The 57423-nt window shown below is 60.0% G+C and carries 48 protein-coding genes, 2 rRNA genes and 1 pseudogene (1 of these 51 only partly in view); 17 read left to right on the top strand and 34 right to left on the bottom strand.

All coding sequences use genetic code 11. From position 1 onward, the window contains the following. The 3 genes from clpB to rluD all read right to left on the bottom strand — a co-directional run. Positions 1–2458 carry the 5' portion of an ATP-dependent chaperone ClpB gene (gene clpB, locus BT119_RS23900; RefSeq protein ID WP_072367034.1) on the bottom strand. It extends 107 nt beyond the left edge of the window, so only the first 2458 of its 2565 coding nucleotides appear in the window; it begins with the start codon at positions 2456–2458; its stop codon lies off the left edge, out of view. A 171-nt stretch (positions 2459–2629) separates the two neighbouring features. Continuing rightward, a complete protein-coding gene (pgeF, locus tag BT119_RS23895) occupies positions 2630–3358 on the bottom strand; it encodes a peptidoglycan editing factor PgeF (protein WP_003435662.1) in 729 nt (242 codons plus the stop codon). Beyond that, a complete protein-coding gene (rluD, locus tag BT119_RS23890) occupies positions 3355–4317 on the bottom strand; it encodes a 23S rRNA pseudouridine(1911/1915/1917) synthase RluD (RefSeq protein ID WP_002551999.1) in 963 nt (320 codons plus the stop codon). The genes pgeF and rluD overlap by 4 nt, the downstream gene beginning before the upstream one ends. 149 nt (positions 4318–4466) lie before the next feature. Here rluD and BT119_RS23885 point away from each other — a divergent pair, with 149 nt between their 5' ends. The 4 genes from BT119_RS23885 to BT119_RS23870 all read left to right on the top strand — a co-directional run bounded on the left by BT119_RS23885 (position 4467) and on the right by BT119_RS23870 (position 8770). Further along, the gene (locus BT119_RS23885; RefSeq protein ID WP_003371138.1) at positions 4467–5489 is read left to right on the top strand and encodes an outer membrane protein assembly factor BamD; all 1023 of its coding nucleotides are present in this window, start codon (positions 4467–4469) and stop codon (positions 5487–5489) included. Positions 5490–5608: 119 nt separating this feature from the next. After that, a complete protein-coding gene (locus BT119_RS23880) occupies positions 5609–5848 on the top strand; it encodes a PP0621 family protein (protein ID WP_032609810.1) in 240 nt (79 codons plus the stop codon). Then, positions 5838–7430 carry a sensor histidine kinase gene (locus BT119_RS23875; protein ID WP_003435661.1) on the top strand — a complete coding sequence of 531 codons (1593 nt, stop codon included), beginning with the start codon at positions 5838–5840 and terminating at the stop codon, positions 7428–7430. Before BT119_RS23880 ends, BT119_RS23875 begins: the two co-directional genes overlap by 11 nt. Positions 7431–7432: 2 nt before the next feature. Beyond that, on the top strand, positions 7433–8770 hold the full coding sequence (locus BT119_RS23870) for a sigma-54-dependent transcriptional regulator (RefSeq protein ID WP_003371131.1): 1338 nt from the start codon (positions 7433–7435) through the stop codon (positions 8768–8770). Between the two features lie 129 nt (positions 8771–8899). Here the strand turns inward: BT119_RS23870 and thiO are convergent, their stop codons facing one another. Genes thiO through BT119_RS23835 form a run of 7 tightly spaced genes read right to left on the bottom strand, consistent with a single transcriptional unit; the run spans position 8900 to position 15821 of the window. Continuing rightward, on the bottom strand, positions 8900–10003 hold the full coding sequence (thiO, locus tag BT119_RS23865; protein WP_072367033.1) for a glycine oxidase ThiO: 1104 nt from the start codon (positions 10001–10003) through the stop codon (positions 8900–8902). A 25-nt stretch (positions 10004–10028) separates the two neighbouring features. Then, positions 10029–10430, bottom strand: a complete 402-nt coding sequence (locus BT119_RS23860) for a type IV pilin protein (RefSeq protein WP_065348986.1) — start codon at positions 10428–10430, stop codon at positions 10029–10031. An 11-nt stretch (positions 10431–10441) separates the two neighbouring features. After that, positions 10442–13639: a pilus assembly protein gene (locus BT119_RS23855; protein WP_003435656.1), complete on the bottom strand. Its 3198-nt coding sequence runs from the start codon at positions 13637–13639 to the stop codon at positions 10442–10444. Further along, complete coding sequence (locus BT119_RS23850; RefSeq protein WP_003371123.1) at positions 13626–14117, bottom strand: pilus assembly PilX family protein; 492 nt, start codon at positions 14115–14117, stop codon at positions 13626–13628. Before BT119_RS23850 ends, BT119_RS23855 begins: the two co-directional genes overlap by 14 nt. 11 nt (positions 14118–14128) lie before the next feature. Beyond that, positions 14129–14836, bottom strand: coding sequence for a PilW family protein (locus BT119_RS23845; RefSeq protein ID WP_072367032.1), 708 nt, complete (start codon positions 14834–14836; stop codon positions 14129–14131). Next, positions 14833–15348, bottom strand: coding sequence for a type IV pilus modification protein PilV (pilV, locus tag BT119_RS23840; protein ID WP_002551985.1), 516 nt, complete (start codon positions 15346–15348; stop codon positions 14833–14835). Before pilV ends, BT119_RS23845 begins: the two co-directional genes overlap by 4 nt. Then, on the bottom strand, positions 15348–15821 hold the full coding sequence (locus BT119_RS23835) for a GspH/FimT family pseudopilin (protein ID WP_002551984.1): 474 nt from the start codon (positions 15819–15821) through the stop codon (positions 15348–15350). Before BT119_RS23835 ends, pilV begins: the two co-directional genes overlap by 1 nt. 131 nt (positions 15822–15952) lie before the next feature. Between BT119_RS23835 and BT119_RS23830 the strand changes: the two genes are divergently transcribed. After that, positions 15953–16453, top strand: a complete 501-nt coding sequence (locus tag BT119_RS23830; RefSeq protein WP_003371117.1) for a GspH/FimT family pseudopilin — start codon at positions 15953–15955, stop codon at positions 16451–16453. 6 nt (positions 16454–16459) lie between these two features. Here BT119_RS23830 and ispH read toward each other — a convergent pair whose 3' ends face one another. The 6 genes from ispH to murJ all read right to left on the bottom strand — a co-directional run bounded on the left by ispH (position 16460) and on the right by murJ (position 23883). Beyond that, positions 16460–17407: a 4-hydroxy-3-methylbut-2-enyl diphosphate reductase gene (gene ispH, locus BT119_RS23825; RefSeq protein ID WP_003318785.1), complete on the bottom strand. Its 948-nt coding sequence runs from the start codon at positions 17405–17407 to the stop codon at positions 16460–16462. 58 nt (positions 17408–17465) lie between these two features. Beyond that, positions 17466–17942, bottom strand: a complete 477-nt coding sequence (locus BT119_RS23820) for an FKBP-type peptidyl-prolyl cis-trans isomerase (protein WP_044310113.1) — start codon at positions 17940–17942, stop codon at positions 17466–17468. Then, a complete protein-coding gene (gene lspA / locus BT119_RS23815) occupies positions 17935–18441 on the bottom strand; it encodes a signal peptidase II (RefSeq protein WP_003371110.1) in 507 nt (168 codons plus the stop codon). Before lspA ends, BT119_RS23820 begins: the two co-directional genes overlap by 8 nt. Continuing rightward, a complete protein-coding gene (gene ileS / locus BT119_RS23810; protein ID WP_003435638.1) occupies positions 18434–21265 on the bottom strand; it encodes an isoleucine--tRNA ligase in 2832 nt (943 codons plus the stop codon). Before ileS ends, lspA begins: the two co-directional genes overlap by 8 nt. A gap of 20 nt (positions 21266–21285) precedes the next feature. Beyond that, positions 21286–22212, bottom strand: a complete 927-nt coding sequence (ribF, locus tag BT119_RS23805) for a bifunctional riboflavin kinase/FAD synthetase (RefSeq protein ID WP_003371105.1) — start codon at positions 22210–22212, stop codon at positions 21286–21288. Positions 22213–22344: 132 nt separating this feature from the next. Further along, positions 22345–23883: a murein biosynthesis integral membrane protein MurJ gene (gene murJ, locus BT119_RS23800; RefSeq protein WP_003371103.1), complete on the bottom strand. Its 1539-nt coding sequence runs from the start codon at positions 23881–23883 to the stop codon at positions 22345–22347. A 250-nt stretch (positions 23884–24133) separates the two neighbouring features. Here murJ and rpsT point away from each other — a divergent pair, with 250 nt between their 5' ends. Next, positions 24134–24412, top strand: coding sequence for a 30S ribosomal protein S20 (gene rpsT, locus BT119_RS23795; protein ID WP_003344603.1), 279 nt, complete (start codon positions 24134–24136; stop codon positions 24410–24412). Between the two features lie 202 nt (positions 24413–24614). Here the strand turns inward: rpsT and BT119_RS23790 are convergent, their stop codons facing one another. The 5 genes from BT119_RS23790 to rplU form a co-directional block, all read right to left on the bottom strand. Further along, entirely contained in the window at positions 24615–25085 is a 471-nt protein-coding gene (locus BT119_RS23790; protein ID WP_003435634.1) for a CreA family protein, read from the bottom strand. 27 nt (positions 25086–25112) lie between these two features. Beyond that, a complete protein-coding gene (gene proB, locus BT119_RS23785; RefSeq protein ID WP_003318792.1) occupies positions 25113–26231 on the bottom strand; it encodes a glutamate 5-kinase in 1119 nt (372 codons plus the stop codon). Between the two features lie 89 nt (positions 26232–26320). Then, the gene (gene cgtA, locus BT119_RS23780) at positions 26321–27544 is read right to left on the bottom strand and encodes an Obg family GTPase CgtA (RefSeq protein WP_002551973.1); all 1224 of its coding nucleotides are present in this window, start codon (positions 27542–27544) and stop codon (positions 26321–26323) included. A gap of 216 nt (positions 27545–27760) precedes the next feature. Beyond that, positions 27761–28036, bottom strand: a complete 276-nt coding sequence (gene rpmA / locus BT119_RS23775) for a 50S ribosomal protein L27 (RefSeq protein ID WP_002551972.1) — start codon at positions 28034–28036, stop codon at positions 27761–27763. 32 nt (positions 28037–28068) lie between these two features. Further along, positions 28069–28380 (bottom strand): 50S ribosomal protein L21, encoded by a 312-nt coding sequence (rplU, locus tag BT119_RS23770; RefSeq protein ID WP_002551971.1) that lies wholly within the window; start codon positions 28378–28380, stop codon positions 28069–28071. A 239-nt stretch (positions 28381–28619) separates the two neighbouring features. Between rplU and BT119_RS23765 the strand changes: the two genes are divergently transcribed. Continuing rightward, entirely contained in the window at positions 28620–29588 is a 969-nt protein-coding gene (locus tag BT119_RS23765) for a polyprenyl synthetase family protein (RefSeq protein ID WP_003344609.1), read from the top strand. Positions 29589–29677: 89 nt separating this feature from the next. Here the strand turns inward: BT119_RS23765 and BT119_RS23760 are convergent, their stop codons facing one another. From BT119_RS23760 to selD, 5 genes are all read right to left on the bottom strand, one after another. After that, positions 29678–30574: a LysR family transcriptional regulator gene (locus BT119_RS23760; RefSeq protein ID WP_072367031.1), complete on the bottom strand. Its 897-nt coding sequence runs from the start codon at positions 30572–30574 to the stop codon at positions 29678–29680. A gap of 58 nt (positions 30575–30632) precedes the next feature. Then, positions 30633–31220 (bottom strand): NADPH:quinone oxidoreductase MdaB, encoded by a 588-nt coding sequence (locus BT119_RS23755; protein WP_003371089.1) that lies wholly within the window; start codon positions 31218–31220, stop codon positions 30633–30635. A gap of 195 nt (positions 31221–31415) precedes the next feature. Beyond that, a complete protein-coding gene (locus BT119_RS23750) occupies positions 31416–32180 on the bottom strand; it encodes a sulfite exporter TauE/SafE family protein (protein ID WP_072367030.1) in 765 nt (254 codons plus the stop codon). Between the two features lie 33 nt (positions 32181–32213). Further along, on the bottom strand, positions 32214–33314 hold the full coding sequence (mnmH, locus tag BT119_RS23745; RefSeq protein WP_003435603.1) for a tRNA 2-selenouridine(34) synthase MnmH: 1101 nt from the start codon (positions 33312–33314) through the stop codon (positions 32214–32216). After that, positions 33314–34348 (bottom strand): selenide, water dikinase SelD, encoded by a 1035-nt coding sequence (gene selD / locus BT119_RS23740; RefSeq protein ID WP_060708646.1) that lies wholly within the window; start codon positions 34346–34348, stop codon positions 33314–33316. The genes mnmH and selD overlap by 1 nt, the downstream gene beginning before the upstream one ends. Before the next feature lie 235 nt (positions 34349–34583). Here selD and BT119_RS23735 point away from each other — a divergent pair, with 235 nt between their 5' ends. From BT119_RS23735 to phnE, 4 genes are read left to right on the top strand one after another with little or no spacing between them, the layout of a single operon-like run. Next, positions 34584–35435 carry a putative selenate ABC transporter substrate-binding protein gene (locus tag BT119_RS23735; RefSeq protein ID WP_044310119.1) on the top strand — a complete coding sequence of 284 codons (852 nt, stop codon included), beginning with the start codon at positions 34584–34586 and terminating at the stop codon, positions 35433–35435. Continuing rightward, complete coding sequence (locus tag BT119_RS23730; protein WP_003435597.1) at positions 35432–36229, top strand: phosphonate ABC transporter ATP-binding protein; 798 nt, start codon at positions 35432–35434, stop codon at positions 36227–36229. Before BT119_RS23735 ends, BT119_RS23730 begins: the two co-directional genes overlap by 4 nt. Then, positions 36223–37050 (top strand): PhnE/PtxC family ABC transporter permease, encoded by an 828-nt coding sequence (locus BT119_RS23725; protein ID WP_003371075.1) that lies wholly within the window; start codon positions 36223–36225, stop codon positions 37048–37050. Before BT119_RS23730 ends, BT119_RS23725 begins: the two co-directional genes overlap by 7 nt. After that, entirely contained in the window at positions 37047–37808 is a 762-nt protein-coding gene (gene phnE / locus BT119_RS23720; protein WP_072367029.1) for a phosphonate ABC transporter, permease protein PhnE, read from the top strand. Before BT119_RS23725 ends, phnE begins: the two co-directional genes overlap by 4 nt. 67 nt (positions 37809–37875) lie before the next feature. On the opposite strand, the gene ggt is transcribed toward phnE, so the two are convergent. The 3 genes from ggt to BT119_RS23705 all read right to left on the bottom strand — a co-directional run bounded on the left by ggt (position 37876) and on the right by BT119_RS23705 (position 42256). Continuing rightward, positions 37876–39603 carry a gamma-glutamyltransferase gene (gene ggt, locus BT119_RS23715; protein WP_003435590.1) on the bottom strand — a complete coding sequence of 576 codons (1728 nt, stop codon included), beginning with the start codon at positions 39601–39603 and terminating at the stop codon, positions 37876–37878. Positions 39604–39808: 205 nt separating this feature from the next. Continuing rightward, on the bottom strand, positions 39809–40696 hold the full coding sequence (gene mmsB, locus BT119_RS23710) for a 3-hydroxyisobutyrate dehydrogenase (protein ID WP_003435574.1): 888 nt from the start codon (positions 40694–40696) through the stop codon (positions 39809–39811). A gap of 33 nt (positions 40697–40729) precedes the next feature. After that, positions 40730–42256 (bottom strand): CoA-acylating methylmalonate-semialdehyde dehydrogenase, encoded by a 1527-nt coding sequence (locus tag BT119_RS23705; RefSeq protein ID WP_072367028.1) that lies wholly within the window; start codon positions 42254–42256, stop codon positions 40730–40732. A gap of 158 nt (positions 42257–42414) precedes the next feature. Between BT119_RS23705 and BT119_RS23700 the strand changes: the two genes are divergently transcribed. From BT119_RS23700 to BT119_RS23670, 6 genes and pseudogenes are all read left to right on the top strand, one after another. Then, complete coding sequence (locus tag BT119_RS23700) at positions 42415–43362, top strand: LysR family transcriptional regulator (RefSeq protein ID WP_058396809.1); 948 nt, start codon at positions 42415–42417, stop codon at positions 43360–43362. 235 nt (positions 43363–43597) lie between these two features. Further along, the gene (locus BT119_RS23695; RefSeq protein ID WP_072367027.1) at positions 43598–44758 is read left to right on the top strand and encodes a polymorphic toxin type 44 domain-containing protein; all 1161 of its coding nucleotides are present in this window, start codon (positions 43598–43600) and stop codon (positions 44756–44758) included. A 404-nt stretch (positions 44759–45162) separates the two neighbouring features. Then, a pseudogene (locus BT119_RS23685) lies at positions 45163–45915 on the top strand (polymorphic toxin type 44 domain-containing protein); the annotation flags it as partial. Further along, complete coding sequence (locus tag BT119_RS23680; protein ID WP_072367026.1) at positions 45890–46318, top strand: hypothetical protein; 429 nt, start codon at positions 45890–45892, stop codon at positions 46316–46318. The pseudogene BT119_RS23685 and the gene BT119_RS23680, both read left to right, overlap by 26 nt. Positions 46319–46461: 143 nt before the next feature. Next, a complete protein-coding gene (locus BT119_RS23675) occupies positions 46462–46974 on the top strand; it encodes a YeeE/YedE family protein (RefSeq protein ID WP_326828265.1) in 513 nt (170 codons plus the stop codon). Positions 46975–46976: 2 nt separating this feature from the next. Next, positions 46977–47393 carry a DUF6691 family protein gene (locus BT119_RS23670; RefSeq protein WP_003371057.1) on the top strand — a complete coding sequence of 139 codons (417 nt, stop codon included), beginning with the start codon at positions 46977–46979 and terminating at the stop codon, positions 47391–47393. A gap of 107 nt (positions 47394–47500) precedes the next feature. Here BT119_RS23670 and recD read toward each other — a convergent pair whose 3' ends face one another. The 5 genes from recD to BT119_RS23645 form a co-directional block, all read right to left on the bottom strand. Continuing rightward, complete coding sequence (recD, locus tag BT119_RS23665) at positions 47501–49594, bottom strand: exodeoxyribonuclease V subunit alpha (RefSeq protein ID WP_072367025.1); 2094 nt, start codon at positions 49592–49594, stop codon at positions 47501–47503. Next, on the bottom strand, positions 49591–53283 hold the full coding sequence (gene recB / locus BT119_RS23660) for an exodeoxyribonuclease V subunit beta (RefSeq protein ID WP_072367024.1): 3693 nt from the start codon (positions 53281–53283) through the stop codon (positions 49591–49593). Before recB ends, recD begins: the two co-directional genes overlap by 4 nt. Continuing rightward, complete coding sequence (gene recC / locus BT119_RS23655) at positions 53280–56753, bottom strand: exodeoxyribonuclease V subunit gamma (RefSeq protein ID WP_072367023.1); 3474 nt, start codon at positions 56751–56753, stop codon at positions 53280–53282. Before recC ends, recB begins: the two co-directional genes overlap by 4 nt. A gap of 194 nt (positions 56754–56947) precedes the next feature. Next, a 5S ribosomal RNA gene (rrf, locus tag BT119_RS23650) occupies positions 56948–57063 on the bottom strand. Between the two features lie 154 nt (positions 57064–57217). After that, positions 57218–57423: ribosomal RNA gene (locus BT119_RS23645) — 23S ribosomal RNA — on the bottom strand; the annotation flags it as partial.

Here is a 57423-nt window from a genome sequence, read left to right as displayed (position 1 = left end):
GAATCGCCCGCTTCAGCGGCCGTGCGCCATAGACCGGGTCGTAACCAACGGCGATCAGCTTGTCCAGCGCCTCGGGGCTCAGGGTCATCGACAGCTCGCGCTCGGCCAGACGCTTGCGCAGGCGGCCCAGCTGGATGTCGGTGATACCGGCGATCTGGTCACGCGCCAGCGGTTCGAAGATCACCACTTCGTCGATCCGGTTAACGAACTCCGGACGGAAGTGCGTACCGACTGCGTCCATCACTGCAGCACGCTGCGCCTCACGGTCACCGACCAGCTCCTGGATCTGCGCAGAGCCCAGGTTGGAAGTCATGACGATCACGGTATTGCGGAAGTCCACCGTGCGCCCGTGGCTGTCCGTCAGGCGTCCGTCTTCAAGCACCTGCAAGAGGATGTTGAACACATCGGAATGCGCCTTCTCGACCTCATCGAGCAGAATCAGCGAATACGGTTTGCGACGCACGGCTTCGGTCAGGTAGCCGCCCTCTTCGTAACCGACATAGCCTGGCGGCGCACCGATCAGGCGAGCCACGGAATGTTTCTCCATGAACTCGGACATGTCGATACGCACCATCGCTTCTTCGGTGTCGAACAGGAATTCGGCCAGCGCCTTGCACAGTTCGGTCTTGCCCACGCCGGTGGGGCCGAGGAACATGAAGGATCCACTCGGACGGTTAGGGTCGGAAAGCCCGGCACGCGAACGACGCACGGCATTGGAGACCGCAACCACCGCTTCTTCCTGGCCGATCACCCGGTTGTGCAGCAGGGTTTCCATGCGCAACAGCTTCTCACGCTCGCCTTCGAGCATCTTCGACACCGGGATACCGGTCCACTTCGACACGACCTCGGCAATTTCTTCCTCGGTCACCTTGCTGCGCAGCAACTGGTTTTCCGGCTTGCCGTGCTGGTCGACCATTTGCAGGCTGCGCTCCAGGTCGGGAATGATCCCGTACTGCAACTCGGCCATGCGGTTCAGATCGCCCCGGCGGCGCGCGGCTTCCAGCTCCTGGCGAGACTGTTCGATTTTCTGCTGGATCTGTGCCGAGCCGGTGACCTCGGCTTTTTCCGAGGTCCAGATTTCTTCAAGGTCCGCGTACTCAAGCTCAAGACGCTGGATTTCACCCTGAAGTTTTTCCAGGCGCTTGATCGCCGCCTCGTCTTTTTCCTTTTTGAGGGCCTGAGCCTCTACTTTCAGCTGGATCAGGCGACGCTCAAGGCGGTCGAGCACTTCAGGCTTGGAGTCAATCTCCATGCGAATGCGGCTGGCCGCTTCGTCGATCAAGTCGATGGCCTTGTCCGGCAACTGGCGGTCGGTGATATAGCGATGGCTCAGCTTGGCCGCTGCGATGATCGCGCCGTCAGTGATGGCGACCTTGTGGTGCACTTCGTAGCGCTCTTTCAGGCCACGCAGGATCGCAATGGTGTCTTCTTCGCTTGGCTCGTCGACCAGGACTTTCTGGAATCGACGCTCAAGCGCCGCATCCTTCTCTATATACTGGCGGTACTCGTTGAGCGTGGTGGCGCCGACACAATGCAGCTCGCCGCGCGCCAGTGCAGGTTTGAGCATGTTGCCAGCGTCCATCGAGCCTTCGCCCTTGCCGGCACCAACCATGGTGTGCAACTCGTCGATGAACAGGATGATCTGGCCTTCCTGCTTGGACAGTTCGTTGAGCAGCGACTTGAGGCGCTCTTCGAACTCACCCCGGTACTTGGCACCGGCAATCAACGCGCCCATGTCCAGCGACAATAAGCGCTTGCCGCGCAGGCCGTCCGGCACTTCGCCATTGATGATGCGCTGCGCCAAGCCCTCGGCAATGGCGGTCTTGCCCACGCCAGGTTCGCCGATCAGCACCGGGTTGTTCTTGGTGCGGCGCTGCAGGACCTGAATGGTGCGACGAATCTCGTCATCACGACCGATCACCGGGTCGAGCTTGCCCTCTTCGGCACGCTTGGTCAGGTCAACGGTGTACTTGTCCAGCGCCTGACGCGACTCTTCGACGTTCGGGTCATTCACGGCACCTTCGCCGCGCAGGTTGTTGATGGCGTTTTCCAGAGCTTTCTTGCTGACGCCCTGCCCCAGCAACAATTTGCCGAGCTTGCTGTTCTCGTCCATTGCCGCGAGCAGCACCAGCTCGCTGGAAATGAACTGGTCGCCTTTCTGCTGCGCCAGACGGTCAGCCTGATTGAGCAGGCGCGCCAGATCCTGCGACATGTTGACGTCGCCGGTCGGGTTCTGGATTTTTGGCAGGCGGTCCAGCTCTGCACTCAGTTCCTTGCGCAGGCTGTTGACGTCGAAGCCTACCTGCAACAGCAGAGGCTTGATGGAGCCGCCCTGCTGCTCAAGCAGCGCCTGCATCAAGTGCGCAGGTTCGATGGCGGGATGGTCGAGGCCAACGGCCAGCGACTGGGAATCGGATAACGCTAACTGTAATTTACTGGTCAATCTGTCGATACGCATTAGTCACCTTCCTTTAATGCAGGCCGGAGCAATGAACACACCTATAAAGAAAACCTGCTGAATAGCCAGTTAGATGCGGACGATTCTGCGCGTTTCAAGCGGGCCGGGGTTGATACAGATCAGACGAGTGTTCAGGCAAGTCTAGCTGGAATGTGCAAAACAGCCCGGCAATCAGGCGTGTTCGATCCAGATCAGCGAAGCGAAGCGGCCAGTGCGCGCGGCACGCCTGTAGGAAAAGAAGCGCGGGTCGGTGAAGGTATCCAGCCCGCCGCCATACACGGCAGAGACACCTTGGGCTGCCAGTCTTAACCGGGCGAGCGCGTAGATGTCGGCCATGAAACGATCAGGATTCGAACTGGCGACAAACGCAGCGGCTGTCTGCGGGTGACTGGCGGTAAAGGCCTCGCGCACCTCGGGGCCGACTTCGAACGACGGCTGGCCGATGGCCGGCCCCAGCCAGACCATGATGTCTTCGGGAGCACTCTGCAGGCTGTCGGCCGTCGCTTCCAGCACCCCGGCCGCCAGCCCGCGCCAGCCGGCATGCGCAGCAGCCACACGCGTACCGTCACGACGACAGAACAGCGCGGGCAGGCAGTCGGCGGTCATGATGGTGCAGGCAACGCCAGGCGTGCTCGTCCAGCTGGCATCGGCCTCGACGACGCGGGATGGATCGGCAGGTACGACGTCTACGCCGTGCACCTGCTTCAACCAGGCGGGCTGAGCCTTGAGACTGGCGGTCAGGCGCTGGCGATTGCTCGCCACGGCCTGCGGGCTGTCATCGACGTGATCGCCCAGATTGAAGCTGTCGAACGGAGCCAGGCTGACCCCACCCGAGCGAGTGGTAACGCAGGACTTGATCTGTGCTGGCGCAGGCCAGTCAGGTATCAGCCAGTCATTCACCCGATGAACGCCTCGCGATCCTGCTTGAGCAGGGACAGCAACCAGACGAAATCGTCCGGCAATGGCGATTCCCAGCTCATGCGCTTACCGGTGGTCGGATGATCCAGCTCCAGGAAGCGGGCATGCAACGCCTGCCGCGGGAAGGTCTTGAGCGAATCGACCATGGTCAGGCTGGCCGCTGGCGGAATACGGAAACGACCGCCGTAGGCAGGGTCGCCGACCAACGGATAGTTGATATGCGCCATGTGCACGCGAATCTGGTGGGTACGCCCGGTTTCCAGCTTGACCCGTACATGGGTGTGCGAACGGAAGCGCTCCAGCACGCGGTAATGACTGACCGCCTGCTTGCCGCCTTCCATCACCGCCATGCGCTGGCGCTGCTGACCGTGACGGCCGATGGGCGCGTCGATCTTGCCGCCTGCGGTCACCACGCCGATCACGATGCACTCGTAGATACGGCTGACACTGCGACTCTGCAACTGGGTAACCAGCTGTGTCTGCGCCTGAATGGTCTTGGCGACCACCATCAGGCCGGTGGTGTCCTTGTCCAGACGGTGCACGATGCCGGCACGCGGAACATTGATGATGTCCGGTACATGGTGCAGCAGGGCGTTGAGCAACGTGCCGTCGGCATGACCGGCAGCCGGATGCACCACCAGCCCGGCGGGCTTGTTGATGACGAGGATCTGGTCATCTTCATAGATGATGTCGAGTTCGATGTCCTGAGCGACCCATTCACCCTGGGCCTCCTGCTCGGCAATCAGCTCGAGAACAGCGCCACCGTGCACGATGTCGCGAGGGCGCAGAACGCCTCCGTCCACAGTCAGGCGGCCGTCCTTGATCCAGGCGGAAAGGCGCGAGCGCGAGTGCTCAGCGAATAATTGTGCGGCGACTTGATCGAGGCGTTGACCGCCCAATTCGGACGGCACCTCTGCGCGAAGTTCTATATTTTCGGACATGACCAGACTAGGTGGCGGCTAGCCTTTGGTTTCGGCAGCGCGCTTGTGGTTAAATACGGCGTCTTTTGTCCCGCCGGTATCGCGGGGCGCTCATCATAACAGGACGGCCCCGCCCAAGACAGCAGGCCGTTATAGGGACGCAAGCCGCCATGCAAGTGAAACACCTGCTGCTGATCGCCATCCTCGCATTGACTGCGGCCTGTTCGTCGAAGGAAGTCATCGACGAAAACCTCAGCGAAGTCGAGCTGTACCAGCAGGCGCAGGCCGACCTGGGAAATAACAGCTATAACAGTGCCACTGAGAAGCTCAAGGCGCTGGAATCTCGCTATCCGTTCGGTCGCTACGCCGATCAGGCTCAGCTCGAGTTGATCTACTCGAACTACAAGAATGGTGAACCCGAAGCAGCCAAATCCGCTGCCGAGCGTTTCATCCGCCTGCATCCGCAGCACCCGAACGTCGACTATGCGTATTACATGAAGGGCCTGACCTCCTTCGACCAGGACGTGGGCCTCCTGGCGCGCTTCCTGCCGCTGGACCAGACCAAGCGTGACCCGGGCGCTGCGCGTGACTCGTTCAACGAATTCGCCCAGTTGACCAGCCGCTTTCCGAACAGTCGCTATGCGCCTGACGCCAAGCAGCGCATGATTTACCTGCGCAACCTGCTGGCGTCCTACGAAATCCACGTAGCCGACTACTACCTGACCCGTCAGGCCTATGTCGCCGCCGCCAACCGTGGCCGCTATGTAGTGGAAAACTTCCAGGAGACGCCTTCGGTCGGCGACGGTCTGGCGGTGATGGTCGAGTCCTATCAGCGTCTGCACCTTGACGACCTGGCTGCCACCAGCCTGGAAGTGCTGAAGACCAACTACCCGAACCACCCGCAACTGGCTGACGGCAAGTTCACCCCGCGTGAAGCCGAGGCCGATAACCGCTCATGGCTGTCGAAAGCGACCCTTGGCCTGATCGACGGCAGCGCTCCGCTGCCACCGGGCCAGACCCGCGCCGATCAGGACATGAAGAAGCAGTACCAGGACGCCAAGGATTCCATTCCGAAAGAACTGCTGCCGGAGAATCAGGCCGAGCTGGACGAACAGGCGGAAAAAGACGCCGAAGCGAAAGGCACCAAGAGCCGTTCGTGGTTCAGCTACATGACCCTGGGTCTGTTCGACTGATCCTGAGTGCATGAAAAAAGAGGCCTTCGGGCCTCTTTTTTTGTGCATCAATTTTGCCCCTGTGCGCCCGCTCGCGGCTTGGCTACACTGCGCCATCGTCAATCACTAAGCTGGTAGTCATGGTTCGCTTACTTATGTGGGTCGCGTTGATCGCGGCGTTGGTCTGGTTCGTCAAGCGTCTGATCAATCCCCCCAAGCCGAAATCCCGCGCCGAGCCGCCTGAACTGGCCTCGACACCCATGGTGCGATGCGCGCAGTGTGGCGTTCATCTGCCGCAGGATCGTGCGCTGAGCCAGGCACAGCAATGGTATTGCAGCGAGGCACACCGCCTGCAGGGCCCCGCGGCACGTGACCGCTGACTCACCGTCCCTTGTCAGCCCGCAGGCGCAGCGGATTCTGCGGCTGTACCACCTCTATCGACTGACCATCGGCGTTGTACTGGTCCTGTTGATTTCCAGCAGCCTGGAAACCGAGCTGCTGCAACTGGCCAACCCGAACCTGTTCCGCTCGGGCTGCTGGTTGTATCTGGTGTTCAACATTCTGGTCGTCGTGCTGCTGGAACGCCCCAGCCGTCAGGCACAGTTTTTCGGCCTGGCGATGACCGACGCGATCATGCTCTCCGCGCTGTTCTATGCAGCCGGCGGGCCCTCCAGCGGTATCGGCAACCTGTTGATTGCCTCAGTAGCGATCAGCAATGTGTTGCTGCGCGGCCGTATCGGCTTGTTGATCGCTGCGGTTTCGGCCATCGGCATCATCTACCTGACGTTCTACATCAGCTTCGGCACACCTTCGGTTTCCAACGACTACGTGCAGGCTGGCTCGCTGGGCGCCTTGTGCTTCGCCGCCGCCCTGCTGGTGCAGGCGCTGACAGCGCGCATGCAGGTCAGCGAGGTACTGGCCGAGCAGCGCGCGGCGGATGTCGACAGCCTGGAGGCACTCAACGCACTCATTCTGCAACGCATGCGTACCGGCATTCTGGTGCTGGATGCCAACCATCAGGTGCTGCTGGCCAATCAGGGGGCCTTACACCTGCTGGGCCAGGAACAACTGGTCGGCCAGCTCATCGACACCTGCTCGCCACAACTGGTCGAACGCCTGCGCCAGTGGCTCGTCAATCCGATCATGGTGCCGCGCAGCATCACCACCGCCCCCGTGGGGCTGGTACTGCAACCGAGCTTCGCCACACTCAACCGTGGAGATCAGCGTCAGACGCTGGTTTTTCTCGAAGACCTGTCGCAGATTGCCCATCAGGCGCAGCAGCTCAAGCTTGCCGCACTGGGACGCCTGACCGCCGGGATTGCCCACGAAATACGCAACCCGCTGGGTGCCGTCAGTCATGCGGCGCAGTTGCTTAATGAATCGGAAGAGCTCAGTGCAGCGGATCGACGCCTGGGGCAGATCATTCATGAGCAGTCGGGACGCATTGATCGGGTCATCGAAAATGTCCTGCAATTGTCGCGCAGACGCGAAGCGCAACCCGAACTGCTCGACCTGAAAACCTGGCTGGAACACTTTGTTGCTGAATTTCGCAGTTCCGCTGCGCCCAATCAGTCGATTCATGTCGACATAAGCCCCGGCACGCTGACAACCCGCATGGATTCTGGACAACTGACGCAAATCATGACCAACCTGTTGCAGAACGGCCTGCGCTACAGCGGCAAAAATCATCCATCAGCACAGGTCTGGCTGAAACTGCACAATGACCCCAGAAGCGAGCTGCCTACGCTGGAAGTGCTGGACGACGGGCCGGGGGTCAGCGAGCAACACCTGAGCAAGATCTTCGAACCGTTTTTCACCACAGAGAGCAAAGGCACCGGCCTTGGTCTATATCTGTCACGTGAACTGTGCGAAAGCAATCAGGCGCACCTGGAATATGCGCCCCGCCCCACAGGTGGCAGTTGCCTGCGCATTACCTTCGCCCACCCGTTCAAGACGAGCTGAGCATGAGCCAACGGCAAAAAATCCTGATAGTCGATGATGAGCCGGATATTCGCGAACTCCTGGAGATCACGCTGGGGCGCATGAAACTCGACACCCGCAGTGCCCGTAACGTCGCCGAAGCGCACGACTGGCTGGCCCGCGAACCGTTCGACATGTGCCTGACCGACATGCGTTTGCCTGACGGTAATGGCCTTGAGCTGGTGCAACACATACAGCACGGCTACCCCCACGTGCCGGTGGCGATGATCACTGCCCACGGCAATCTGGACACGGCGATCAACGCGCTGAAGGCCGGGGCTTTCGACTTTGTGACCAAGCCGGTCGACCTCGGCAGGTTGCGCGAGCTGGTCAATAGCGCGCTGAGCCTGCCCGGCGCACCACCCACGCGAAGCATCGACAACCGCCTGCTGGGCGACTCGCTGGCAATGCGTACCTTGCGCAATCAGATCGGCAAACTGGCCCGCAGCCAGGCGCCGATCTACATCAGCGGCGAGTCGGGCAGCGGCAAGGAGCTTGTAGCGCGTCTGATCCACGAGCAGGGTCCGCGCATCGACAAACCTTTCATACCGGTGAACTGCGGCGCCATTCCTTCCGAGCTGATGGAGAGCGAATTCTTCGGTCATCGCAAAGGCAGCTTCAGCGGTGCCCACGAAGACAAGCCCGGTCTGTTTCAGGCGGCGCACACCGGCACGCTGTTTCTCGATGAGGTCGCCGACCTGCCGCTGGCCATGCAGGTCAAACTGCTGCGCGCCATTCAGGAAAAATCCATCCGCAGCGTCGGCGGCCAGCAAGAGCAGATTGTCGACGTACGTATTCTGTGTGCCACCCACAAGAACCTGAATGCAGAGGTCGCGGCCGGTCGGTTTCGTCAGGATCTTTATTACCGATTGAACGTGATCGAAGTGCGCGTGCCCCCATTGCGCGAGCGCCGTGAGGATATCGACCAACTGGCAGCCAGCGTGCTCAAGCGCCTTGCCGGGAACGGCGCACAACCCGTCGCACGCCTGAACGCGCAGGCGCTGGAAACGCTGAAGAGCTACCGCTTCCCCGGTAACGTGCGCGAACTGGAAAACATGCTGGAGCGCGCCTACACGCTGTGCGAGAACGATGAAATCCACGCCAGCGACCTGCGCCTGACAGAGTCCGCCAGCCCTCAGGAGAGCGACGGCCCGAGCCTGGCCGACATCGACAACCTTGAAGACTACCTGGAAAGCATCGAACGCCAGCTCATCCTGCAGGCACTGGAAGAAACACGCTGGAATCGCACTGCGGCGGCAGAAAGGCTCAGTTTGTCGTTCAGGTCACTGCGCTATCGCCTGAAGAAGCTGGGCCTGGATTGAATGCGTTGCGCGGCGAAAAACGTGTGACGCAGAGCGTCACGAAAGGCGTTCCCACGCGGGAGCGTGCGGAACGATAGGTGCGCGAGAGAACACCATCGTGCCCCACGCTCCGAATGACCGAGAGGATGGCTAGCCTGCCAGGCGCCCCGCAGGCGCGTAGGGTGCGGGGTCGATGATGGGCTCGCGGTCCAGCAGCAGGTCAGTGATCAACTGGCAGGACGCCGGAGCCAGCACCAGACCGTTGCGGTAATGCCCGCAGTTGAGCCACAGGCCGTCAAAACCTTCCAGCGGGCCAATGAACGGGATGCCCTCAGGCGAACCAGGGCGCAGGCCTGCCCATTGGGCGACGGGCTCGGCGTGGGCCAATGGCGGAAGCAATTCGACGGCCGACGCCTTCAAACTTTCCAATGCGGCCTGCGTAGTGGTTTTGTCGAACCCTTCATGCTCCAGGGTGCTGCCGATCAGGATATGCCCGTCGCGACGCGGGATCGCGTAGCGCCCTTTCGCCAGCACCATGCTCGACAGAAAGTCCGATGCACACTTGTAGAGAATCATCTGGCCTTTTACCGGCTCGACCGGCAGTTCCAGACTCAGGGTGTTGAGCAACTCGCCGCTCCACGCACCCGCCGCCAGAATCACCCGATCACCGGTGATATCCCCTGCAGACGTCTGCACACCCGAAATCCTGCTGCCTTCACGGGTAAAGCCGCTGACTTCACAGTGCTCGCGAATCTCGACATTGGGCAATGCCAGCAAGGCGGCCTTGAGCGATTTGACCAGACGGGGATTACGTACGTTGGCCACATCGGCCATGTAGATCGCCCGCGAATAGCCCTCACCCAGCACCGGCACGGCATCATTCACCGCCGAGATATCCACGCGGTTCAACGAACGTTTTTCGCGGGCAGCCCATTCAAGCGCAGACTGCTCGTCATCAAGATCGAGCCAGTACAGGCCAGTCCTGTGCACTTCAGGGTCAATACCGGTCTGTGCGAGCAAACGCTCGGCGAGGTGAGGGTAGAAGTCCTGCGACCAATGCGCCAGCGCGGTGACCGCAGTGCTGTAGCGCCACGGGTAAAGCGGCGAGACAATCCCGCCGCCTGCCCAGGAAGACTCCTGGCCAACGCCCGAACGATCCAGCAGCACGACGCTGACCTGCTCAGAGGCGAGATTGAAGGCGGTCAGCAGACCTATAACGCCACCGCCTACGATGACTACTTTCTGCTTGGACATCTTGGTCTCGTGACAAGGAAACGGTTTAGCGGCCCCAACAATCTTTGGCAGTGACGCCGCTGGTTGCGCCCGTGTTGGTACGCGCCCCGGTGTTAGTGATCACGAAACTGCCACACTTGTCGCCAGCCATCAGCGTGCCTGGGAGAGGGTCAGCTGTCAGGGTGAAGTCGGTGGCAGTTAGGGTCGGCGTTATCTTGTAGTACGTATTGCCACCAGATACTCCTTTGTAATCCGAGTAATTTCCCTTCTGCGAATAAAACCGCTCCAGCGCCTGGCTTTGCTCGGACAGCAGGCTGGCAATCGCCGACCGCTGGGTGCGCTTCACGTATTCGGTGTAACTGGGGTACGCGATGGCCGCCAGAATACCGACAATCGCCACGACGATCATGAGTTCGATCAACGTAAAGCCCCTGGATGTCACTCGCATGTCTAGTTTCCCTATTGGATTTGTCGCCACATGATGCGCTGGAAGACGTTAGCGCTACCGCCCTTCTCAGTAATCTTGGTGGGCGGGCCGCCGCTGGAGTCAATCACGTACTTGTTATCGTTGGCCCCATTGGTACCGGCAACGATAGAAGCCACTACCGGGATACCGGTACCGATACCGAGACCGCCAATGATCAAATCCGAAGAGTTGATATCGCCGTCATTGTTGGTATCCAGTACCTGGTAATTAAGCATGCTGCCAGTCGCGGCGTTCAGCTCGAACAAGCGCCCGGTCCCGGTGCTTTCGCAAGGGTCGGTAGAGTTGACGGCTGCCGTGGTGAAGATGATACGACCGCGAGAGGTTTGTGCCGGATAGATAATCCGCTCGCCGACATACGGGGCCGTGGTTGCCAACGGTAGGTACCAGCCTTTCTTGGTGCCCCAATCCACATCATTGGAAGTCGTGGTGTAATACGTATTGCCACTTCCGACTACCGTCCCGTTAATGGCCTGGGGCTGCAGATTGGCCTCAACGATGTTGCCTGAACCGTTGTCGCCATCCCAGATGGCATAGAAATCCTGCAACGAGCTGGTCTGCTTGTCCGCAGTTTCGCTGAATTTCCCGGTACCGAAATACACGATCTTGCCGTTGAGTGGATGGTCCAGCAACAAGGGCTGAACGGTAATCGACTGACTGGCTCCCTGAGGTGCAGTGAACAGGGGTGAGCCATTGAAAGCGACTTTCCAGCTGGATGCTGCGGCCCCGCTCATGTCGAACTTCCACAGGCGGCCCTTGAGATCGCCCGCATAGGCTGCTTGAACGACATTCTGCGAATTGACCCGAAGTTTCACCGAAGACAACCCGTTATCCGTTTCGCTGCCAGTGACCGGAGTCGGAATTTCGGCAATGAACTGTCCGGTGTTGGCGTTGAGTACATACAGAGACGCCCTCCCGGTAAAACTGCCGTAACCGTTGCCCACAACAACGATCCCGGTGCCATCGGCCATACGTGCTACATCCGGCTTGGAGTAGGTGTATCCAAGGTTGTTGAACTTGTTGTTGGTGTCTGAAGTGTCGGGAGCCTTGACCTCCCACAATGCCCCGATGCTGTCTGCCGAACCTTCGAAAAGCTTGATCGCAAAAAAAGCCTTGCCGCCAGCGCCCAGCCCGGAATACGCCACCGTGCGCCATACACTCCCTGCGGATGCCTGCGTATCGAAGACTGCAATCTGACCATCCACCGTGAAACGGTGAACGCCGGAACCGTAGGAAGAGGATGAAATGGTCGCCAATGAACTCAGAGACGTGGACGGCATATACGCGTATTTACGCGCACCGGAGCTGGCGTCGATCACATTGAAGAAGCCATCGTTGGCGTTGGCCAGCAGACTGGAACTCATGTTGCTGGACTTGGCAGAAAGGTACGTCGTGTAAGTGGTATCGCCGAGCAAATCAGACGCCGTCTTCTCTGTCGGCAGCCCGGCACCCAATGATGAATTGACGATATCGCCCAAGAGCGTGGCACGAGTACGAAGCTTGGCATTGGCCGTGCCTTTGGCCCAGGCAATAACCTCCGCGCCGGTCACTCCGCTCGGCAGCGTAGCGGTAAAGGCATCGCGTTGCGCCTGCGTGAAATTCAGAAAATCCAGGGTGATTTTCGTCGGTGTCGCCGCTGTGCTCCATGACTCGAACACAGGCGCCTTGGTGCTGCTGGTGATCGTGGTATCGGTGGTCCAGACAGGGGCGCTCAGCGCTCCTGTCGTAGCGTCCAGATTGTAAGCCTTGATCGTGCCATGCCAGTCCGTCGGGTCATAAAGGGTCTGGTAGAAGCGGCTGCCCGCCTGAAGGGTAGACGAGTTTGCCACGCCACCGCCGCCCGAACCGGCCTTGGCATAGATATCGCTCAATGCGAGGTTCAAGGCGTTGTTCAAACCGGCGCTGTCATTGGTCTGGAAATACTTGCCGTGCCCATGGTTATTGTCAGCAGCGTCTATCAGCATCTGGTTGGCGGCTGTGAAACCAATGGTGTAGGTAGTCATGTTCTGTTGAGAGAAGCCGTCTGTGTCCCAACTTTTCTTGGTCAGGTCAGTGGCAGGTGTACTGCTCGCTCTTCGCATGTCGATGTCATACGCGAACTTGGCGAGGTCGTCCAGATAAAGCGTATCGCCCTCACCATCACCATTAAGATTGGCCCCGTCATTGGCCGCATTCAAGTCCCAATTGGGCAGTGAGCGTGAGGTATTGAGTACATCCTCCGGATCGTTGGTCGGGAACGTCCGATCGTATGTCGGCAAGCCGTCAGTGATCACCACGCCAAAGTTTTTCTGGCACCGGTACTGTATAGGGCTGGTGTAGGTCGTCGGTGCCCCGCTATAACCGTAATACGGGGTCATGCCCCGAAAGTAGCGGGTTATCTCATAATACGTTTCGGCCAACGGCGTATTGGAGTCGCCTCGCAGTGCATTGATGGCCGCATTGAGGGCAGTGACATTATCGTTTGCATCAGCCTGGCTGACACCGCCGTTGTTGTAAGGGTTACTGGCGACAGGGGACAGGTCTGCAACAGGTCTGGAAATCTTCCCTCCACGCCCGGGATCAGCGTTGGTCGGCGGGTTGAACCCGGCCAGACCGATTCTCAGGGATTTGTTGTTGGCAACGAGGTTCAATGAAACGTTGCGCGCGACATTGATACGGTAATCGTTGGGAATGATGTTATTGACGGTGAAGTCTTTGGTAGTTGTGTTGGCGGCCCGCGTCAGGTCAACCAGATAAGAGAGGTAATCTGCAGTGTAGCGAGTGGTGCTCTCGTTGCCGGCCGGATCGGGCAACTTCAGGCAGTAACCCACGTTGTCACGCGCAACGTAGGTGTAATCGCTTCTGCACGTGTAAGGCCCGGCAGAGTCCAGCGAGAGCGTGTCGTCGCCCTGAATGGAGACGCCTCTGCAGTTAAAAAGACCGCATGACCCAGGCTGCGCATAGATAATCGAGGGACGATTGGTCACCGTCGGATCAAAGCCGGCGGCCCAGATGATGTTGTACATACTCCCGGAGTTATCCACCAGCAGCATCAGGTTAGGCGGCACGGCCGACGCACTGAGCAACGGTACTTGTGCTGGCGTAAACGCATACACGGGCGTAAGGGCATAAAAAGCCAAAAGCGCACCGCCGAGATACTTCAGGCTGCGACGGAGTTTCTCAGCAATTGGCATAAATACTCTCCAGCACCGTGCGCGACGTGCCTTGAATAGCGACTGATGTCACGCGATAGAGCGTTACTGTCCCGGTACAGATCGGTGGCCGATTCACAGGTGTCGCCGTGGTCCCCAGATTCTGTACACCGTAAAAGCCACCACCTGCTGCCAGCCAGCTCACCCCGGACGCCCCCACTCCCGCGGCGGTCAGCGTGGTTGATTCAGCGGGTGGGGCGCAGTTTGTACACTTGGCCAGCGTGTATCCGGCCACCTTGATCGAAGACTCTCCCAGCCTTAATGCCGCTTCGGCCTTCTGGAAGGATTGATTGCGCAGGGTGACGCTTCCCGCCATCTTTTCCTGCAGCGTGGCGTTCTGCATGGAAGAGATACCCAGCAGAGTGAGCAGCAGCAGAAACACCAGACTGACCAGCAACACCATACCGCCCTGCCGTGCAGGGAAAGCCTGTATCGATTTGAATCGCACGATCCTGTTCATGCCCGGCCCGTTCAAAAGCGATTACGCAAGTAAGCGACAACGTTGTACTGCTGAGGCTTGACGATGCCGTTCTGCCCATCCTGCAGCGTCAGGCTGATACGCACACTGCGCACAGCGTCGGCGTTGGCCTTGGTAACAGCCGTGGTATAGGACATCGGGTTACCCGTCATGCCGAAAGAAACACTGAAGTCCGCGACGTTCTGCAACAGCGGCTGCGGAGTGCCATCCGTGCCATATTTTATGGTCAAGTCTGTTCCGCTGAGCGTGTAGACCAACTGCCGCAACGGAAAGGCCGTCTGCCCCGTATCTGGCGCACGAGTACTGGCGTAAAGCTGCGTCTTGGACTGACAGTCTGAAACGATGGTCCAGGTGGGCGTACTGCCTGTGGTCCCCACGTCGGCAGTCACCAGCGTCAGCGTCCTGCTCGGATTATCCCAGAGAATTGGAGTATCCAGTGCGATCGGCCACGGGATAGCAGGAGATACAGGCGTGTAGTTTTTGAAGCTCAGGCAGCCATACATGCCGGTCATCCTGATTTCCTGAATCAGTTTGCTCAGCAGGAAACGCGCATCCTCCTGCATCCGCGCTGCGGCATTCTGGCTCTGGTAGGTGCCTCTGGCAGCCGTGAATATCTGCACGATACCCAGGCTGACCACCAGCCCCAGGACCAGCGCCACCATGATTTCGACCAGACCGAAGCCTCTGGAAAGCTTTCTCATGGGTTGACCCCGATCCGCGAGGTCAGCGTAAAACTCCGGTTGCTCGGGCTGCCGGTCGTGTTCCCGGTTGCCTGATTGCTCGATCCCGCAGCCCTTGTGTCGCTCCAGCCGATGTTAATGGTCACTTCAGGAGCTCCGGTGATATCAATGCTGCCGGTACCGCTCGAGCCTGCAAAGTTGATGATGTTGCCTCTGAAATCAGAGAGATCCTGCGCTCTGGCATCGTTCGGATTGGCCGCTGGCGCCGCATCCAGATTCGCCAAGGCATAAGTCGCCAGTACATTGGTCGACCCATTGGCACTGGCATTACCATCAACATTGGCACGGATGCGGTCCATCATGTCGTAAGCAATGAAGCTCGCCTGACTGCTCATGGTCGCGCTGTCGGTGTACTTGAGCGCGTTGAGCTGAATGGCCGCGGCGCCCAGCAGGCCGATGGCCAGAATCAATACCGAGACCAGTACCTCGATCAAGGTCATACCGGTCTGGCGATATCGGGTTTCACCAGCCATTAGCAGCCTCCACCCAAGGTGATACGACCGGTCAGACAGACCTTTATGGTTTTGCTAATGGTGCCTCGGGTGTAAGTCATGGTCACCGCCGCAGCCGGGGCAATGAGCGCGCCCAGGTTGTTGAAATCAATTGCTGTGGCATTGTTATCGGCCACCAGCGTGGCGCCGCTGCTCATGGCCGCTATTTTTCGCAGCGCAGTGGGCGTCGTCTGAGTATCGGAAACCAGATACACCTGCAATTCGTTGGTCCACGCCGTCCCGCTGGTCGGCGCTATACGCACCGCCACTCCCCTGTTTATCGCCTCGAGTCGCGCATAGTTGAGCGCCCGCTGCAAATCGCTGAGTTCGGTATCGGCCTTGTTGCTCTGGATGGAGCTGGTGAAATTCGGGATAGCGATAGCCGCCAGGATGCCCACCAGGGACACAGTGACTAACAATTCGATGAGGCTGAATCCCTTGGCTATATGACGCATTGAGTGTCTCCTAGACGTTACGACTATAAGGCAGCAACGCCGCTGGAAAATCCATAGCGGGACGTACGGTTGTTTTGCGACGACGAACGCCCGCAGTGTATTGAAACGGCGGTTTCCAGGGAGGAAAGCATATGAAGCATGCAGGATTCACACTGATCGAATTATTGATCGTCGTTGCACTGGTGGCCATCCTGGCCAACGTCGCAACCCCCTCTTTCAAGGAACTCATCGATTCCAGCCGAGGCCTTGCGACCGCCCGGGAGCTGGCCAGCGGCATTCGTTCGGCGAGAGCGGCCGCAATCACACGCAACCAGATCGTTACGCTTCATGCCATCGAGAACGACTGGAGCAACGGCTGGCGGATCATACTCGACGCAGATGGCAAAGGTCCCGACGAAAACGATCCGGTGCTGATCGAACGCGCCAATGGCGGCACAACGCGAGTGGTCGATAACCGCAAGCGTGTAGAGGAAATCAGTTTCAACGGTTTGGGGACGTTACGGCGCAGAACCGCCAGGACGTTGCACATTTGCTCTGCAGACCAGCCGGTGAGCAACTATCGAGTGATAGTCGCACCGGCCGGCCGCGTGAGAGTCGAGGACACGAAAATCGATGCAGCGCTGTGTGGCTGAATAGCCTCAGAGCAGCGACTTGACGCGCAATTCCTTGGGCATGGAGAAGGTGATGTTCTCCTCGCGGCCGGCAAGCTCATCCGCACCGGTCGCGCCCCAGGCCTGCAATTGCTGGATCACGCCGCGCACCAGCACTTCGGGGGCCGAAGCGCCCGCAGTGATACCAATACGCTCTACACCGTCGAACCAGCCCTGTTGCATGTCTTCGGCGCCGTCGATGAGGTAGGCCGGAGTCGCCATGCGCTCGGCCAGCTCGCGCAGGCGATTGGAGTTGGAGCTGTTCGGGCTGCCCACCACCAACACCACATCGCACTCATCGGCCAGTTGCTTGACCGCGTCCTGACGGTTTTGCGTGGCGTAGCAGATGTCGTCCTTGCGCGGCCCGCCAATGGCCGGAAAACGCTTGCGCAAGGCATCGATCACCCGGCTGGTGTCATCCATGGACAAGGTAGTCTGGGTCACGAAGGCCAGGGCTTCAGGGTTGCGCACCTGCAGGCTGGCAACATCCTCTTCGTCCTCGACCAGATAGATCGCACCACCATTGGCAGCATCGTACTGACCCATGGTGCCTTCGACTTCCGGGTGACCGGCGTGGCCGATCAGGATGCACTCGCGGCCGTCGCGGCTGTAACGGGCGACCTCGATATGTACCTTGGTCACCAGCGGGCAGGTAGCATCGAACACTTTCAGACCACGGCCTGCAGCTTCGGTACGCACAGCCTGGGAGACACCGTGGGCGCTGAAGATAACGATGACGTCGTCCGGCACCTGATCCAGCTCTTCGACGAAGATCGCACCGCGAGAGCGCAGGTCTTCGACGACAAATTTGTTGTGAACAACTTCATGGCGCACATAAATCGGCGGACCAAACACTTCCAGAGCGCGATTGACGATTTCGATCGCGCGGTCCACTCCGGCACAAAAGCCGCGGGGGTTGGCGAGTTTGATTTGCATGCGGTGCCTCATGGTTGGTACGGGGTAGCCCGGCCTGGGCCGGGCTCGACGGCGAAGGTCAGGAAGCCAGAATCGCCTTCACTTCGAAGATTTCCACTTCAAAGCTCAGAGTCTTGCCTGCCAGCGGGTGATTGAAGTCAATGGTGACCTGATCATCATCGAATGCTTTCACCACGCCGGGCAACTCGGTATTGGCGGCGTCATTGAAGATCACCAGCAACCCTTCGGACAGTTCCATGCCTACGAACTGCGAGCGTGGCATGATCTGCACGTTTTGTGGGTTGGGCTGACCAAAGGCGTTTTCCGGCAGAATCTCGACGGTCTTTCGGTCACCCGCCTTGAAGCCGAAAATCGCCATTTCGAAGCCTGGCAGCAGGTTGCCGTCACCGACCTTGAAGGTGGCCGGGGCCTTTTCGAAGGTGCTGTCGACGGTATCGCCGTTTTCCAGACGCAGGGCGAAGTGCAGAGTGACCTGCGTATTCTGACCGATGCGCAGCTCGTCGGACGAGCCTTGAGTCGAAGATTGCTCAGTCATTGACGGTCTCTCCGGTTTTCTTGCTCTTGAACATGTCCAGCGCCAGCATGATTGCCCCGACGGTGATCGCACTGTCCGCGACGTTGAACGCCGGGAAGTACCAGCGGTTCTGCCAGTGAACCAGAATGAAGTCGATCACGTGGCCCAGCACGATACGGTCGTAGAGGTTGCCCAGTGCGCCGCCCAGTACCAGCGCCAGTGCAACGGCCAGCCACGTGTCGTCACGCCCCAGACGCTTGAGCCAGACGACCAGCACAGCGCTGACCACCACTGCGATCAGGGCGAACAACCAGCGCTGCCAGCCGGCACCATCAGCCAGAAAACTGAAGGCGGCACCGGTGTTGTAGGCCAGGGTCCAGCTGAACAGATCCGGAATCACGATGATCTGCTGGTACAGGGTCAACGCGTTCTCGAAGTAATACTTGCTGGCCTGGTCAATGACCAGAACCAGCACGCTCAACCACAGCCAGGCCAGACGGCCAAACGAGGCGTTAGGCATAGTGACGAACCTCGCCTGCACCGCTGATGTTGTCTACGCAACGACCGCAGATTTCCGGATGCTCGGGGTTTACCCCTACATCCTCGCGGTGGTGCCAGCAACGGGCGCATTTGGCATGACTGGACTTGAGCACTTTCAGTTTCAGGCCGGCAACTTCGGTGACCACGGCATCGGCTGGCGCAGACGCGAGCGGCGCCACACTGGCTGTCGAGGTGATCAGCACGAAGCGCAGCTCGTTGCTCAGTTTCGACAGGTCAGCCACCAGCGACTCCTCGGCATACAGGGTCACTTCAGCCTGCAGGTTGCCGCCAATCGCCTTGGCAGCGCGCAGGTTTTCCATTTCCTTGTTGACCGAGGTCTTCACCGCCATGATCCGCTCCCAGTAGGCGCGGTCCATGTCAAAGTCGGCAGGCATTTCGGTCAGGCCTTCGTACCAGGTGTTGAGCATCACCGATTCATTGCGCTCGCCGGGCAGGAACTGCCACAGCTCGTCGGCGGTGAACGCCAGGATCGGCGCGATCCAGCGCACCAGCGCTTCGGAGATGTGGAACAGTGCCGTCTGGCATGAACGACGCGCGGTGCTGTTGGCCGCCGTGGTGTACTGACGATCCTTGATGATGTCGAGGTAGAAACCTCCCAGCTCCTGCACGCAGAAGTTGTGGATCTTCGAGTACACGTTCCAGAAGCGGTATTCGCCGTAATGCTCTTGCAGCTCGCGTTGCAGCAGCAGGGTGCGATCCACGGCCCAACGGTCCAGCGCGAGCATTTCCTCGGCGGGCAGGATATCGGTCGCCGGGTTGAAGCCCGTCAGGTTGGAGAGCAGGAAGCGTGCAGTGTTGCGGATACGACGATAGGCGTCGGCGCTGCGCTGCAGGATCTGATCGGAAACCGCCATCTCGCCGGAATAATCGGTCGCCGATACCCACAAACGCATGATGTCGGCACCCAGCGAGTCGTTGACCTTCTGCGGCGCTACCACGTTGTTCAGCGATTTGGACATCTTGCGGCCGTTCTCGTCGACCACGAACCCGTGGGTCAGCAGCTCGCGATACGGTGCGTGATCGTCCAGCATGCAGCCGGTCAGCAGTGAGGAGTGGAACCAGCCGCGATGCTGGTCCGAGCCTTCCAGGTACAGGTCGGCACGCGGACCGCTTTCATGGCCCATCGGGTGCGAACCGCGCAGCACATGCCAGTGCGTGGTGCCCGAGTCGAACCAGACGTCCAGGGTGTCGGAGATCTTGTCGTACTTGCCGGCTTCGTCACCGAGCAACTCGCTGGCGTCGAGCTTGAACCAGGCCTCGATGCCTTCTTTCTCGACACGCTGCGCCACTTCTTCCATCAGCTCGACGGTACGTGGGTGCAGGTCGCCGCTTTCCTTGTGCAGGAAGAACGGAATCGGCACGCCCCAATTGCGCTGACGCGAGATGCACCAGTCAGGACGGTTGGCGATCATCGAGTGCAGGCGCGCCTGCCCCCATGCCGGAACGAATTCAGTGTCTTCGATGGCCTTGACCGCACGCTTGCGCAGGGTCTCGCCGCTTTCAGGCTGCTTGTCCATGCCCACGAACCACTGCGCCGTGGCGCGGTAGATCAAGGGCGACTTGTGGCGCCAGCAGTGCATGTAGCTGTGGCTGATGGTTTCGGTGTCCATCAGGCTGCCGACTTCGACCAGCTTGTCGATGATATTCTGGTTGGCCTTGAAGATGAATTGGCCACCGAAGAACTCCAGCGACTCGACATACACACCGTTGCTCTGCACCGGGCTGATGATGTCGTCGTTGCTCAGGCCATATTGTTTGCAGATAGTGAAGTCGTCTACGCCATAGGCAGGCGAGCAGTGAACGATCCCCGTGCCCGCACCCAGTTCAACGTAGTCAGCCAGATAGACTGGCGACAGGCGGTCGTAGAACGGATGGCGGAAATTGATCAGTTCCAGCGCCTGACCGGTGGTGGTCGCAATGACCGTGCCTTCCAGCTTGTAACGGGCCAGACAGCTCTCGACCAGTTCGGCGGCCAGTACCAGCAGTTTGTCGCCGACATCGACCAGCGCGTACTCGAACTCCGGATGGACGTTCAGCGCCTGGTTGGCCGGGATCGTCCACGGTGTGGTGGTCCAGATCACGATGGACGCAGGCTTGCCCAGCGACGGCACGCCGAATGCGGCTGCCAGTTTCGCTTCGTCGGCGATTGGGAACGCCACGTCGATGGTCGAGGACTTCTTGTCCTGATACTCGACTTCGGCTTCAGCCAGTGCCGAGCCGCAATCGAAACACCAGTTGACCGGCTTGAGGCCCTTGAAGACGAAACCGCCCTTGACCATCTCGGCCAGCGCGCGGATTTCTCCGGCTTCGTTGGCGAAGTTCATGGTCAGGTACGGATTGCTCCAGTCGCCCAGCACGCCCAGACGGATGAATTCGGACTTCTGGCCTTCGATCTGCTCGGACGCATAGGCGCGGCACAGCTCACGCGTACGGTCTGCGGAGAGGTTCTTGCCGTGGGTCACTTCGACCTTGTGCTCGATCGGCAGACCATGGCAGTCCCAGCCCGGCACATACGGGGCATCGAAGCCCGCCAGGGTCTTGGAACGCAGGATCATGTCCTTGAGAATCTTGTTGACCGCATGACCGATGTGAATATTGCCGTTGGCGTACGGAGGACCGTCGTGCAGAACGAACTTGGGACGATCCTTGCCAATCTCGCGCAGCTTCTGGTACAGGCCAATGCTGTCCCAGCGCTGCAGAGTTTGCGGCTCGCGCTGGGGCAGGCCGGCCTTCATAGGGAAGGCGGTGTCCGGAAGGTTTAGCGTGGCTTTATAGTCAGTCATTTCAGGCTCTTGTTTAGCGGTTAGCCATGCCAATGGGCACGGGCGGCGGCGACGTCCGCATTGATCGCCGTCTTGAGCGCCTCCAGTGAGGCGAAACGCTGCTCATCACGCAGCTTGTGGTGGAAAGCCACCGTCAAACGCCGGTCATAAAGATCGCCGGCAAAATCCAGAAGATGCACTTCAAGGTGGGCACTGCCATCACCCGTTACCGTCGGGCGTACGCCGATGTTGGCGACCCCCGGCCAGGCTTTGCCATCGATCTCGGTGCTGACCAGATAGACTCCGCTCAGCGGTACACGACGACGCTTGAGTTGTACGTTGGCGGTGGGCGTACCCAGCTGACGTGCCAGCTTCTGGCCGTGCAATACCCGCCCGGCGATCTGAAACGGACGACCGAGCATGCGCTCGGCCAGGGCAAAGTCCGACGCAGCCAAAGCCTTGCGCACCTTGGTACTGCTGACCCGGATGCCATCTATTTCAACGGTCTGCGCCGCTTCTACAGTAAAACCATACGTCGTGCCGGCCTGTTGCAGGAAGTCGAAGTCACCGACCCGGTCGAAGCCAAAACGAAAATCGTCGCCCACTTCAAGGTGTTGAACACCCAGACCGTCGATCAGCACGGTTTCGACGAAACTGGCCGCGCTGAGCTTGCACAGACGCTGATTGAAGGACAGGCAAAGTACCCGGTCAACGCCTTCGGCACTGAGCAGCTCGAGCTTGTCACGCAGACGGGCCAGACGGGCCGGCGCCGTTTCGGGCGCAAAGAACTCACGCGGCTGCGGCTCGAAGATCACTACACAACTGGGCACACCCAGTTCGACGGCACGCTCGCGCAGACGCGCCAGGATAGCCTGGTGGCCGCGATGAACGCCGTCGAAATTGCCAATCGTGGCGACGCAGCCCCGATGTTCGGGGCGCAGGTTGTGAAGGCCTCTAACCAGCTGCATAACGCACTTCTTGCTCATAAAGTGGCCGATTATAACCACACACGGCCGTGGACGACAGGCAACACACCAAGACCGGATGAAGGTTCTCGGCGTGTGGCGACAAAAACCGAAGGTCAACCGCTGCGACGCGCCCTACATAATGGCTTTGCGGGCGAAATCCCTGAGGCGGAAGCCTAATAAAAGAAGCATGGCGAAATAGGTCACGACGCCGGCTGCAACCAGCGCACCCAGACGCAGAAAACGCTCCAGCATATGACCTTCGTCCCATGCAGGCATGACATGCATGAGCCCCAACAGCACCGCCGACATCATCGCGACGGCAATTACCAGCTTGAACAGGAACTTCGTCCAGCCAGGCTGCGGCTGAAACAGATCCTGCTTGCGCAACTGCCAGAACAGCAACCCGGCATTGATGCACGCCCCCACACTGATCGCCAGCGCCAGACCGGCATGCTGCAAGGGCACGATGAAGGCCAGGTTGAGCAATTGAGTCACTATGAGGGTGAAGATCGCGATTTTCACCGGGGTGCGGATATTTTGTTGAGCATAAAAACCGGGGGCCAGCACCTTGATCAGGATGATCCCCAGCAACCCGACCGAGTAGGCGACCAGCGCACGCTGAGTCATGGCCGCGTCGAGCGAGTCGAATTTACCATACTGAAACAGCGAAACGGTCAACGGTTCGGCAAGCAGCCCCAGCGCCAGCGTGCAAGGCAGAACCAGCACGAAACACAGTCGCAGGCCCCAGTCGAGAATCCGCGAGTATTCCTGGCGATCCCGCTGCGCGTAGGTTTTGGACAGTATCGGCAGCAGAATCGTCCCCAGCGCCACACCCAGCACGCCGGAAGGCAGCTCCATCAGGCGGTCGGCGTAGTACATCCATGACACCGAGCCGGCGACGAGGAACGAGGCAAAGATCGTGTTGATGATCAGAGAAATCTGACTGACAGAAACGCCAAGGATGGCAGGCAGCATCTGTTTCATTACCCGCCATACTCCGGTGTCGCGCAGATTCAGACGCGGCAGCACCAGCATGCCGATCTTTTTCAGGTGCGGCAGTTGGTAAAGCAGTTGCAACAGGCCACCGACCAGAACCGCCCAGCCCAGCGCCATGACCGGCGGATCGAAATACGGCGTCAGGAACAGCGCGAAGAAAATCATGCTGACGTTGAGCAGCGTGGGCACGAACGCCGGCACCGAGAAGCGGTTCCAGGTATTGAGGATCGCGCCGGCCATCGAGGACAGGGAGATCAGCAATATATAAGGAAAGGTCACGCGCAGCAGGTCCGAGGTGAGCGCGAATTTCTCCGGGGTGTCGACAAAGCCGGGCGCGGTGGCCCAGATCACCCAGGGCGCAAAAATCACCCCGAGCAGCGTCACCAGGGCCAGCGCCAGGGTCAGCAGTCCGGTGACATAAGAAATGAAGGTACGCGTCGCCTCCTCCCCCTGCTGGCTCTTGTATTCGGCCAGGATCGGCACGAATGCCTGGGAAAAGGCACCCTCGGCGAAAATACGGCGCAGCAGATTGGGCAGTTTGAAGGCGATGAAGAACGCATCCGTGGCCATTCCGGCCCCGAAAGTGCGCGCGATAATGGTGTCGCGAACAAAGCCCAGAACCCTGGAAACCATGGTGATAGAGCTGACGGCGGCGAGTGACTTGAGTAGATTCATTGAAAGAGTTGTGCGCCTCGGCAAAGGATGGGCGATAAAGCCAGCCATTTATGCAATACTTCGCGCCGCAAAAATGCCCGAAGCAAAGGCCGCGAGTTTACAGGTCACAGGCCGGAAATAAATCCTCCAGTCAAATGTAGCAACCACTCAGCGGAACACCTTAACTGCCCTTGACAAGACTTCAACTCATCGGCATGATTCGCGGCCTATTTTGTTTGCTATTTCACAAAGTCTTTCGAGGAGCTCGACGGTGGCCAACACACCTTCCGCCAAAAAACGTGCAAAACAGGCTGAGAAGCGTCGCAGCCACAACGCCAGCCTGCGTTCCATGGTTCGTACCTACATCAAGAATGTAGTTAAAGCCATCGACGCAAAAGACGCAGAAAAAGCGCAAGCCGCTTATGTTCTGGCTGTTCCTGTTATCGACCGTATGGCCGATAAAGGCATCATCCACAAGAACAAGGCTGCTCGCCATAAAGGTCGTCTGAACGGTCACATCAAGGCTCTGAGCCTTGCTGCTGCAGCCTAAGCGACCCGCTTGTTAAAAAAACCGACCTCAGGGTCGGTTTTTTATTGCCTGCTGGAAAGTAGCCGGCGCAACGGAAACTTGTGATGCGGAGCGTCACGACAGGCATTCCCACACTGGAGCGGGAGGAACGATATTCAACTATCGTGCGACGCTCCGCATCGGCATGCCGTTCTGGACGCCCTACGTCCACCCCTGAGCCACATCAAGGCGCGGGCGCGGTTGTCCATGGCAGGATAGGAATGGCGGTCACGGCATTCTGCGGGCTGCCTTCGATGACCCGGTCGCTATAGACCAGGTACACCAGCGCATTGCGCTTCTTGTCGAAGAAACGCACCACCTGCATGGTCTTGAAGACCAGCGAGGTACGCTCCTTGAACACCTCGTCGCCGTCCTTGAGGGTTTCCTTGAAACGGATCGGCCCGACCTGACGACAGGCGATAGACGCCTCGGCACGGTCCTCGGCCAATCCCAGACCGCCCCTCACGCCACCCGTCTTGGCGCGCGACAGGTAGCACGTCACCCCGTCCACCTTGGGATCATCAAACGCCTCGACCACAATTCGATCGTTGGGCCCGACCATCTTGAACACGGTCGACACCTGACCGATCTCTTCGGCCGAAACCAGCACCGGCATCAGCAACGCGGCCGCTAATAAACCTTTAATGAAACGCATCAAATAGTCCTTTTTTGCAGCCTTGAGTCAGACGAGGATCAGGTTATCCCGATGAATCAGCTCGGGCTCGGCCATGTAGCCCAGCTCGCGCACGATGGATTCGGAAGAGTGACCAATGATTTTCTGGGCTTCGATGGCACTGTAATTACTCAGCCCGCGAGCGATCTCGCGACCGTCCGGGGCGACGCATACCACCATCTCGCCACGCCGGAAGCTGCCCTGGACCAGTTTGACGCCCACCGGCAGCAGGCTTTTCTGATCCTTGGCCAGCGCCGCAACCGCGCCATCATCCAGCACCAGCGTACCGCGGGTCTGCAGATGCCCTGCCAGCCACTGCTTGCGCGCTGCGAGCATGCCACGCTCAGGGGACAGCAGCGTACCCAACCGCTCGCCACCCTTGAGTCGCGCCAGAACGCGCTCGATGCGCCCACCGACGATGACAGTATGCGCACCGGAACGCGCCGCCAGACGCGCTGCACGCAGCTTGGTCTGCATGCCGCCGCGACCCAGCGCACCGCCCGTACCACCCGCCACTGCATCCAGCGCCGGATCATCGGCACGCGCTTCGTAGATCAGCTGCGCCTCCGGATTGTTGCGCGGATCGGCGTCGAACATGCCATCACGGTCGGTCAGGATGACCAACAGATCAGCCTCGACCAGATTGGCAACCAGCGCAGCCAGCGTGTCGTTATCGCCAAAACGGATTTCGTCGGTAACCACCGTGTCGTTTTCGTTGATGACCGGCACAACCCCAAGCTCGACCAGCGTGCGCAGGGTGCTGCGGGCATTCAGGTAGCGCTTGCGGTCCGACAGGTCATCGTGGGTCAGAAGGATCTGCGCGGTATGCCGGCCATGCTCGGCAAAGCTCGACTCCCACGCTTGCACCAAGCCCATCTGACCGATGGCCGCAGCAGCCTGAAGCTCATGCATGGCACTGGGTCGGGCCGTCCAGCCAAGACGGCTCATGCCGGCAGCCACCGCCCCGGAAGACACCAGTACCAGCTCGACACCCGCCTCGTGCAGCGCCACCATCTGCTCCACCCAAACACCCATGGCGTTGCGATCCAGGCCCTTGCCATCAGCCGTCAGCAAGGCACTGCCAATCTTCACAACCCAGCGCTGGGCGCCCGTCACTTTGCTGCGCATCTTCTTCCAACCCTAGCCAGAGATTTTCAAATTCGGGATACAAAAACGCCGCTAACAATCGTAGCGGCGTTCAAGTTTACTTCAAGCGATCAGTCACGGACGTAAATGATTTCCGGACCGTCTTCATCGTCCACGTCTTCCTCATCCCAGTCATCGTCACCGATGTCATGAACGCTCTTCACGCCACTGCGACGCAGGGCACGCTGATCGTCCAGTGCCTGCAACTGGGCACGGGCTTCATCTTCGATGCGCTGATCGAGCTCGGCCAGCTCTTCAGCGTAACCAGGCTCTTCGGCGATACGCTGGCTGCGCTCTTCGAGGTAACGCATGATATCGCGAGTCAGCTGCTCGGTGCCTTCTTTGGCAATTGCCGAGATCACGTAAACAGGGCCGGTCCACTCCAGACGATCGACGATTTCCTGCTTGCGCGCCTCCTGCTCTTCTTCAAGAATCTGATCGCACTTGTTCAGCACCAACCAGCGATCACGCTCGGCCAGCGACGGGCTGAATTTCTCCAGTTCGTTGACGATCACTTCTGCAGCATCCGGAGCACTGCTTTCATCCAGCGGCGCCATATCGACGAGGTGCAGCAACAGACGAGTACGCGCCAAGTGCTTGAGGAAGCGAATCCCCAGGCCTGCGCCGTCGGATGCACCCTCGATCAGACCTGGAATGTCAGCAACCACAAAGCTTTTCCAGCGATCGACACTGACCACTCCCAGGTTCGGCACCAGCGTGGTGAACGGATAGTCGGCAACCTTTGGCTTGGCCGCAGACACCGAACGGATGAAGGTGCTCTTGCCCGCATTGGGCAGGCCCAGCAGACCGACGTCGGCCAGCACTTTCAGCTCGAGCTTGAGATCACGCTGATCACCCGGCTTGCCCGGTGTGGTCTGGCGCGGAGCGCGGTTGGTACTGGACTTGAATCGGGTGTTGCCCAGACCGTGCCAGCCGCCCTGGGCAACCATCAGGCGCTGACCATCCTTGGTCAGGTCACCGATGATTTCCTGAGTAGTAGCGTCGATGATGGTGGTCCCTACCGGCACACGCAGCACCAGCTCTTCACCCTTGCGACCGGTGCAGTCGGCGCTGCCACCGTTGGAGCCGCGCTCGGCGTCGAAGTGACGGGTGTAACGGTAGTCAACCAGCGTGTTCAGGTTGACGTCGGCGACCATGAAGATCGAGCCGCCATCACCACCATCACCACCGTTGGGACCACCGTTCTCAATGAATTTTTCGCGACGGAAGCTCATGCAACCGTTGCCGCCGTCACCGGCTTTTACTCGAATGGAAACTTCATCTACAAATTTCATAACGCACGCCTCCCGCCACAGGGACGAGCAGAACCACATAAATTACATAAGACTCTTGCAAAAATGAGCGTTGCGATACCGATCAGAAACCAGCGACCCCACGGGTCAACATCACAACAGCCCGCACAAACAGTTTTGCAAGAGACTCACCTGCCTCTCTACCTCTACAAACAAAAAAGCCCCGTCGCAAGACAGGGCTCTTAAGCTACTGCGTGATTACGCTGCGGAGACTTCAGTCTTCGGAACGATGCTCACGTAGCGGCGACCGAAGGCGCCCTTGACTTGAAACTTGATCACGCCTTCCACTTTCGCGAACAGGGTGTGATCTTTACCCATGCCAACGCCGTAGCCAGCGTGGAATTGGGTGCCGCGCTGACGCACGATGATGTTGCCAGGGATGATAGCCTGGCCGCCATACATCTTCACGCCAAGGCGTTTGGCTTCTGAGTCGCGCCCGTTACGGGTACTACCACCAGCTTTTTTGTGAGCCATGAGTCAATTCTCCAGTTGAGGATTAGGCTGAATTAAGCCTGAATACCTGTAATTTTGATCTCGGTGTACCACTGGCGGTGGCCCATACGCTTCATGTGGTGCTTACGACGACGGAACTTGATGATACGAACCTTATCGTGACGACCTTGCGAAACCACTTCAGCCACAACGGTAGCGCCAGCAACAACTGGAGCACCGATATTGACGTCGTCGCCATTGCCAACCAGCAGAACGCGGTCAAACGTGACGGATTCGCCAGTAGCGATTTCCAGTTTTTCAATTTTCAGGTATTCACCTGGGGCGACTTTGTACTGCTTGCCACCGGTAACAATTACTGCGTACATGGTATTTCTCCGAAAATCCTGCTCACCCAGCTCTTTATAAGAAGAGTATCGGCTGGCATGGCTGCATGGGGCTGGAACGGCCCGTTTGCATTGCGTAAGGCAGGTGCTGCCCAGGAAAGTTAGGGTGCGCGATTGTACGCAAGGCATTCGCGTGTTGCAAGAGGCGCCTCGTCATACCTTGACACGCTCTACCCCGCGACCTAGCATGCGGCGCAACCTATCCGGAGCACGTGTCGCTGATGCAACCCCAAGCCTTCTACCGCGCGGTGGCGGACGACTTTAGTGCCGTTGACCTTATCATCAAAAAGCAACTGACGTCGCGCGTACCGCTGGTCTCGAAAATCGGTGATTACATCACGTCGGCAGGTGGCAAGCGCCTGCGCCCGTTGCTGGTGCTGCTGTGTGGCAAGGCACTGGGTCGCGAAGGCGATGACGTTCGCCTGCTCGCCGCCACCATCGAATTCCTGCACACCGCTACCCTGCTGCATGACGACGTTGTCGACATGTCCGGCATGCGTCGCGGTCGTTCCACCGCCAACGCGCTCTGGGGCAATGCGCCCAGCGTTTTGGTGGGCGACTTCCTTTATTCGCGCTCGTTCGAAATGATGGTCGAACTGGGCTCGATGGAGGTCATGAAGATTCTGTCCAAGGCAACCCGCATCATCGCCGAAGGCGAAGTGTTGCAGCTCTCGAAGATTCGTGACGCCAGCACCACCGAAGAAACCTACATGGAAGTGATTCGCGGCAAGACGGCCATGCTGTTCGAAGCCTCGACCCACAGTGCCGCGGCCCTGTGCAACGCCCCCCAGGAACAGAGCGAAGCACTGCGCACGTTCGGCGATCATCTGGGTGTGGCCTTCCAGTTGGTGGATGACCTGCTGGACTACCGTGGCGATGCCGAGACACTGGGCAAGAACGTCGGTGACGACCTCGCCGAAGGCAAGCCGACCCTGCCGCTGATCTACACCATGCGTGAAGGCAGCCCGGAACAGGCCGCACTGGTTCGTCAGGCGATCCAGAAAGGTGGCCTGGAAGATCTGGAAAGCATCCGCAACGCAGTGGAAAGCGCCGGCGCCCTCGATTACACCGCACAGCTCGCCCGCGACTACGCGGCCCGTGCCATTGCCTGCCTGGACGCACTGCCGCCCAGCGAGTACCGCGACGCACTGGTCGAACTGAGCGAGTTTGCAGTCGCCCGCACGCATTGACAGTCGCCCGGTAAAAAGCCCGTCCAGCGTGACGGGCTTTTTGTTGCCCGGGTGAAAGCCAATTAATCGCCGGACACGCACTCAAGACCTCAGCGCGCGTAGTCCTCAAGCTTCTCCTGCATGAAATCCAGAAAGCACTGAATCCTCAGTGCCAGTCGAGAGTTGCGGTAATACACCGCATGGATCGGCTGACGATAGCCGCTGTTGGCCTCCTTCAACAGACAGACCATCCGCTCCTCGCGCAGGTCATCACAAGTCATGAAATCGGACAGGCAGGCGATGCCCACGCCCTCTAGCACCAGGTGGCGCAAGGTGTCGCCGCTGGATGCCGAGATGGAGGGCTTGATCGGCAGGCGATCGCCCCCGGCATGGCGCAACGGCCAATGATTGAGGACCTCTACATGGGTGAACCCCAACAGCACGTGCTGCGCCAGCTCTTCTGCAGTTTTGGGACTGCCGTGGCGCTGCAGGTAGGCCGGGCTGGCCACGATATTCAGCAGGCAACTGCCCAGTGAGCGGGCATGCAGGGTCGAGTCGGACAGCGCACCGATGCGGATGGCGATATCCGTGCTTTGCTCAAGCAGGTCGATGAACCAGTCATCGCTGTTGAGCTCCAGCTCGATGTCCGGGTAGCGCTGACGAAACTCCGCCACATGCGGCACGATGGAATGCAGCATGAACGGTGACGCGGCGTTGATACGCAAGCGCCCGGCGGGCGTCTGCCTGGAGGAGGAGAGCCGTTCTTCGAGGTTTTCCATCTGCTCAAGGATGTGACGCGCACGCTCCAGAAAGAACTTGCCCTCCTCGGTCAGGTCCATGCGCCGCGTAGTGCGGTTGATCAGCGTGGTTTCCAGCTTGGCTTCCAGACGCGACAGGGTTCGGCTGACGCCTGAGGGCGTCTGGCCCATTTTCTCGGCTGCGGCGGAGATCGAACCGCTTTCAATAACCGAGACAAACACCTGTAACTCATCGGATCGGGCTTTCATTGTTGTCCCCTGCTCAACACTCAGGGGATATTAACGCTGTTCAGTGCAAAGGTTGCGCTCACTGCGCAGCAAACACCTTGGCCAGATGAGCTTGGTAACGCTGCACGTCTGCTTCGACATTGGGCATTTTCATTACGTCCACTGCCAGAAACGTCGGCAGGCCGGTCATGCCCAAAAACTCGTTGGCCTTGTGAAACGGGAAGTAGACGGCATCGACACCTTTGGCTTCGAAGAAGTCGGACGGGTCGTCGAAGGCTTTCTGTGGCGCATTCCAGGTTGCCGAAATCATGTACTGTTTGCCATGCAGCAAGCCGCCGCTGCCGTATGTCTGCGATGCATCCGAACGCGTACGGCCGTCATTGGCATACAGGCTGCCGTGGCCCTCGGTGAACACTTCATCGATGTATTTCTTGACGGTCCAGGGCGCCCCCATCCACCAGCCAGGCATCTGCCAGACAATGACATCGGCCCAGAGAAACTTCTGCACTTCCTCGGCCACGTCGTAGCCGCCGTCAATGAAGGTTTGCTTCACATCGAAACCGGCACGGTCCATGAACGCTACGCCCGCCTCGTGCAGGGTCGCGTTATAGCGGCCTTCCGAGTGCGCAAACTGTTTACCGCCGTTGAGGAACAATACTTTTTTCATGGCTGATCTCTCGCAACCCGACCCCGCCCGTCTTGAGGCTGAGGTGGAGGTGATTAATGGATGAGCCGAGAGTAAAGAGATGTGCGTCCATGAGTAAGACAGCAAAGGGCAAAATACTCTTGCTTCACAGTCACGAATGACAGGAAGACTATTGACCGAAATGCGTGAACAGCTAAAGGGTTTACCCCATCAGGCTCAACCCTTTATCAGCAGATGCAGCCCCAACAGCCCCATACCGATGAAGAACACACGCTTGAACAGCACCGCGCTGATTCGCTGACGCAGCCACTGCCCCAGCAGCATGCCCAACAGGGCCGGAATCAGCGCCAGCGTGGATGCGCCCAGTTCCGCGCCGCCCAGCGTGCCGTTCCACGACAGACCCGCCGCCAGCGCCAGCGTCGAGACGGTGAAGGACAACCCCAGCGCCTGGACCAACTGGTCGCGCTCAAACCCCAGCGCCTGCAGATAAGGCACCACGGGAATCACGAATACCCCGGTGGCCGAAGCGATAACCCCGGTGATCAAACCGCACAGCGGGCCCAGCCAGCGCTCGGCAGCGGCAGCAACCCTGAAGGTCGGCAAAAACAGCCCGCTCAGTGCGTAGAGAAACAACGCGCCACCCAACGCGCGGGTCATCGAATGACCGCCACTCATGCCCAGCCAGAACGCCCCGGCCAGAGTGCCGATGAAAATCATGCTCAGCATCGGCCATAGCCGCTTCAGCAAAGGCCGCAGATTGCCACCCGTCGCCAGTTGCCAGACATTGGTGAACGTCGACGGGATGATCAGTAGCGCCGCAGCCTGCGCCGGCAGCATGGCCAGTCCCAGCAACCCCATTGCCACCGTGGGCAAGCCCAGGCCGATGACACCCTTGACCGTTCCGGCCAGCAGAAAGGTGCCGATCACCAGAGCCGAAAGGCCCCAGCCCAGCGTTTGATAGAAATCGAGAATCGAATGCATGGCGTCCCTTGCCAGATGGATAGAGGTCGAGGCTTAACCTTTTACTGAGCGCTCGCGCAGGTAGGCCAGCACTTGCGCTTGATCACCTGCGAATTCGATACGCGCCGCCTTGTGTTCGCGCTGGTAAGCGTACATCGGGTCGTAGTACTCGCCGAGCAGCCCTTCGATCCAGCCACGGTGCAGATCAACCGCACCGCTGCGCTGCTGTTCTTCCAGCGCCGCCTGCATAAGGCCCGACAGTCGCTGGTGACGCTCGCCACCGAGGCGTTTGTGAATGTTGTTCAGGCTTTGCAACAGACGCTCGGCGAACAGGCCAAAGCCTTGCTCTTCGCCCTTGACGGTGATGAACTCTGCGCAGAGGTTGATCACGTAATCATCGAGAATCCGCTCGACGCGATTCTCGAAGCTGTCTTCCAGCCAGACCATCGCGCAGCCCTGCATCGCCTGGTGCAGTTCCAGCGGCACGTTGCAACTACCGACCAGACGGCTTTCATCTTCCACAACGAATTGTTCGATACCGGCTGCGCGCTTCTTGAGCAGGTCGATGGCCAGCCGGTTCTCGAAGTCGATCTGCGCCGGTTGCCCGGTGGCACGCTTGCCGAAGCTGGAGCCGCGGTGGTTGGCGATGCCTTCCAGGTCCAGGCTGTTGCGCAGTTGCGTCAACACTTCGGTCTTGCCCGTGCCGGTCATTCCGCCGAGCACGACGATCTCGCATTCGCTCACCGCCTCGTGCAGGGTATCCAGCAGGAACGTGCGCATCGCCTTGTAGCCGCCAAGAACCCGTGGGTAGTCGACCCCGGCATCCTTCAGCCAGCGCTGTACCGTCTGCGAGCGCAGCCCGCCGCGAAAGCAATACAGGTAGCCATCCGGATTGGCCTTGGCGAACTCGACCCACGCATTGACGCGTTCATCCTTGACCTGACCACAGACCAATTGATGCCCAAGCTGGATAGCGGCGTCCTGGCCGTGTTGCTTGTAGCAGGTGCCGACCTTCTGCCGCTCGATGTCATTCATCAGCGGCAGGTTGATCACACCAGGAAAAGCCCCCTTGGAAAACTCCACCGGAGCACGAGCGTCCATCATCGGCACGTCGTTGAGAAACAATGCGCGGTAGTCGCTGCTGTTGTCGGCCATCAGAACACCTCGACGGCGTGGGTCTGTCGCTCGTGCAGGGTGCCGATAGGGTTGAGCAACAGACCCAGTTCGGCAGCCACGATCAGAAACTCGGCTTCACCTTCAGGGCTGACCGCGACCAGCAGACCGCCGCTGGTCTGCGGGTCACACAACAGGTCACGCTGGGCGTCGGTCAGTGTGCCGATCCTGTCGCCGTAACTTTCAAAATTGCGCAATGTGCCGCCCGGCACACAGCCCTCGGCAATGTAATGCTCGACGCCAGGCAGACGCGGTACAGCAGCGTAGTCCAGACGCGCGGTCAGACCTGCGCCGTCCGCCATTTCAACCAGATGCCCGAGCAGGCCGAAGCCGGTGACATCGGTCATGGCCTGCACTCCGTCGAGCTTGCCGAAACGGCTGCCCGGCTTGTTCAGGGTACACATCCAGTCACGCGCCAGACCGATGTCTTCATCGCGCAACCTGGATTTCTTCTCGGCGGTGGTGAGGATGCCGATGCCCAGGGGCTTGGTCAGGTACAAGGTGCTCCCCGCCAGGGCAGTGTCGTTGCGTTTCATGTGCTTTTTCTGCACCACGCCGGTCACCGCCAGACCGAAGATCGGCTCCGGCGCGTCGATGGAGTGCCCGCCCGCCAGCGGAATACCGGCAGCGTCGCAGACGGCACGACCACCGCGAATGACTTCACGCGCCACTTCTGGCGGAAGGATGTTGACCGGCCAGCCAAGAATGGCGATGGCCATCAGCGGATCGCCGCCCATCGCATAGATATCGCTAATGGCATTGGTCGCGGCGATACGGCCGAAGTCGAACGGGTCATCGACGATGGGCATGAAGAAGTCCGTGGTCGAGACCACGCCGCGCTCGTCATCCAGCGCATAGACCGCTGCGTCATCACGCGAGGCATTGCCAACCCAGAGTCTGGGGTCGAGGTTCTGAGCGCCGCTGCCAGCGAGGATCACGTCCAGCACCTTGGGGGAAATCTTGCAGCCACACCCTGCTCCATGACTGTACTGGGTCAGGCGGATTGGCTCATTCATTGCGACACTCTCGGTTACCGGGAAACAGGCTGTGGAGTCTAGGGGCTGTTCCCTTATCAGCGCAAACCGCGTCGTGCGCCGATCGTGCATTCGGGCGCTGAATCTGCCGAACTGGCCTTTCTCGCCATGCCTCTTATAATCCCCGCGCATCACCACCGAATCCTGTGAAGCGCCGCCTGCTCGTGCTGGCGGGCGTCACGTTATCCTTTTTCCGCTATTGAACCGGAGAACCTCCATGCTCAAGCGTACCCTGGCGCTCGCCGCCGGCCTTGCCCTGTCCTTCTCCGCCCTGACCAGCCACGCTGCCGACACCCTGCGCGTCTCGGCCATTCCCGACGAAGCGCCCACCGAACTGCTGCGCAAGTTCAAGCCGCTGGGTGCTTATCTGGAGCAACGGCTGGGCATGAAAGTCGAGTTCGTTCCAGTCGCGGATTACCCGGCAGTGGTCGAAGCGCTGGCCACTGACCGGCTCGACATGGCCTGGCTGGGCGGCTTCACCTTCGTTCAGGTCAACCTCAAGACCGGTAATGCGGTGCCACTGGTACAGCGTGAGCAGGACGCCAAATTCACCAGCAAATTCATCACCTCCGATCCGGACGTGAAAACCCTGGCGGACCTCAAGGGCAAGACGTTTGCCTTCGGCTCGGTGTCCTCGACATCCGGCAGCCTGATGCCGCGTTATTTCATGCTCAAGGAAAACATCAAACCGGAAACGTTCTTCAGCCGCGTCGCCTATTCCGGTGCGCATGACGCAACTGCCGCGTGGGTTCAGGCGGGCAAGGTCGATGCAGGCGTGCTCAATGCCAGCGTCTGGGACAAACTGGTCGCCAGCGGCAAGGTCGACACCAACAAGGTTCATGTCTTCCAGACCACACCGGCTTATTTCGACTACAACTGGACCGTGCGCGGCAGCCTCGACCCGGCACTGGCAGCGAAAATCAAACAGGCCTTCCTTGATCTCGACCCGACCAACCCGGAGCAGAAGGCGATCCTCGACCTTCAGGCCGCCAGCCGCTTCATCGAGACCAAGCCCGAGAACTACAAAGGCATCGAAGAAGCCGCACGCGCTGCCGACCTGCTGAAATGACCTTGCGTCTGTCCGGCATCGAGCTGCGCCACAGCGACGGCACACTGGCGTTGCGCGGCCTGGACCTGAGCATTGATCGCGGCGAGCGGGTGGCGATCATCGGGCCATCCGGTGCGGGCAAGACCACGCTGCTCAACCTGCTGGCCAGCGCTCTGCCGCCCAGTGCCGGGCAACTGCAGGTGCTGGGGGCTGATCCCTGGCAGCTCTCCAGCACACGACGCCAGCGCCTGCGCAGCCGCATTGCGCTGATTCATCAGGCACCGCCGTTGCCAGCGCGCCAACGGGTGGTCACTGCGGTGTCGGCGGGCAGGCTTGGTCAGTGGGGGCTGGGCAAAAGCCTGCTGAACCTGCTGCATCCCCTCGACATCAGCGGCACCCGCGAGGTATTGGCACGTCTGGACCTGGCAGACAAATTGTTCGAGCGTTGCCAGCAGTTGTCCGGCGGACAGCTGCAACGTGTCGGCATTGCCCGCGCCCTGTATCAACAACCCGAACTGCTGCTGGCCGACGAGCCGGTTTCGGCGATGGACCCGCGCCTCGCCGATCACACCCTGGCGCTGCTGTGTCAGCACGCCATCGAGCACAACGTGACGCTGGTCGCCAGCCTGCATGCGGTGGAACTGGCGCTGGCACACTTTCCGCGGGTCATCGGGGTGCGCGACGGGCGAATTCACTTCGACCTTGCCGCCAGCGAGGTCGGCCGGGAGCATCTCGACACGCTGTATGCCAACGAACAACTCAGCCCTCAGGCGGTTTCGGATGCGGCTGAAATACGCTGGACGCCACAATGCTGAGTCGGGATCAGCGCGACCCGGCGGCAACGCCACGCCTGTTGCTGACGTTGCTGGCGGTCGCCCTGCTCTGGCCGGGCATTCGTCTGGCCGAACTGAATCCGCTGGTACTGCTGCAAGCCGATAATGCGCGGACGATGGGCAGCTTTCTCTCCGGGTTCTGGCCGGTGGCGCACTCTGCGGAATTCCTCGGACTGCTGCTGGATGCGACGCTGCAAACCCTGGCGATCGCGACGGCCGGCATTGCCCTTGCCTTGCTGCTGGCCGTTCCGGCAAGCCTGCTCGCCAGCAAAGCGCTGTCGTTGTCGGCCGCCTCACACGGCGGCCGCCCCGGCTGGCTCGGCCAATGCCTGCGCTGGCCGACACGCGGAGTATTGATCTTCCTGCGCAGCGTGCCGGAAATCGTCTGGGCGCTGCTGTTCGTGCGCGCGGTCGGCCTGGGCCCGGCGGCCGGCGTGCTGGCCATCGCCATCACCTATGCGGGCATGCTCGGCAAGGTGTACGCGGAGATTTTCGAATCGGTGGACCAACGCCCGGCCCACGCGCTGCTCCAGGCAGGCAGCGGTCGCCTGGCCGCGCTGGCTTACGGCATCCTGCCCAACGCGGCAGCCGAATTGACGTCCTACACTGTGTACCGCTGGGAGTGCGCCGTGCGCGCTTCGGTGGTCATGGGTTTCGTCGGCGCAGGCGGACTGGGTCAGCAGATCGACCTGTCGATGCGCATGTTCGCCGGTGACGAAGTGGCGAGCATGCTGCTGACCTTCCTGCTGCTGGTGCTGCTCGCCGACCAGCTCAGCCGCTTGCTGCGCAGGCAGTTCACATGAAGCGCGCAGGCAATCTGCTGCTGGTGCTGACGATGATTGCGGCAGTGATCGCATCGTTTGTGTACCTCGACCTGTTCACCTTGGGCAGCCACGACAACCTGACGCAGATGGGCCGTTACGCGCTGCGCTTCATGAGCCCGGACCTGAGCGCCCCTCATCTGCAGGCAATCGGCCAGGGCACCCTGGAAACCCTCGCCATGTCTGCACTCGGCACATTGCTGGCCGCCATTGCAGGTTTGCTCCTGGCACTGCCCGCTGCCGGACGCTTCGGCTGGTTCCTGCGCAGCCTGAGCCGTCTGCTGCTCAATGCGCTGCGCGCCATTCCGGAACTGGTGTGGGCCGTGTTGATGGTGCTGGCTGCCGGGCTCGGCCCCAATGCCGGCACGCTGGCGCTGGCACTGCACACCACGGGCGTTCTGGGCCGTCTGTTTGCCGAGGCGCTGGAAAATACCGCGCCGCAACCCGCTGCAGCGATTCGTCTGCAGGGCGGCAGCGCCTGGCAGGCGTTCAGCTACGGCACCCTGCCCAACCTCTGGCCACAGCTGCTGGCGTATACGCTGTATCGCTGGGAGAACAACATTCGCATGGCCAGCGTGCTGGGCTTTGTCGGCGCGGGCGGTCTGGGGCAAATGCTGTATGTCAGCCTCAGCCTGTTTCAGGAAGCGCAGGCCAGTACCGTGATTCTGGCGATGCTGATACTGGTGTTGGCCGTCGACGCTTTGAGCGGTTGGAGCAGGCAGCGTTGGGTGCGTAACTGAGCAGACCTTAGAACGCAAAACGCCACGACCCTGAAGCTCAGGGCCGTGGCGCGATTAGCAGCGTGACTCAGTAGCCGAGCGACAACCCGGTGTTGCGACGCGGGTCGTTGGCACCGTAGAAGCGGTTGTTACCGACCGGTTTGCCACCCAGCGAAGGCGCGCCCACCAGAATCGCCGCCACATGATTGAGCGGCTGCGGACCTGCGAACTTTTGACCCCAGCTCTGGAGAATCTTCAGCGTGTCAGGGCTGACCGCGAAGGTATCGATGTTGGTTTCCTCAGGCTGCCATTGCTGGTGGAAGCGCGGCGCATCCACCGCTTCCTGAATGTTCATGCCGTAGTCGATGACGTTGAGCATGGTCAGCAGCGTGGCGGTAATGATGCGGCTGCCGCCCGGCGTGCCGACGACCATCACAGCCTTGCCGTCCTTGGTGACAATGGTCGGGCTCATCGACGACAGCGGCGTCTTGCCCGGCGCGATGGCGTTGGCTTCGCCCTGCACCAGTCCGTACATGTTGGGTACGCCGACCTTGACGGTGAAGTCATCCATTTCATCGTTGAGGATCACGCCGGTCTTGCTGGCCATGACGCCCGCGCCGAACCAGTTGTTCAGGGTGTAGGTCACCGAAACCGCATTGCCCCATTTATCGACAATCGAATAGTGGGTGGTGTTGCTGCCTTCATGGGGCGCGACGCCGGGTTTGATCTTGTTCGAGTCGCCGGCCTTTTGCGGATCGATGGCTGCGCGCAGCTTGGCGGCATACTTGACGTCCAGCAGGTGCTCGACCGGATTCTTGACGAAGTCCGGGTCACCCAGGTAGCTGTTGCGGTCCGCGTAGGCGTGACGCATGGCCTCGATCTGATAATGCATGCCCTGCGCCGAGCGGAAGCCCAGCTCTTTCATCGGGTAGCCTTCGAGGATGTTCAGAATCTGGCAGATGACCACACCGCCGGAGCTCGGAGGCGGTGCCGAGACCACGTGGTAGCCACGGTAATCACATTCGACCGGTGCCAGCTCGCGGGTCTTGTAATGGTCGAGGTCCGCCTGGGTGATGATGCCCTTGCCGGCCTGGCTGGAATCGACCAGCGCCTTGGCAACCCAGCCCTTGTAGAAACCGTCGCTGCCCTTCTCGGAGACTTCCTTGAGGGTCTTGGCCAGGTCTTTCTGCACCAGTTTCTGACCGACCTGCATCGGTTCGCCCTTGTCGAGGAAGATCGAACCGGAATCGGCCATGTCCGCCTTGAATACATCCGTGGCGCTCGACAGCATGTCGACATCGCCCTGACCCAGCACAAAACCTTCCTCGGCGAGCTTGATCGCCGGAGCGATGACTTCCTCACGCTTGCGGGTACCGTACTTGCTCAGGGCCATTTCCATACCGGAGACGGTGCCAGGCACGCCGACGGCCAGATGGCCCTTGGCACTCAGATCAGGGATGACCTTGCCGTCCTTATCCAGGTACATGTTGGCAGTCGCGGCCAGCGGTGCCTTTTCACGAAAGTCGAGGAAGGTCTTGCGCCCGTCGGCCAGCTGAATGGTCATGAAACCACCGCCGCCGAGGTTGCCGGCAGCGGGATAGACCACCGCCAGCGCGTAGCCGACCGCTACGGCCGCATCGACCGCATTGCCGCCAGCCTTGAGTACATCGACACCCACGTGGGTAGCCAGGTGCTGAGCCGTCACGACCATGCCGTTTTCGGCAGCGACCGGCGCTTGTGACGCCGCGAATGTGGGGGAATACGCGACAATCAGTGCCGTCGCGATCAACGATCTGGCGAGGGGTTCGAACTTCATGGTCGATCTCTTCTTTTTCTGGGTCAGGGACGTTTGATGAGTGAAGCGCCAGCCTCCAGGCGAGGATGCGGCGCTTCTCGTCGAAGCGTACCGAGCATCCCTGCGCTGATCTGACGAGGCCCAAAGTAGCCGGTTCTGCCGCGTTTTCCTAATGTAAAAACCGGATACACAGCAACGCCCCACTGATTCCCGACACGGGTGACGCCTAGGCTTTCGGGCGATACCCCTCAATGATCGCCGAGAAGTCCTTGCCGCCATCACCGCGCAGGCTCATGGCCTGGTACAGCTGTTGCGCCACTGCGCCGAGGATGACCGGTTGATGCGCAGCGCGCGCGGCCTCGGTTGCCAGGCCCAGGTCCTTGAGCATCAACTCGGCGCCAAAGCCGCCACTGTAACCGCGTGACGCGGGCGCGGTTTCGACGATGCCGGGCCACGGGTTGTAGGCCTCGGAACTCCAGCAACGACCGGTCGAGGTATTGATGATGCCGGCCAGCACTTGGGTATCGATACCCAGTGCATTGCCCAGCGCCATAGACTCGGCCACGCCGATCATGGAAATCGCCAGCAGCATGTTGTTGCAGATCTTGGCAATCTGGCCGGTGCCCACGTCACCACAATGCACGATGTTGCGGCCCATCTGTTCCAGCACCGGTTTGAGCACGGCGAAATGCCCGGCAGAGCCTCCGACCATGAAGGTCAGGGTCCCGGCCTGCGCCCCACCGGTGCCGCCCGACACCGGCGCATCGCCCAACACCACGCCTTGCTGCGCAGCGACAGCGGCGATGTCGCGGATGGTCTGCGGGTCGATGGTGCTGCAATCAACCGCCGGGACGCCTCGTGCGATGCCTTTCAGCACGCCGTCGTCGCTCAGGTACACGCTGCGCACATGTGCCGCTGCGGGCAGCATGGTGATGACCAGCTCACTGCCCTGAGCCGCCTGTGCGGGTGAGTCACTGACCTGTGCGCCCAGCTCGGCGAACTCAGCCAGTACGCTCTTGTTGAGGTCGAACACCTGCAAGGCGTGACCGGCTCTGATCAGGTTGCGGGCCATGGGCGCGCCCATATTGCCCAGACCGATAAATGCGATGTTCATTATTGTTCTCCCGAGCGAATTGACCGCCAGCGCTCAGCGCAGATTGATCGTGGTGTTCACGCCATCGTTGACGCTATCGTCATCGAACCAGCGACTGGTGACGGTCTTGGTCTGCGTGTAGAACTGCACCACCTGTTTGCCGTACGGGCCCAGATCGCCCAGTTTGGAACCTCGCGAGCCGGTAAAACTGAAAAACGGCACCGGCACGGGAATCGGAATATTGATCCCGACCTGCCCGACATCAATCTCGCTTTGAAACTTGCGTGCCGCCGCACCGCTCTGGGTGAACAGCCCGGTGCCGTTGCCGAACGGGTTGGCGTTGACCAGCGCGATCGCCTCATCGAGGGTATCGACTTCCAGCACCACCAGCACCGGCCCGAAAATTTCCTGGGTGTAGATCTGCATGTCGGTGGTGACGCCCGAGAACAAGGTCGGCCCCACGAAGTTGCCGCCCTCGTAACCCGGAACCGAAACCTCCCGACCATCCAGTTCCAGCGTCGCGCCTTCACGCACGCCGCTCTCGATCAGATCCAGAATGCGTTGTTTGGCCCGTCGTGAAATCACCGGCCCGATGTCAGTGCCCGGCTCCTTACCGGCATTGACCTTGAGAGTCTGCGCCCGTGCCTTGAGGTCAGGCAGCCACTGTTTCGACGCGCCGACCAGCACCACCACAGAAGTCGCCATGCAACGCTGACCCGCCGCACCGAAACCCGCGCCCACCAGCGCGTTCAGCGTTTGCTCACGGTTGGCATCGGGTAGCACCACGGCATGATTCTTCGCACCCATCATTGCCTGCACCCGCTTGCCATGCCGACCGGCCAGATCGTAGACATGCGTGCCGACCGCCGTTGAACCGACGAAGGAAACAGCCTTGATGTCCTTGTGCGTGCAGATCGCGTTCACCACCTCCTTGCCACCATGCACCACGTTGAGCACACCGGGCGGCACCCCCGCCTCGATCGCCAGCTCGACCAGCAACAGGGTCGACAGCGGATCCTGCTCGGAAGGCTTGAGCACGAATGTATTGCCGCAGGCGATCGCCATCGGAAACATCCACAGCGGAATCATCGCCGGGAAGTTGAACGGCGTGATCCCGGCGCACACACCGATCGGCTGGCGCAGGGTATAGGTGTCAACGCCACTGGCGACGTTCTCGGCAAACTCGCCCATTTGCAGCGTGCCGATCGAACAGGCGTGCTCGACCACTTCCAGGCCCCGAAAAATATCGCCCTCGGCATCGGCCAGCGTCTTGCCCTGCTCGGCACTGAGTACCGCCGCGATGCGCCTGGAGTGCTCGCGGATCAGCGCCTGCAACTTGAGCATGATGCGCATACGCACACCAATGGGTGTTTCACGCCAGGTTCGATAGGCCGCGTGAGCAGCGGCGACAGCGGCGTCCACTTCACTGGCCGTGGCGAATGGCACCTGGGCGAGGATTTCCTGAGTGGCGGGATTGACGATGTCTTGCCATTCGCTGCTTTGCGAGTCGGTCCACTCGCCGTTGATCAGCAGTTTCACGCGAGCAATCGAGGTCGTCGTGTGGTTCAGTGAGGCATTCATTTCAGCGATTCTCCCTTCAGCAAACCACGCATCCACAGCTTGTGCAGAAGGATGAGCGTGGCCTCCCGGCAGTCTTGTTTTTGAATTGGTCAGGGGGCGTGCTTTGGAGTATAGATGTGCAAACTTCTAACAAGAACGAAGATAAAAGCAGGGTCAACATGCAAAAAAACATCACCTCCCTGGGGCTGTTGAACTGGGATGACCTGAAGTTTTTCCTTGAGGTGGCACGCACCCGAAAAGTCAGCAGCGCGGCCCGGCGTCTGGGCGTTGACTACACCACCGTGTCGCGGCGCATCAACTCGCTGGAAACCTCACTGGGCACACTGCTTTTCGAGAAATCGCGCACCAACGGCTTCATCATGACCGCCGAAGGTCAGCGCCTGCTGGGTTATGCCGAGTCCATCGAAAGCACACTGCACATGGCTTGCGAACAGGTTTCCGGGTCCAGCGTCGCGCTATCAGGGCATGTGCGCATGGGCTGCACCGAAGGCTTCGGCAGCTTCTTCATCACCCCGCAACTGAGCCACTTTCTCGACAGCTACCCGAGCATTTCGCTGGACATCCTGCCGCTGCCGCACTTCATCAGCCTGTCTAAGCGCGAGGCGGATATCGTCATCGCCCTGGAGCGCCCCGAACACGGTCCTTACGTGTGTTGCAAACTCTGCGATTACAGCCTGGGTCTGTACGCCACCCAGGCCTACCTCGACAACCACTCGCCCATCGAACACAAAGCGGACCTGAGCGAGCACGTCTTCATCAGCTACGTCGACGACTTGGCGTTCAGCTCCGAGCTGCTGTACATGAGCAACCTGCTGCCCAACGCCCAGGCACGGCTGCGCAGCACCAGCGTCATCGCCCAATACACCGCCGCCCTGCAGGGCCGCGCACTGGCCATCCTGCCATGCTTCCTCGCCGCTCAAGACCCACGGCTGCTGCCGGTGCTGAGGGAGGAAGTGAACATTACTCGTCAATTCTGGATGTACTGCCGGGAGGACCTGCGCAAGTTGAAGCGGATCACGTTGCTGTGGGATTACATTCGGGAGGTGACGGAGTTGAATAAGGGGTTTCTGTTGGGGGAAAACCGCGCTATTCGCTTCCTTCAATGACAGATTTTCGAGGGATCAGGTGGCCTTATAGTCGCGGGGCAGACCGAAGTTGGCGGTTTGTCATACTGATGCTGGTCCGCTCCCATTGAGGTGACCCCGACTTTTAGATCAGGTTCTCAAGGTCCTTCGCAAAACTAAGATTTCCCCTACATACCGCTTTTTGCGCTTCCGGTAGCCTCCCACGCGTCAACTAAACGCTGGTTGTTTACGGATCAAAACGCAGGGACGGGATGCAATGATTTCTTCAGCCCGATTGGGCGACAAGCAAGCCTGCCCATTACCGGGGCACGGTACAACGCCTATCGCTTCTGCATCCGATGACGTCAACATCAACGGCATGGGCGCGGCACGTGTGGGGGATACCTGCGGGTGTGGCGCGGTCATCACTACAGGCTTTCCTTCCATTCTGGTGAATGGCCGTCCTATGGCCCACCTAGGAAGCCCCACCAGTCACGGCGGGACAATCATCACGGGCTCAGGCAATGTGGGTGGCGGCTTCGTCATGGGCGACGCTGGTGGCGCGCCCCTTATTAACTTCATGGTGCTGGGGGCCTTCCGGCCAGACGGTTCCGTGGACGACGAGAAGATGGCGACCTTGCTGGCTGACCCGAAGCTCACGGAGAAAGCCTTGGCGGCGAACGCTTTGGTAGGCCCTGAGGCCGCTGGTGAGAAGTCAGATGCGCAGCCTGAGTCAAAAGCGGAACCTGTTGTTTGCAAACACCCTGACAGGATGGAAGAGCTGGCGACATACATTGCGGACGAGATGAATCGCAATATTCATCACCCTTCTGTTTTGAAAATGAAAAAACTGCTCAGTTATGACGTTGCCGAAGAGACTCGCAAGCAAATGGACCTGCCTTGGTATGCTCAAGTTGGCGCGACGAGCCCCCAAACTATTGGCGCAGCAAATGGCGCTGCTGCGTTGGTGATTTGGACTGAGCGTGTAGGGCAGTATAGGGATTGGGACCACAAGCCGAAAATCCATAAGAAGTTCGGTGGGTATTACCACAAGCAAGGAGAGTACGAGTATTTTTATGATATTTGGTCTAACATCCACTACGGATATGTTGGCCGCGCAGGCGGTCTTTCAGAAAGCGTGCTTGCCGACGGTGCGGGGTTAGAGCAGATAGTCTCAGACTCTGTCGGGGCGATCAGTGACATAACAAAACCACAGGTAAGCAGAAAACACCGGGGGCCTCAACGTGCCGAGAACGTAGAGGGACTCCGCGCCTGGGACGACGATCCCGACCGAATATCTGTCGGGATCGGGATTAAACTCTTTAACCTGCACCCTCATGGTGGCATAACATCGAAAATGATAATGAAAGAGGTTCTTTCGGTTGCACCACAAGCATGGGGAGCAGGTGTCATTGATCATCAATGTGAGAAAACTTAAGTTGCGTCATGCAGTTTTGTTCGCGCTTATAGCTCTGCTAACGGCTTGGTATGCTGCTACCCCCAGCGTAGTTATTCATTACTCCAAAGAAGCTACGGATGAACTTCGTTTAGTATGGGATACGCAACACCAAATTCATAGAGAGAGGATGCTTCCGGGAGAAGCGTCATCTGATGTTGGTCATCTATTCCCCGATGAAGATTTTTTTATGGTTTTCTTTTGGGGCCCCATCAAGGGCCATATGAGATGTATCGACATAACGCCCAAGCGCTGGGCTACGTTAGATATATACCTAACGGAGTCGGGTAGAGTCGACATTAACAAAACATCTCCCGCCATTATTGAACGCTTGAAAAAATGTGAGGGCGAACCTGATCCTTTCCGGCACTAAGGTGCCCTTAGAACCTAAGGCTGCCGCTAGGGAGTCAGAGGCGAAGCCTTAGCCAAAAGCGGAACCTGTTGTTAGCAAACACCCTGACAGGATGGAAGAGCTGGCGACTTATATTGCTGGAGAGATGAACGCCAACATCAATAGTCCAGAAGTTCGTCAGATGAGAGACCTCAATAGCTTCGATGCGGCGGCAAAGATGAAGGAGTATGAGGCGCTTCCATTTTACCTGCGCCTTGGTCCCGGCCCGGATTTCTGCAGCATGGCGGCCGGTATGCAAGCAAAGGCTTTTGCTATCTGGGCAGAACGTGTTGGTCAGAATCGCCCGTGGGACCACAAACCGATACTCGCCGCGAAATACGATGGCGTCGTCTACCACAAACAGGGCGATTACGATTACTTCTATGACATCTGGTCGAACATTCACTATGGATACGTCGGGCGAGTTGGTGGGCTTTCCGAAAGCATCCTTTTGGATGGCGCAGGTGCTGAGCAGATCGTTTCAGACACACTCAGGAAAGCAGTCGAGGTCCTACAGAAACCGAAAGAGGAAAGAAAACTTTCGGGGCCTAATCGCTCGGCCGACATTGATGGACTCCGAGCATGGGACGACGCCCCAGACCGGATTTCGATTAGCATTGGGATCAAGCTGTTCAGCCAAAACCCCACAGGTGGAATTACGGCACAAATGGTAATGAAGGAAGTTCTTGCAGTAGCACCTGGAGCATGGGGAAAAGGCATCCGTGAACACAAATGCAAGCAAAACTAAAACCGGGTATGGCCGTTGGCTGCTTGTTGGCCTATTGGTCGGCCCTATCGCTTTTTGGTACTTAGCTTCTCCAGTCGTGGCAGTAAATTTTTCTCATGAAGGAAAGGAAGAGTACCGATACATCTGGAACACTCAGCATCAAATCTATAAGGGTGACATGCCCGCAGGTGGCGGCTCAGCGGTCGAGTGGGGCCAAATCTTCACTGATAAAGATTTCTTCATGAGGTTCGATTGGTGGACCGACAAGGGATTTCAGAGGTGTTTCTACGTAACACCGAAATGGGGGCGGATGATAGACATCTATCTTGATGATATCGGCAGGATCGACACGGCGAAAACGGCGCCTGAGGTCATTGCTCGTCTGAAACAGTGTCCTGGGCGAGCAGACCCCTTCCAGCCCTGAGGCGTGCTACCCGCGCCACGTCAAACTCGGCACAGCCAATGAGTAAACACAGAAGATACTCCCATGGCTGCCTTGGTAGGCCGAGCCGATAGCTGACTCCTCCATTAACTCTCGCACAGCAGCCGCGCAACCCACCCGGGCAGATGGTTATCATGCCGGTGATAGTGCTTTACCAGTCAACGCCCCCCCCCACAGGCCCCCCTTTGTGCAGGAAATACGAAATGAGCATTGATTGGATCAACTTCACACCCTGGACGTCATTATGCGGAGGAGCCTTGATAGGGCTGGCCGTCAGCTTGTTCGTTCTCGCGAATGGTCGTATTGCCGGCATCAGCGGCGTGTTGGGGGGCTTTTTGCAATTGGGCAGTGAAGGCTGGGGCGAGAAGGCGCTGTTCCTGCTTGGCCTGTTGATTTCGCCATTATTGTGGGCGGCGTTCACAGCGTTGCCGGAGATAGAGATTAATTCAGAATGGCCCGCTCTGGTCATCGCGGGCCTGCTCGTTGGCGTGGGTACCCGTTACGGTTCGGGCTGTACGAGTGGTCATGGTGTGTGCGGGATATCCCGCTTGTCTCCTCGCTCCATCGTGGCGACGCTATGCTTTATGGCTACCGGATTTGCGACGGTATACGTCAGTCGCCATGTACTGGGGGTCTGAAGATGCTCAAGGTGACCGCATTTTTTGCAGGCTTGATATTTGGCTTTGGTCTGCTTTTGGCTGGCATGGCAAACCCTGCCAAGGTATTGGCTTTTCTTGATGTAAGCGGAACGTGGGATCCATCGCTTGCTCTGGTAATGGCAGGTGCTATCTCGGTGGCGGTCGTCCCCCTGAACTGGGCGCGCAGGAACAGGCAATCCTTGCTGGGTGCCCGTATGCAACTCCCGGTGAAAACCCAGCTGGACGCCCGCTTGATCGTTGGCAGCCTGGTGTTCGGGATTGGCTGGGGCATTGCGGGAATCTGCCCTGGGCCAGCGGTCGCCACTCTGCTTACAGGACACTGGAAAATCCTCATATTCCTATTAGCCTTACTGGCCGGTATGTACCTGTTTTCCGCTCTCGAGAAACGACGCACGTAACTCTCAGGTTGTTGCGGCCGGGGCTGCGCCCACAGGACTGACAGCCCTCGTAAAGCATCACCGACAGCATGCCAACGCGGAGCATCGGCACGAGAGTCGACTGCTGATCAAAGCCCCAACATCAGCCCACTCAGACGTTTGACCTTGCGGCGCAGGGCTTCTTCGAAGATGCCCTGGCGCGGTTCGATCAGGCTGAACCAGTGCTTGGCGCGGGTGATGCCGGTGTAGATGAGCTCCTTGGTCAGTACCGGGTTGAGCGCTTCGGGCAGGATCAGGGCGGTGTGGGCGAATTCCGAGCCCTGGGATTTGTGTACGGTCATGGCGTACACGGTTTCGACCTCGTTGAGGCGGCTGGGCAGGACGAAGCGTACGCCTTCGCTGCCGTCGTTGCGGGGGAAGGCGACGCGCAACACCTGTTTGCCCTCGCCGTCGCGCTCGGGCAGGCGCAAGGTGATGCCGATGTCGCCGTTCATCAGGCCGAGGCCATAGTCGTTGTGGGTCATCAGCACCGGGCGACCTTCGTACCATTGCTGTTCGCTTTCGATCAGCTTCGCGTTGAACAGCGCGTGAGTGATGCGCTGGTTCAAACCCTCCACACCCCACGGGCCTTTGCGCACGGCACACAGCAGTTGAAAGGCGTCGAAGGCGCTGAGTACCGAGCGCGCCCAGCGGGTCCAGCACGCGTCGTCCAGTGCCGAATCGTCGGCGGGGCGCTCGGCGGCGAGTACGTTCAGGTAATGCCGGTAACCCTGCGGACCTTGCTCGCCCCTGCCAAGACCGTCGAGGACCAGGCGTTCGAACTTGAGGTCCTGCTCGCCCTTGAGGGCCAAGGCGAACAGGTCGTCGTGACTGCCCGCCGAGAGCAGCGCGCGGGCCTGTTGGTCATGTTGCTGGTTGACCAGCCGGGCCAGCTGGCCGATGCCGCTGCCTTGGCCGAAGCGACGCGAGTGGCGCAGCATCACCACTTGCTGGGCCAACGGATGCTGCTGTGCATCGCCCTGGCGCAAACCGCCCTTGCCGAGGTCTTCGCCGCTGACGGCTTCCAGCCAGGCCTGGGTGTCGGGGCTGTAGAAACCTTCTTCGGCGTCGCGGCACAAATCCCCGAGTACCGCCCCTGCCTCAACGGAGGCCAGCTGGTCCTTGTCACCCAGCAGAACCATGCGCGCATGCGGCGGCAGTGCGTCGAGCAGATTGGCCATCATTTCCAGGTCGATCATGGAGGCTTCATCAACCACCAGCACATCCAGCGGCAGTAAATTGCCCGCATGGTGGCGGAAGTGCCGGGTACCGGGGCGACTGCCCAGCAAGCGGTGGACGGTGGTCACCTCGCTGGGGATTTTCTGTCGTACGTCGTCACTGACATCCAGGCTCTGCACCTGTTGACTGATGGACTCGGTCAGACGTGCCGCCGCCTTGCCGGTAGGTGCCGCGAGACGGATACGCAGCGGTTGGCCATTCTGTACCGCCGGGGCCTGCAACAAGGCCAGCAGGCGCACCACCGTGGTGGTTTTGCCGGTGCCGGGGCCGCCGGTGATGATGCTGAAGCCCTTGCGGGTCGCCAGTGCGCAGGCAAGTTTCTGCCAGTCGATGACAGCTTGTGGCGAAGAATTGGCCGGGCCGAACAATGCGTCGAGCTGCTGCGGCAGATCCTCCGGCGGCGTTTCACGCTGTGCCAGGCGCTGACGCAAGGCTGCTGCGATACGCCGTTCGTAAGTCCAGTAGCGACGCAGGTACAGACGCCGCTCGGCCAGCACCAGCGGTTTTTGTCGCGCTTCGGCACTTGAATCGCCCACCTCGGCAACCAGCATGCTGCCGGCCAGCGCATGGCACCAGGCGGCGCCATCCAGTGCTGCCAGCAGTTGTGAGGGCAGCAGCATCGGCGCGCTCTGCTGATCGCCTTCGGGTGGCAGTGACAGGGCGAAGTCCGGTTCTTTGAGGGTCTCGTACAGGTCAAGGCAGACGTGACCGTGGCCGAGCTGATGGCTGGTAAGCGCCGCAGCCACCAGCACCAACGGATCGGCGTGCGGATCGAGGTCACTGAGGAACGCGACGAACGCTTTGTCCAGAGCACGCAACCAGCCGCGCTCGACCCAGCGTTCGAGCAGGATCAGCAGATCGCTGACACGCGTCAGCGGGCTCAACTCAGCGAGGCTGATGTCGTCCAGCGCTGTAGGCAACAGATCATCGAACGAGCGGCTCATGCCAATGCTCCCGGCAGGTCATGCGCTATCGGTTTGCCCTGAAACAGCAGGTCCAGACTCTCGATCAGTTCACGTGGCGGACGGGTGAAATACGCTCCCTGAGAGGCCGAGCGACTGCCGCGCAGAAACAGGTAAAGCGCGCCGCCCATGTGCTGGTCGTAATCGTAGTCGGCCATCCGCGCCTTGAGCTGACGGTGAAGGGCCAGCAGGTAGAGGACGTATTGCAGGTCATAGCGGTTGTCGAGAATGGCGGTTTCCATCGCCAGCTGGGTGTACGCACTGTCGTCGCTGCCCAGCCAGTTGGACTTGTAGTCGGCCACGTAATACCGGCCTTCGTGTTCGAACGTCAGGTCGATAAAGCCCTTGAACATGCCGTTGAGCGAGACCGTCTCGGTCCCAGCACGCGGTGCGTTGTCGTGGGTGAAGCGGCGCACGAGGGCGTCCATCTGCGCGACGTTGACGTTATTGCTGGCGAACCAGAATTCCATCTCCACACGGTACTGATTGGGCTGATCCAGTTCGCCCAGGGCCACCGGTGCGGCGTCCGGCGACAGGCGCAACGGCATGTTCAGCATGTGTTGCAGCCAATCGCTCAGGGTATTGATCCAGCCCGCCCAGCCGCGTCGATTGCAGCGCCGGGCGACGGCGTCCTGCAGTTTCTCCGGCGCGTGCGCGGTCATCGCAAACCCTTCGTTGCCAGCCCACTCGAGCAGCCCGTGCAGAAAGGTGCCGGGATTGGGGCCACGCGGAAAACGATGGATATCGCCGCCGCTGGTCAGGATGTCGCGCGGGGCTTCAGGGTCCAGACGCTCGTCGTCGAACAGTTTCTGTGCCTGCGGGCTGTCAGGCGACTCATCGGCACCGGCCGTTACCGTGTCGCCGATGCGCAGGGCGCTGTAGGACGCGATCCACCAGTTCTCGGCAGCGCGGCGTTTGGGCACCAGCAGCTTGACCAGCGCCGCTTCGTTGCGCGGCGCACTGAAGCGCTCGTCGGTGGGCTCCGGCACAGATTGCAAGGCAATCGCGTCACACCCCTGGGCAAGATCACGCAGCCAGACGTTCAGCTCCGCCGACTCGGCCAGCACTGCGCCACCGCCCAACAGGTAACCCAGTGCGGAACGGTGCAGCATCGAGGTGTTGGCATTGCCACGCTTGAGGTCGGCGACGCCCAGCCAGCAGGCATGTTCCGATCGCGTGAGGGCGACGTAGAGCAGACGCAGGTCTTCGGCCAGACGTTCATCATCGGCTTGTTGAATCAGCGCCTCGGTAGGCTGCAGGCTGATCTGGGACTTGCCGTCGGCGTCATGAAACTGAAGAGGCAAGCGACTGCCGTCCACCGGTTTCGAGGAGCAAATGAACGGCAGGAACACCAGCGGGTACTGCAAGCCCTTGGACTTGTGGATGGTGACCACCTTGACCAGTTGCTCATCGCTTTCCAGACGCAGGATCTGCTCTTCCCCGGCCTGGCCGGAGAGTGCCAGATGGTCGCCCAGATGACGGATCAGCGCCTGCTCGCCATCCAGTTCGGCGGCGGCCTGCTGCAGCAGTTCAGACAGGTGCAGCAGGTTGGTGAGTACTCGTTCGCCATCGTTGCGGGTCATCAAGGTCTGTGGCAGGGCAAAGTCGTGCAACAGACGGCGCAGCATCGGCAGCACGCCCTGGCTGCGCCATATGGCGCGATAGCCACGAAACTGCATGACGCGCCGCTCCCACGCCAGCTCGTCCTGATTCAGACGCTCCAGCTCGGCCAGCGGCAGGTCCAGCGTGATACACGCCAGCGCGGCACGCAGTGTGCGTTCGGAGTCCGGCTCGGCGCAGGCCTTGAGCCAGGACAGCAGGTCGTGGGCTTCCTGAGCGGCGAACACCGAATCCTTGTCGGACAGGTACACGCTGCGCACACCACGCGCGGTCAGTTGCTGACGCACCGCCTGCGCTTCCTTGCCGTCGCGGACCAGAATCGCAATGTCGGCCGGACGCAGCCCGCGCAGAGTGTTGTCGGGCGTAACGAAACCGGCACGGCCCTGCTGACCGGCATTGAGCAGACGCACGATCTCGCTCGCGCAACTGGCTGCCAACTGCTGACGATAAACCACGCCGGACACCGGCTGGTCGCTTGGCAAGTGCCAGACCGTCAGCGCCGTCAGGGGTGCGCCGTCGACATGCAGCGCCTCTTTGCGGCCTTGGGCCAGCGCATCGGAGAACGGCACCTGATTGCCGTGCTCATCACGAAACAGGAACGCACCGCGACCTTGCTCTCGTTGCTCTGCCCGCGTGAAGACGTGGTTGACCGACTCGACCATCGCATGACTGGAGCGGTAGTTGGTGTCCAGCGTATGCCAACGGCCATCGGTCGCCTGGCGGGCACGCAGGTAGGTGTAGATATCGGCGCCGCGAAACGCGTAGATCGCCTGTTTCGGGTCGCCAATCAGGAACAGCCCGGTCTGCTCATCGTTGGCCTCAAGACGATAGATGCTGTCGAAGATCCGGTACTGAACAGGGTCGGTGTCCTGGAATTCGTCGATCAACGCCACCGGAAATTGCTCGCGAATCAGGGTGGCCAGACGCTCGCCGCCCGCGCCATGCAGGGCCGCGTCGAGCCTGAGCAGCATGTCATCAAAGCCCATCTCGGCGCGGCGACGCTTCTCCTCTTCAAAGCGCGCGCTGACCCACTGCGCCGCATGCTGCAACACAGCAGCATCGGGTTTGGGCAAACCGTCGAGCGCCGCCTTCAACTGTGCCATGGCCTCGAAGGCCGGGTGCACAGGTGGCTCGCTCTTCCAGGCTTCGGCAATGCCGTCGGGGGTCAGACGAGTGAAACCGGTGCCCAGATCCAGCGCTTCCTGTGTGTCGTCAGCGGCCCAGGCAGCAAGTTTTTCAAACCAGGGTTTGAAGTAGCGTTCCTGCATCTTGCGGCCGTCGACTGCCTTGCGAGCGACCGCGTCCTGACAGAGCGCATACAACTCGTCGGCCCACACGGCCCACGGCGCCTTCAGCGCGGCAAGCGCTGCCCGGCGCTCTTGCAATGACGCCGCAATCAGTTCGGCCGGTTCCTGGGTGAGTGGACTGCGATCACGGCCGAACAGACCTCGCACACGCGGCAGCAACGCCGCCGGACCGCTGAGGTTTTCCCGCACCCAGAGCAATGCGTCGCCGCTCATGGGGTAACAGAAGCGGCGCCAGTAATCGCGCAGGACTTCGCCGAGCAAATCGCTGTGGTCGGTTTCCAGCGTCTGGGTGAACAGACTGCCGCTGTCGAATGCGTGTTCGCGCAACATGCGCTGGCACCAACTGTGGATGGTCGAGACCGCGGCCTCGTCCATCCACTGTGCGGCAATGTCCAGACGGCTGGCGCAGGCTGGCCATAGCGACGCTTCGAACTGTTCACGCAGATCGGCAATCAGGCCATCGGGGGCGGCGATCTCGTCACGGAAGAAGCGAGCGGCCTCCGCCAGCCGGGTACGGATTCTGTCACGCAATTCTTTGGTTGCGGCATCGGTAAAGGTCACCACAAGGATCTGCGGCGGCAGCAGTTCGCGACCAAAGCCGGACTGCTCGGTGCCGTGGCCGAGCACCAGACGCAAGTACAGAGCGGAGATGGTGAAGGTCTTGCCGGTGCCAGCGCTGGCCTCGATCAACTGGCTGCCGCGCAGTGGAAAGCGCAGCGCGAGAGGAAGGGATTGCTCGCTCATGCGCCACCCTCCCCGCCGGACAACGACTGCCACGGCGCATCGTAAATCGGTTTGTAAAGCGTCTCGCACCAGCCTGCGAATTCTTCACTGCCCATCAGTGCGTCAAAGTCCGGAAACTGCCGGGCCAGTGCCGTGCTTTCGCGGCGCTCGCCATCGGTGGTCTGTCCGTCACCTTCGTAGGCTTTGCGGGCAGCCGCTTCGGCTTTGTCGGCAGGCTGGCCCAACCAGGCGAAGGCGGTTTTGACCGCGACAGGCAGAGGTTCCTGCATGCCGTGCAGCCAGGCCGTCAGCAAGTGGTTGAGCGTGGTGACGGCACTCGCCCTGTCCAGCGGCTCCAGCATCAGGGTTTCATCACTGGCGACCAGTGCCGTGCTCAACGGCAGGTCGCAAGCGCACGCCACCAGATGGTTGACCCACGGCCGAATCAACCGGTGCCACTTGCGGGTCTTTTTCGAGCCGATGCTGTTGGGAATGGCGGTAACCAGCAACAGCTCGGCACGGGCGTTACGGTGCAACCCGCCCAGCCAGCCGTCGATGCTGACACCCGCATGGCCGAAGCTGATCGGTAAAGCGCTGCTCAGGGTCTCGGGCCAGAGGGTCAACAGATCGTGGTAGCGCCTGAGTACGTCAGGCAGCGGCTCGATCAGCTCGCTCTGCATCAAGGTGCCGAAACCTGCGAGCGGCAGCAGACCACTGGCTTGCAGTTTCAGCGCCTGAGTCTGTAGAGCAGCATCCATATTGTCCGGCGAGGACATACCTGCGCCAAGCAGGCTTTCACTCAGGCCATAGCGCTCAAGGGCATCGAGCACGAACGGCTCTTCGTCGGCGAGCGGCGCTTCAGCAACTTCGAAATAGATCTTCAGGCGCTGGCTGAAAAAATGTTTTACCGGGTTTCTCAGGAAATCCTGTAGCTGCGCAATGGACAGCGGTTCTTCCTGTTCATGAGGCGGCAGCGCTTGAGGCACGGGCACCTGAAGGTCGGTTTCATGCAGCAGACGCCACTCGCGGGCGAAGCTGAAGTACCCCGTGCCGGCGTGGAAGTAATTGGCGCTGAAGGGTTGCAAGGGGTGATTCACAGTCAGGGCTTTCAGCAAGCGCTCATCATCCTGTTTAACGTCCGGATCGGTCTCGCCGGCCAGCTTCCAGCCGCTGGCGAGGTGATCGCGAAGCTGACCGATGAGCACCGAAGCTGGACGCTCACTGTTGTCACGAATGCTGTGGCCAACCCAACTGACATACAACTGGTCCCTGGCCGAGAGCAAGGCTTCCAGCAACAGGTAACGATCGTCTTCACGCCGGGAACGGTCGCCGGGGCGGTAATCGCTGCCCATCAAATCGAAATCCAGCGGTGGTTGCGCGCGCGGATAATCGCCGTCGTTCATGCCCAACAGGCAGACCACTTTGAACGGGATGGCGCGCATGGGCATCAGCGTGCAGAAGTTGACCGAGCCCGCCAGAAAACGCTGGGACAGGCGCCCTTGATCGAGCCCGGCCAGCCAGGCCTCACGCACCACGGTCAGCGGCAGCTCTTCGGTCAGCCTTACCGTTGCACAGGTTTCCAGCCAGTTCTCGCGCAGTGTTTCCAGTTGGGCAAGCAGGTAGTCGTCATGCTCGCTGTCGGCGAGGAAGAACAACTGCAGCAGCGATTGCAGGCGGGCACCCCACGCTTCCGGAGTGGTGGGTGTCGACAACTCTGTGTGGGCGACCTGAAGAGCATCAATCAACGCGACCAGCGGACCGATCAACGCCGCATCAAGCCCGCCGATCTCATCGTAAGGTTCGATGCCGTCGTAAGCCGCCCCGGCACCCACGGCGTAACCCAGCAACATGCGACGCAGGCCGAAATGCCAGCTGTTCTGCTCAAGGGCATCCGGCAGCCCGAGGCCGGCCCGCTGCTGAGCATTAAGCCCCCAACGAATGCCTGCGCCTTCGATCCAGCGATGCAGTGTTGGCAGGTCGCGCTCTTGAATCCTGAAGCGTGCTCGCAAGGCTGGAACGTCCAGCAGGTCAAGAATCTCACTGACCGGGAAACGGCTGTCCGGGAGTTTGAGCAGGTGCTCGACGGCAATCAGCAACGGCTCGCGGCCGCGCTGGCCCTGATCAGCCAGCGTAAAGGGGATGAAGCGACGGTCTTCGCGTTCGATCTGTCCGAATACCGCTCGTATGTGTGGGGCATAGCTGTCGATATCCGGGACCATGACAATCACGTCACGCGGACGCAGGCCAGGGTCTTTGCTGAATCTCGCCAGTAGCTGGTCATGCAGCACTTCCACTTCGCGCTGCGCACTGTGAGCCACATGGAAGCGGATCGAGCGGTCCTCGAGAGGATCGACTGCCGGCCAGAGCTCACGGGTTTCATCCAGCGGACGCAGCTCGAGAATATCGTCCTGCAACTGGTTCAGCAGTGTGGTGGGCTCCGCTTCACTGAACAGATCAATGCGCTCGTCCTTGAACGAGGAACGGTAGCTGCGTGGATCGTCATGGCTGTCCAGCAGGTTGATGTAATCACGTCCCTGCTTGCCCCAGGCCGCGAGCAACGGGTGAGCATGCTGATGCAGCGCCTGCGGGTCGAGGACCATCGGCATTCCGCTCTTGCGCGCCTGACGTTTGTACTGGTGACGCAGCAGGTCCTTGTCGGCGACGATATCGGTCCAGTGGTGGCGACACGGGTTGTGGACACAGAGCAGAACCTGACTGAATCTGGCCAGCCCTGCCAACGCCTCGAGCGCTTGTGCAGGCAGTGACGAAATGCCGAAAACGATGACCCGTGCCGGCAAGCCCGGCGGCGCTTCGGTCATGTTGCCGATGCGCTCGATGAAACGCTGATGCACGCCCGCGCGGCTCTGCGACATCCCTTCAGCCCCGACGTCGTCCAGCAACGCACGCCACAGTTCGGCCTGCCAGCAATTGGCAGCTGACAATGGTCTGGACTGACCTCGTACGTCGCGCAATTGATGACGGCCAGCGGCCCAGTCTTCCAGCCAGTCCGCACGGTAAACCTGGTATTGGTCGAACAGATCGGACAGGCGCTCGGACAGTTGATAACGCTTGCGCAGATCAGTGTCGTCGGTCAGGAAGCGCTGCAGGGGTTCGAAGTGCGGCTGATGGATCAGCGACGGCAGCAAGCGCATCAAGCGCCAGGTCAAAGGGGTCTTGTCGAGCAAGGAAGTCTGGGGGATCTCATCTGCACCCAGCACCATGCGATACAGCGTCCACATGAAACTGCCGGGCAACTGGACGTCTATGGCGGCGGCGATACCACAGCCACCGTTGTCTTCATCCTGGGCATCTTCGGCCAAGGCCAGCTTCAACCATTGCGCAATGCCGTTGCTCTGCACCAGAGCAATCTCGTTTTCCAGGGGCGCCAATGGATATCGCCGCATCCAGGACACAACCAGACTGCGCAGTTCATCCGGGCGGTTGCCTTGAACCACCATGAAGCCTGCACTCAGAGAGGTTGTAACGGACATGCTTGCTTCCTTGACGGGTGCGTGGAACCTGATGCCGAACCATAAGGGCAAGCGCGCCGGATTGCCATAAGCACGTGGGTCTGGATGACTGCCGGAGAGGTAGAGTTATGAGCTCAGGAGGATGCAGAGGTTTCTGCAACCCCAGACAAACAAAAACCCTCAACGCGTAAGCGATGAGGGTTTCTGGAATTCAATCTTGACGATGACCTACTCTCACATGGGGAAACCCCACACTACCATCGGCGATACATCGTTTCACTACTGAGTTCGGGATGGGATCAGGTGGTTCCAATGCTCTATGGTCGTCAAGAAATTCGGGTACCGAATCGTGCCGTGCGGCGCGCTTCAGCAAATCGGGTATGTGATCGTCAGTTCAGGTGTCGTTCGTGACGCAAACTTTCGGTTCGTGTCGTCTTCACAGTCACCGCAATCTGGTCATTCGACGCAAATTGCTTGGGTGTTATATGGTCAAGCCTCACGGGCAATTAGTATTGGTTAGCTCAACGCCTCACAGCGCTTACACACCCAACCTATCAACGTCGTAGTCTTCGACGGCCCTTTAGGGAACTCAAGGTTCCAGTGAGATCTCATCTTGAGGCAAGTTTCCCGCTTAGATGCTTTCAGCGGTTATCTTTTCCGAACATAGCTACCCGGCAATGCCACTGGCGTG

Origin of the sequence: Pseudomonas sp. NFACC10-1 (assembly GCF_900119195.1) — a bacterium.
GTDB classification, from domain to species: Bacteria; Pseudomonadota; Gammaproteobacteria; order Pseudomonadales; family Pseudomonadaceae; genus Aquipseudomonas; species Aquipseudomonas cerasi.
This window is presented reverse-complemented; position numbering and strand designations above follow the sequence as displayed.

What these genes read in the sequence shown, in the direction of transcription:
- BT119_RS23725 (WP_003371075.1), top strand. Translation starts at nt 36,223, where the DNA reads ATGCTGAGTCGGGATCAGCGCGACCCGGCGGCAACGCCACGCCTGTTG.
- BT119_RS23855 (WP_003435656.1), bottom strand. Translation starts at nt 13,639, where the DNA reads ATGCCAATTGCTGAGAAACTCCGTCGCAGCCTGAAGTATCTCGGCGGT.
- BT119_RS23700 (WP_058396809.1), top strand. Translation starts at nt 42,415, where the DNA reads ATGCAAAAAAACATCACCTCCCTGGGGCTGTTGAACTGGGATGACCTG.
- lspA (WP_003371110.1), bottom strand. Translation starts at nt 18,441, where the DNA reads ATGCCTAACGCCTCGTTTGGCCGTCTGGCCTGGCTGTGGTTGAGCGTG.
- BT119_RS23820 (WP_044310113.1), bottom strand. Translation starts at nt 17,942, where the DNA reads ATGACTGAGCAATCTTCGACTCAAGGCTCGTCCGACGAGCTGCGCATC.
- ispH (WP_003318785.1), bottom strand. Translation starts at nt 17,407, where the DNA reads ATGCAAATCAAACTCGCCAACCCCCGCGGCTTTTGTGCCGGAGTGGAC.
- BT119_RS23860 (WP_065348986.1), bottom strand. Translation starts at nt 10,430, where the DNA reads ATGCGAGTGACATCCAGGGGCTTTACGTTGATCGAACTCATGATCGTC.
- BT119_RS23835 (WP_002551984.1), bottom strand. Translation starts at nt 15,821, where the DNA reads ATGCGTCATATAGCCAAGGGATTCAGCCTCATCGAATTGTTAGTCACT.
- BT119_RS23670 (WP_003371057.1), top strand. Translation starts at nt 46,977, where the DNA reads ATGCTCAAGGTGACCGCATTTTTTGCAGGCTTGATATTTGGCTTTGGT.
- mnmH (WP_003435603.1), bottom strand. Translation starts at nt 33,314, where the DNA reads ATGGCCGACAACAGCAGCGACTACCGCGCATTGTTTCTCAACGACGTG.
- BT119_RS23790 (WP_003435634.1), bottom strand. Translation starts at nt 25,085, where the DNA reads ATGCGTTTCATTAAAGGTTTATTAGCGGCCGCGTTGCTGATGCCGGTG.
- BT119_RS23735 (WP_044310119.1), top strand. Translation starts at nt 34,584, where the DNA reads ATGCTCAAGCGTACCCTGGCGCTCGCCGCCGGCCTTGCCCTGTCCTTC.
- proB (WP_003318792.1), bottom strand. Translation starts at nt 26,231, where the DNA reads ATGCGCAGCAAAGTGACGGGCGCCCAGCGCTGGGTTGTGAAGATTGGC.
- rplU (WP_002551971.1), bottom strand. Translation starts at nt 28,380, where the DNA reads ATGTACGCAGTAATTGTTACCGGTGGCAAGCAGTACAAAGTCGCCCCA.
- rluD (WP_002551999.1), bottom strand. Translation starts at nt 4,317, where the DNA reads ATGTCCGAAAATATAGAACTTCGCGCAGAGGTGCCGTCCGAATTGGGC.
- recB (WP_072367024.1), bottom strand. Translation starts at nt 53,283, where the DNA reads ATGAGCGAGCAATCCCTTCCTCTCGCGCTGCGCTTTCCACTGCGCGGC.
- BT119_RS23830 (WP_003371117.1), top strand. Translation starts at nt 15,953, where the DNA reads ATGAAGCATGCAGGATTCACACTGATCGAATTATTGATCGTCGTTGCA.
- BT119_RS23695 (WP_072367027.1), top strand. Translation starts at nt 43,598, where the DNA reads ATGATTTCTTCAGCCCGATTGGGCGACAAGCAAGCCTGCCCATTACCG.
- ribF (WP_003371105.1), bottom strand. Translation starts at nt 22,212, where the DNA reads ATGCAGCTGGTTAGAGGCCTTCACAACCTGCGCCCCGAACATCGGGGC.
- cgtA (WP_002551973.1), bottom strand. Translation starts at nt 27,544, where the DNA reads ATGAAATTTGTAGATGAAGTTTCCATTCGAGTAAAAGCCGGTGACGGC.
- pilV (WP_002551985.1), bottom strand. Translation starts at nt 15,348, where the DNA reads ATGGCTGGTGAAACCCGATATCGCCAGACCGGTATGACCTTGATCGAG.
- BT119_RS23760 (WP_072367031.1), bottom strand. Translation starts at nt 30,574, where the DNA reads ATGAAAGCCCGATCCGATGAGTTACAGGTGTTTGTCTCGGTTATTGAA.
- BT119_RS23885 (WP_003371138.1), top strand. Translation starts at nt 4,467, where the DNA reads ATGCAAGTGAAACACCTGCTGCTGATCGCCATCCTCGCATTGACTGCG.
- phnE (WP_072367029.1), top strand. Translation starts at nt 37,047, where the DNA reads ATGAAGCGCGCAGGCAATCTGCTGCTGGTGCTGACGATGATTGCGGCA.
- ileS (WP_003435638.1), bottom strand. Translation starts at nt 21,265, where the DNA reads ATGACTGACTATAAAGCCACGCTAAACCTTCCGGACACCGCCTTCCCT.
- BT119_RS23675 (WP_326828265.1), top strand. Translation starts at nt 46,462, where the DNA reads ATGGTTATCATGCCGGTGATAGTGCTTTACCAGTCAACGCCCCCCCCC.
- recC (WP_072367023.1), bottom strand. Translation starts at nt 56,753, where the DNA reads ATGTCCGTTACAACCTCTCTGAGTGCAGGCTTCATGGTGGTTCAAGGC.
- BT119_RS23870 (WP_003371131.1), top strand. Translation starts at nt 7,433, where the DNA reads ATGAGCCAACGGCAAAAAATCCTGATAGTCGATGATGAGCCGGATATT.
- BT119_RS23850 (WP_003371123.1), bottom strand. Translation starts at nt 14,117, where the DNA reads ATGAACAGGATCGTGCGATTCAAATCGATACAGGCTTTCCCTGCACGG.
- mmsB (WP_003435574.1), bottom strand. Translation starts at nt 40,696, where the DNA reads ATGAACATCGCATTTATCGGTCTGGGCAATATGGGCGCGCCCATGGCC.
- rpmA (WP_002551972.1), bottom strand. Translation starts at nt 28,036, where the DNA reads ATGGCTCACAAAAAAGCTGGTGGTAGTACCCGTAACGGGCGCGACTCA.
- selD (WP_060708646.1), bottom strand. Translation starts at nt 34,348, where the DNA reads ATGAATGAGCCAATCCGCCTGACCCAGTACAGTCATGGAGCAGGGTGT.
- recD (WP_072367025.1), bottom strand. Translation starts at nt 49,594, where the DNA reads ATGAGCCGCTCGTTCGATGATCTGTTGCCTACAGCGCTGGACGACATC.
- ggt (WP_003435590.1), bottom strand. Translation starts at nt 39,603, where the DNA reads ATGAAGTTCGAACCCCTCGCCAGATCGTTGATCGCGACGGCACTGATT.
- BT119_RS23880 (WP_032609810.1), top strand. Translation starts at nt 5,609, where the DNA reads ATGGTTCGCTTACTTATGTGGGTCGCGTTGATCGCGGCGTTGGTCTGG.
- BT119_RS23765 (WP_003344609.1), top strand. Translation starts at nt 28,620, where the DNA reads ATGCAACCCCAAGCCTTCTACCGCGCGGTGGCGGACGACTTTAGTGCC.
- BT119_RS23705 (WP_072367028.1), bottom strand. Translation starts at nt 42,256, where the DNA reads ATGAATGCCTCACTGAACCACACGACGACCTCGATTGCTCGCGTGAAA.
- thiO (WP_072367033.1), bottom strand. Translation starts at nt 10,003, where the DNA reads ATGTCCAAGCAGAAAGTAGTCATCGTAGGCGGTGGCGTTATAGGTCTG.
- BT119_RS23750 (WP_072367030.1), bottom strand. Translation starts at nt 32,180, where the DNA reads ATGCATTCGATTCTCGATTTCTATCAAACGCTGGGCTGGGGCCTTTCG.
- BT119_RS23730 (WP_003435597.1), top strand. Translation starts at nt 35,432, where the DNA reads ATGACCTTGCGTCTGTCCGGCATCGAGCTGCGCCACAGCGACGGCACA.
- BT119_RS23845 (WP_072367032.1), bottom strand. Translation starts at nt 14,836, where the DNA reads ATGAGAAAGCTTTCCAGAGGCTTCGGTCTGGTCGAAATCATGGTGGCG.
- murJ (WP_003371103.1), bottom strand. Translation starts at nt 23,883, where the DNA reads ATGAATCTACTCAAGTCACTCGCCGCCGTCAGCTCTATCACCATGGTT.
- BT119_RS23755 (WP_003371089.1), bottom strand. Translation starts at nt 31,220, where the DNA reads ATGAAAAAAGTATTGTTCCTCAACGGCGGTAAACAGTTTGCGCACTCG.